Raw genomic sequence first — 57,671 nt, forward strand, 5'->3', positions numbered from 1 at the left:
CAAATTTCTTTTTAGAATCTTTAAAAGTAAAGTTTTACTTAACTCTCTGATTAACTCTTGCCTCGCTATGCGTTGGCGCCTGCCGTCTCAGTGGGGTCGCATTATAGGGATATTCGAGTGGGGGTCAACGTTTAATTCATACTTTTTTGAATAAAAATACTTTTAGTACGAAAGGTATACAAATAAAGGGGTAGAGGGCGCTTTTAGCTTAAAAAACATGCATTTTTAATCTCTACTTAAATGCTAATACTCTATCAATATAAAAAGCGGAAAATAAAGCATGATATTTTCCGCTTTTTACAGAGTGGTTAATTAGCTGAAATTTCCCATACTGCGATAGAACCAGATATCTCATTACCTATGATAAGTAGCGGTTCGCCAGTTGCACTTTGTTCGCGTGGTATGAATGTCATTCCTTCTGGTGCTAGATCACCGGTAATTTCTGCACCAGCTATTAAACCTCGGTTATAAAAGTAGTCTTCAAACTGCACATCATATGGGTTAGTAATATCGTAAATCATGATCCCGCCCATACGCTCGAGTCCAATAAATGCGAAGGTACGTTCGCCAATTGTACCTACAGTTAGCGCTTCGGGTTCTGCGCCTTTATCGTCTGAGCGTGTATCCCCTTTATTTTCATCTTCATTATTGTTAAACGCTTCGCCATGAACTGATGCGGTAATACGGCCTATATCGTCTCCAGAATCAAACACCACCAGCCCATTGCTGTCCCAAATGGTAAACGAACGTGCGCCATAGGCATAAAGCGATTCGTATTGACCATCGTTATTATTATCACCTTTAACCGTTGTCACTTTTAAACGGCCGATGTCGTTATCGTCGTTATTTAAGTAATCAAAATTAGCAGCAAGCGTTAGGTCTTCGACGCGGCTTTCATCTATGTAAGCAAGACATCCATCGTCTTCATCGAAATCTACGCCGCCTTTGGCTATGCAATCTGCTTCATCGGTTGTATCAAAAAAGTATTCGCGTGCATCACCTTCATTAGCCGACACTATAAAGTTTGCACCTTTCCAGCTAAAGCTTGAAATTGTGTCTGGTTGGTACATGCCATATAAGCCAGAGTATGATTTAAAATTAACACCGCCGTCTTTATCTGATGCGTCTATTTGCAAGCTAGACCAGTCTTTAAACCCTAACCCTTTTAACTCAAGAGAGTTATCTTCTAAATTAACGATGGCTAGTCCGTTATTTTCTTGAATCGATACGTAGGCATATTTGTTATCTTTAGAAATACTGACGTACTCTGGCTCTAAGTCCATAGCTACGGTGGTATTGATTAAATTACCATTTATGGTGCGCCCTGCTGGATTAGCAAATACCAGTCCGAGTGCTTCAAGTTCAGATTGCTTATCGTTGTATGCTGTAAAATCAATATTGGTAGCATTGTCGGCAATTACACCATCATTAACATTGATAATGCTGATAGAACCCTGTGGATCAATACTATAGTCGCCGTTAGGTTCCCCTTCGTTGGCAACAACTACTTTTGCTCCATCATGGCTAAATGTAACCATATCGGGTAAAAAACCAGCAGTTACATTTTTTATAAATATTGGTGTATCGCCGCTTATGTCGTAAAAGGCAACTTGACCTGCCTCTCCAACACTTTTAGCAGCCATTGCTACAGCAAGTAACTGGTTATTTTCATCTATTGCTATGCTGTTTGCGTCACCGGAGGTGTTGTCGTTTAAGGTAAGTGTAATTGCCGTACCTAAGTTGGTTGTATTTACAATGCCTTCGTTGTCTTGCACTAGAGCAGCTGTATCGAATGTGTCTGCAGGAATAATATTTACAACCGCAGCATCCCCCGAGCTATTAATAGCGTAAATCCATTTTTTTGATGCTTGATATGCGACTATTTCGGCAGCACCTTCAGGGCTTTGCGCATTGAGTACTGCTCGTCCTATTAGGTTAATAGTTAAAGCCGAATTTGCATTAGTGCCGTTAATTCCATTTTCACCTGTTGTACCTTGCTCGCCTTGAGCTCCTTGTGCGCCATTTTGACCATCATCGCCATCTAATGAGCAACCAGTCAGCATAGATAAAAGTGAAAGCGCTATTATTGATTTTTTTAACATTGTTCTTTTCCTTAGTGTGGTATTAGGTAAATATCAACACAGAGGTATTACAAAGTTATGGCATTTTTAATACGGCTTTTTTACTTTAAAAAGCCAACTGATAGGCTAACGGTAAGGTAAGCAACATACCCAATACATAACCCGTTTTTTTAAGCGCTGGCGAATAGTTGTTTTTTATTTTAAGACCTAGCAGGGGCCTAATGATATCAATGCGCATTACCACTAATGTAATAGCTGCGCACGCCCCCCAAGTGCACACAATAATTAAAAATAACTCAACCATAAGACCAAGGTTAAAAGGTTGTAGCACAAAGCATAATATAATTAATACACTTTGATGCAATACATAAAAGGGAAACACCCAGCTATTTAGTGTGTTTAAGTAAGCTGCTTTAAAATTTAAAAAACGCTGCGCTAAGGTAAGCATGGTAAGTACACCAACTACTCTTTGAGTATTGTATATTGCAGTCCACACATAGTTTGGTAAATCCAGTTCATTTTGATACGCCAAAGCAATACACACATACAATAGAGTAAAGCTTGCACACAATAGCCAAAGGTATCGATTTAAACTTTTCCAAAAATAAGTGTTTTTAGCTAACAAGTAGCCTGTAAATAAAAATATGAAGCCGCTTACTTCGCGTATTGCATCACCTTTTAAACAATTATTAGCAAGCAACATGGCTATTACCAATAGGCCTGTAAGCATAGAAAATGATAGGTTTACTTTAATCGTATTTAATAAAGAAGAAAAAATAGAAAGCTTTGCTACTAATGAGTATATAAAAACAATAAGCATAAACTGCCACAAAGAGCGTAAATACCATAAATGATTTACATCAACATGCGGCCATACGCCAGATTGGTAATTAACAAATATGCTATTACTGGTATCTAAAAACGCTAAATAGAACTGCCAATACGTCATATCTATAACGCCTTGTTGATGCATTTCGGCATAAAGCTGAAAAGGCACAATTAACCATAGCCCCACCAGCAGGGGGAGTAATATGAAAATAGAACGCTTTAAAACAAATAAGGCACATAATTTATAGCCACTTACCTTATCAAGCATAAAACAAAGTGCTACCCCTGATATAAACCAAATTAGCAGCATTCTCCAAGGGGAAAACAGCAACATAAAATACTCTACGAGTTCAGACGTATAATTACTTTTAAAATGAAACCCCCAATTTTGGCTATACAACATACCTATGTGATAAAAAATGAGAGTCGCAAATGCAATTACTCTCAACCAATCAATAAAGTAATGGCGAGAGTGTGTAGATTGTATTGCGTTTAATTGAGTACTCATACGTTAACCAATGTGTTTGTGATACCGGTAGTTAACTTAAAATAACTCGCAAAAACTATACATAAGTGCTTATATTACAAGCAATAGTGATAAAAGGTGGTATACAGGGATAACTGTCGCCTATAAATATAAAAGCACACATAATGAACCTTCAACACTTTCAACGTTTTCAAATTTTTTATGCCACGTTACTTTTGTTTAGCTACGTTGTAATAAACAATACGGTTAATGCGACAACTCAAATAATGGAGGCGCAAAGAGACGGCGAACTTCCTTTTTTAATATGGGAGCCGTTTGTATGGGAATATTCAAGTGCGTTTAGCACGTTACTTATATTTCCGGCTGTAGTGTGGCTATTAAAAAAAGTACCTTTTAATTGGCATAATATTGGGCTTTCGCTGTGTACTTACTTTGTAGCGTCTATTATTTTCAACGTATTCCATATTAGTGTAATGGTTGGAGGACGGAAGCTCATTTATTGGTTGAACGAACTTCACTACAACTTTGGCCTCAGCTGGTTTGAATTTTTATATGAATACCAAAAAGATGCGATAAGCTTTTTATTCTTTATCACCCTTATTAAAGTTTATCAGTATATTGTTAAACAGTTGTTGGGAGAAGCTTCGTCTATTGATGAAGGTGCGCAACACAATACTGATACTATTAATCGCTTATTAGTTAAAAAGCGGGGTAAAGAATTTATTATAAAAATTGACGACGTGGATTGGCTTGAATCTTCAGGCAATTATGTAAATTTACATATTGGTACGTCCATTTACCCTTTAAGAGTGACGCTCACTGAATTAAGTAAACAACTAGAAGTGCAGGGCTTTTGTAGGATTCACCGAAGTCATGGCGTAAAACTCGATAAAGTAGAATGCATTACACCACTCCCCAGCGGCGACAGCGAAATAAAACTAACTACAGGTAAAGTGCTTAACCTTTCTAGGCGTTATAAAGATCAATTTAAACTTAAGCTGCAATAAAAAAGGCTACCTAAGTAGCCTTTAATTATTATTTTTTAACTGGTCGTTTCCAACCGGTTAAGTTGCGTTGCTTTGAACGTGCTATTGCCAGTTGCTCGTCTTCAACAGTGCTAGTGATCACAGAGCCTGCTCCCACAGTTGCAGTAGAACCAATGTTTACAGGAGCAACAAGTGATGAGTTAGAGCCTATAAAAGCGTTATCACCAATAATGGTTTTTGCTTTATTCACCCCATCGTAGTTACAGGTAATTGTACCTGCGCCAATATTTACTTTTTCGCCAATTTCAGCATCGCCTAAGTAACTTAAGTGGTTTGCTTTAGAGCCTTTACCTAAACGGGTTTTTTTCATCTCAACAAAGTTACCAATGTGAGAGTCTTCTTCCATTACCGCACCTGGGCGAAGGCGTGCATAAGGGCCAAGTGTACATTTAGCCGCTACGCTTGCATCTTCAATAAGGGTATTCGCTTTTATTACAACGTTATCGCCTATGGTACAGTTTTTAAGTACACAGTTAGGGCCTATTTGTACGTTATTACCAAGGGTTACATTACCTTCAAAAATAACGTTTATATCAATTAATACGTCTTCGCCTGTTTTAACATTGCCACGTACATCAATACGGGCTGGGTCGGCTAGGGTGGCACCATTTAACATTAATTCTTCTGCTTGCCATGCTTGGTAAGCACGCTCTAACCCTGCTAGTTGTACGCGGTTGTTTGCGCCTTCAACTTCCATTGCATGATCTGGCTGAGCCGATGTAATTTCTACATCTTCACTGTGCGCCATAGCAACTATATCTGTTAGGTAGTATTCACCTTGCGCATTATTGTTAGATAAGTTGCCTAACCAGGTTTTTAACAGTTTGCCGTTAACCGCCATAATACCGGTGTTTACTTCATTAATAAGTAACTGCTCTGCGCTTGCATCTTTTTGCTCAACAATACCAACAAGCTTGCCATTTTCACGCAGCATACGACCGTAGCCATTTGGATTAACCAAGTTAACGGTTAATACCGCTAGCCCATTTTTAGGTGTTACAGCCAATAACCGCTCAAGTGTTGATTGTTTTGTTAAAGGAACGTCACCGTATAAAACCAATACGGTATCGTCATCGTTAATATGAGGATTTGCTTGTGCAACAGCATGGCCGGTACCTAATTGATCTGCTTGCAGTACCCACTTTACATCGTTATCGGCAAGTTGTTGTTGTAATAGTTCGCCGCCGTGCCCATAAACTAAGTTAGTTGTGGTTGCGCCCAATGCCTTTGCGTTATCAATAACATGCTGCACCATAGGTTTACCTGCCACTTTATGCAGCACTTTTGGTAGAGCAGAGCGCATACGAGTACCTTTACCCGCAGCAAGAATTACTGTTGTTAGAGCCATTAAAACAATTTCCTTTTTCCGTTGTTTTAGTTAACAAGTCTGTTTATGCAGAAGATTACGTAAGTCACACCCTGTGCAAATACTCAGTAAACTAATTTGCTAGTACTGAATCTTGACTGAAAAATAGACTTAATTGAATAGCGTTATTGTAGCGGGGATTGGTGAAGGATATAAGTGAAAATTATCATTACAGTAAAGTAACTTGTGGGGTACTTCTTTTCACTTAACTAATTAATCGGGGTTAAGGATATTGTTTGCCATATGCTTACCAACTAATGGAAAGTTACCAGTGGGTATATCACTTTACATGTATTCGAATTAATCGCTTTTCTCCGGCGATAGTATTACAAGCCCGTTGTTTACCAATTCAACTATTTCTAACGTTAGAGTGCTACCTGAACTCGAAAAATTTACATCTAGAATAACATCTTCTGCTTTGCTAATTTCAAACACTTTTTTTGGCGACACACTAAAGCTTTCGGAAAAATCATATTCGTACACAGTTTTACCCGTTGAATGATACAGTTTATTTTGGCTTGCCGATAAAGAGTGTTTATAGGCTGATTTATTTACTTTAAAGCCTTTTGTTTGCTCCCCAGTTGATAAGTCGAAAAATATCAACATATCTAAATTATTCAGAAAAATGAGTTTGTTATTTGGTAACTGACCAAACCACACTGCATTTTTTACTGGTAACAATATGCTATTAGAATTACTTCTATTAAAAATATAAGAGCTGCTGTTTGCACTAGGTTTATCCTGCACAATATAGCCAATATTTTTATCTAGTAAATAATTAACCGAGATCAAATCACCTTTGGGGGTAATAATATCCTTAACGGATAAATCTTCATAGTTGAGTATTTCTATTTCACTTTCACTTTCACTAACGCCGAAGGCTTCTTGAGAATCGGAAGATATTTTAAAGTCTCGATAACTAAAGCTGACTTTTTTTGACTTGACCTTCCCGTCTTTAAATACGGTATTTAATTTAATTGATTCCCCATCATTACTTAAAAATACAAGGTTTTCTCCAATAGAACTTGCAAACCGGCTATCAAATTTAGATGCTAGTTCGATGTTTTGAGAAGTCAAATCAAGTTTGTATATATTATGAGAAAAAGGGTATATCAGCCCTAAAATATTTTTATTATCAATAGGGTAAGTAAGTGAGTATCGGCTGTCACTATCTACTTTTATTTTACTTTCTATACGGTTATTTTTTAACGAATATTGGTAAAATATCTCTTCTTTATTGTCATACCATAACAATGAATCAGTTTCTTTTTGATAGTTAATTGACCATATTCTACTTTTTGTCTCATATAACTTAACCTGTGCACCACCTTCTAAATCAGTCATGTACAGTTCACTAGAATTAAATTGATGCCTCTCAAATATAATTTTATTTTTGTTTTTAATATAGTATAGAAACTTATCACCATACGAATTCAGGTTTGGTGAACTTATTTGAAACTCGTCACCAGTGCTTAAATTCAGATTAACAAGCGCCGATAATTCAGAGCGATTTCTGTAACCATATTTTGAATAGACAATAGAATTGTTATCAATACTAATCGCATTTATTGGGTATGAAGGCTCACAATCAAATAAAAACTTACTACCTGCACTACTTGTTAAATCTACTTCCCACAACCCACATTTGCCTTTACTTTCTACTTTATAAATTGCACGTTCGCTATCCATAGACCAACCTGCAGGAAAAATATTAGCGTTAGTTTCTGAGATTTTTCTTTCTTGCCCTGTATGTAGGTTTTTTAACAAAAGCACTGAATATGATTGATCTTCTTCAATAAATGAAAGTGCAACAGTTGAGTTGTCAGGAGAAAGTACCATTTGGCTAAATACACCTTGTCGCCAAGAGAGCGTTTCTTCGTTAAATTTTTTCTCTACGATATTTGGGCTTTTTGTCTCAACCTTTAGTAACGTATCATTTCCAACCTCGTTATCTAGACTAGATAAACTTTGAAACATGTAAATACTAATAAAAGCACCTAAAACTAATATTGTTATTAGTGCGATTAACTTTTTTTGTTTTTTATTAGGTGTTTCTTTTAATGCGTTAACTTGGCTAAATGACGAAGTACCTTTTTCATGATGTATGATCTCTGGTTCTAAAAAAAAGCTATACCCTTTTCTGTAATGTGTTTTTACCACTAAGCCGCGTTGTTTATCTGATTTAAGGGCTTTTCTCAGTTCTGAAATAGCTCTGTTAATGGCGTTATCGTCAACATAATGTTGACACCATACGTCGTCAATTAGGTCTTGACGGGTAATTATCGACTCTTTATTAAGAATGAGGTAACTAAGAATTTTAAAAAGTAGCGGCTCCAATTCCCTTTCAATTACACCATCATTAATAGTTTGCTGTTTGGGGTTTAAACGCCATGCTCCAAACTTAATTTCTACTATTGATTCTGAAAAAGTTGACGGTTTCATTGGGAGGTCACTACGTCCTTATAGCTAATAATTTGATAGGATTTAATTATTAAAACTAACTACTTAATGTTGTTTAGATTATCAGCAAAGCTAGATAGAGTCATCAATCAAGCACAAAAAAGCCCACTTTAAAGTGGGCTTTTTATAAACCAGATAGGCTTACTTTTTACGTAATTGCTGAATAACACGTAGTTGTGCTACCGCTTCAGCTAGCTGCATTGCCGCTTGATTATAATCAAGCTCTGACGATGCACCTTTTGCCATTTGCGCTTCAGCGTCACGTTTAGCTTGCTCTGCAGCTTGTTCGTCCAGGTCTTCACCACGAACGGCTGTGTCTGCAAGTACGGTCACTATGTTCGGCTGAACTTCTAGTGTACCGCCAGCAATGTAGATGAGTTCTTCTTCACCAAATTGCTTAACTAAACGCACCATACCAGGTTTAAGGGCAGTTAGTAGTGGCGCGTGACCGGCATTAACACCAAGCTCACCTTCACTACCAGATACTTGAATCGATTCAACCAAACCAGAAAACAAGTTCTGCTCTGCGCTTACTACGTCAAGATGTACAGTCATAGCTGCCATACTACCCTCCTAATTACATGCTTTTGGCTTTTTCTTGAGCTTCTTCGATAGAGCCAACCATGTAGAACGCTTGCTCTGGAAGGTCATCAAACTCACCGTTTAAAATGCCTTTGAAGCCAGCAATTGTGTCTTTAAGTGAAACGTATTTACCTGACGCACCTGTAAATACCTCTGCCACGAAGAACGGCTGAGATAGGAAACGTTGGATTTTACGTGCACGAGATACAAGTTGCTTATCTTCGTCAGAAAGCTCGTCCATACCTAGGATTGCGATGATGTCTTTAAGTTCTTTGTAACGCTGAAGAACTGTTTGAACGCCACGCGCTGTATCGTAGTGCTCTTGACCAATTACTAATGGGTCAAGTTGACGTGAAGATGAATCAAGTGGATCTACCGCTGGGTAAATACCAAGTGATGCGATATCACGTGAAAGTACTACTGTTGCATCTAAGTGAGCAAACGTTGTTGCTGGAGATGGATCCGTTAAATCATCCGCAGGTACGTATACCGCTTGGATTGATGTGATTGAACCCGTCTTAGTAGATGCAATACGCTCTTGAAGTACACCCATTTCTTCAGCTAGTGTAGGCTGGTAACCTACCGCTGATGGCATACGACCAAGTAGTGCTGATACTTCTGTACCCGCAAGTGTATAACGGTAGATGTTATCTACGAAGAAAAGTACGTCGCGACCTTCGTCACGGAACTTTTCAGCCATAGTAAGACCTGTTAACGCTACGCGTAAACGGTTACCTGGAGGCTCGTTCATCTGACCGTATACAAGCGATACTTTATCAAGTACGTTTGAATCGTTCATCTCATGGTAGAAATCGTTACCCTCACGAGTACGCTCACCAACACCTGCGAATACTGAGTAGCCGCTGTGCTCGATTGCGATGTTACGGATAAGTTCCATCATGTTTACGGTTTTACCAACACCGGCACCACCGAATAAACCAACTTTACCACCTTTAGCAAACGGACATACAAGGTCGATTACCTTGATACCTGTTTCTAAAAGTTCTACTGAACTTGATTGCTCTTCGTATGAAGGCGCTGCACGGTGAATAGACATACGGTCTTCTTCGCCGATTGGGCCAGCTTCATCGATTGGCTCACCAAGTACGTTCATGATACGACCAAGTGTTGCTTTACCAACTGGAACTTGAATCGCTTCACCTGTGTTTGATACTGCTGCACCACGACGTAAACCGTCTGTAGTACCTAGTGCGATAGTACGTACCACACCGCCACCTAGCTGCTGTTGAACTTCTAGAGTCAAACCAGCTAAATCGCCATCTGTTACTTTTAGCGCGTCATATACGGCTGGCACGTTGTCTTGTGAAAATTCAATATCCACAACGGCACCGATAATTTGGACGACCTTACCTAAACTCATGTCTATTCCTCTCGTTAATCTTTGCCTGAAGCATTAAACTGCGGCTGAACCAGAAACAATCTCACTAATTTCTTGTGTGATTGCCGCTTGGCGGGCCTTGTTGTAAACAAGCTGTAACTCATCCATAAGGTCGCCAGCGTTATCAGTTGCGGCTTTCATCGCAACCATACGGGCAGCCTGTTCAGAGGCAGCGTTCTCAACCACACCTTGGTATACCTGAGATTCTACAAAGCGAACTAACAAAGACTCTAAAATAGCGTCTGGGTTAGGTTCGTATAAGTAGTCCCATGTGTGGGCAGATACTTCTTCTTCAGCTTTTGGCAAAGGGAGTAACTGATCTATTGTTGGCTCTTGCTTCATGGTATTAACGAAGTTGTTATATACCAGGAATAAACGGTCAATTTTACCTTCAGAGAATGCATCAAGCATTACTTTTACAGGACCAATAACGTCTTGTACTGAAGGTTTATCTCCTAGGCCTGCTTTTTTAGCAAGCACTTGACCACCAAAGCGTTGAAAGAAACCAGCAGCTTTGCTGCCTAAAGTTGCAAACTCTGCGTCTACACCTTTTTCTTTCCATGCTTTTATGTCTAATGCAACTTTCTTAAACTCGTTTGAGTTTAAGCCGCCACATAGACCACGGTCAGTAGAGATAACAATATAACCAACTCGTTTTACTTCACGTTCTTCTAAGAACGGGTGAGTAAAATCAAGATTTGCTTGAGCAACACGACCAATCACTTTGCGTAATTTGTCAGCGTATGGACGGCTTGAAGCCACTCGTTCTTGCGCCTTTTTCATTTTAGACGCAGCAACCATTTCCATTGCGCTAGTGATCTTTTGAGTATTTTTAATACTCCCGATCTTGCTTTTAATCTCTTTTCCGCTGGCCATGACTCTCTCTCCGAATCAAGGTGTGCTTTAGTAAACTAAAGCGCACCATTAATAACTAAATTACCAAGTTTGCGTAGACTTGAACTTCTCTAGAAGTTCTTTAAGTTGCGCTTCGATCTCGGCGTTGTAGTTACCAGTTTCATTGATTTGAGCCACAAGCTCTGCGTATGTGCTACTTGCGTAAGAAAGTAAAGCTGCTTCGAAATCCATGATTTTAGCGATTTCGATATCTTTAAGATAACCTTTCTCAGCTGCAAATAACGACAAAGACATTTCAGCAACAGACATTGGCGCGTACTGTTTCTGCTTCATTAGCTCTGTTACACGCTCACCATGCTCAAGTTGAGCACGTGTAGCATCGTCAAGGTCAGACGCGAACTGCGAGAACGCAGCTAATTCACGGTACTGAGCTAGGGCTAGACGGATACCGCCACCTAGTTTCTTAACGATTTTAGTTTGTGCAGCACCACCAACACGCGATACCGAGATACCAGCATTTACTGCCGGACGGATACCTGAGTTGAATAAGTCAGTTTCTAAGAAGATCTGACCATCGGTGATAGAGATAACGTTAGTCGGTACGAACGCAGAAACGTCGCCGCCTTGAGTTTCAATGATAGGCAATGCCGTCAATGAACCAGTTTGTCCTTTCACTTCACCGTTAGTGAACTTTTCAACGTAATCAGCGTTTACACGCGATGCACGCTCTAAAAGACGCGAGTGAAGGTAGAATACGTCACCTGGGTATGCTTCACGACCTGGTGGACGCTTAAGTAGCAATGAGATTTGACGGTAAGCAACTGCTTGCTTAGATAAATCATCATATACGATTAATGCGTTTTCACCACGGTCACGGAAGTATTCACCCATAGTACAGCCCGAGAACGGTGCTAAGTACTGAAGTGCCGCAGACTCAGAAGCAGATGCTACAACTACGATAGTATTTGCAAGTGCACCGTGCTCTTCTAATTTACGTACTACGTTAGCAATAGTAGATGCTTTTTGACCAACCGCTACGTACACACACTTAACGCCTGTGTCTTTTTGGTTGATGATCGCATCGATTGCTAGTGCAGTTTTACCTGTTTGGCGGTCACCGATTACAAGCTCACGCTGACCACGACCAACTGGAATCATCGCATCAATAGATTTGTAACCAGTTTGTACTGGCTCATCTACAGATTGACGCTCGATTACACCTGGTGCAATTTTTTCTACAGGTTCAAACCCGTCGTTGTCTAAAGCGCCTTTACCATCGATAGGAGCACCTAGTGTGTTTACAACACGACCAAGTAAGCCAGCACCAACAGGAACTTCTAAGATACGACCAGTTGTGTATACTTTTACGCCTTCAGTAAGGTCAGCGTATGGACCCATTACTACTGCACCAATTGAGTCGCGCTCAAGGTTTAGTGCGATAGCATAACGGTTGCCAGGAAGCTCAATCATCTCACCTTGCATACAGTCAGCTAGACCGTGGATGCGGATGATACCGTCAGTAACAGATACAATTGTACCTTCGTTACGAGCTTCACTTACAACTTCGAACTTCTCAATACGTTGTTTGATTAGTTCTGAAATTTCAGTGGAATTAAGTTGCATGCTCTTTTTCCCAATTACGATTGTAGTGTTGTGGCTAAGCGGTTTAATTTTCCGCGTACAGAGCCGTCGATTACAGTGTCGCCTGCCTTAATAATAAGGCCGCCAACTACTGACGCGTCTTCACTACAATTCAGCTTAACTTTGCGTGCGAAACGTTTTTCAAGTGTCGCTACCAATGACTCTTGCTGCGCTGCAGTAAGAGGGGTTGCCGAAATCACGTCTACATCGATTTCTTTGTCATACTCTGCTTTAAACGCAGCGAATAACTGTGCAACCTCAGGCAGTGCAATCAAACGTCCATTTTCAGCCATCACCTTCACTAGGTTCTGACCTTGTTCGTTGAGCTGCTCTGCGCATAAGTTAATAAATAACTCAGCTTGTGCAGAAGCAGTAGGCAATCCAGCTAAAATGGCTGATGCTTGCTCGTCGCTGGCAACGTGGCCAGCGAAAAACAACATATCATTCCAGCTTTCAATAGCGCCTTTTTCAACGGCAAGTTCAAAAGCCGCTTTAGCGTATGGGCGAGCGATAGTAGTCAATTCAGACATGCTCATACCCTCCTAATTACAGCTCAGCGACAAGTTTTTCAACGATGTCACTATGTGCGGCTTGATTGATTTCACGCTCTAAAATTCTCTCTGCGCCAACCACAGCCAGTGTTGCTACTTGCTTACGTAGCTCTTCTGTCACACGGTTACGCTCTGATTCAATTTCAGAGTGCCCTTGAGCAATAATTTTTTCACGCTCTTCTTGTCCACGAACTGTTTCTTCGTCAACAATTAGCACGGCACGCTTTTTAGCTTGATCAATGATATCAGCCGCTTGAGCTTTTGCATCTTTAAGCTGTTCTGCAGCTTTTTGTTGCGCAAGTTCTAAGTCTTTTTCGGCTCTATCAGAGGCAGCTAAACCATCTTCGATTTTCTTCTGGCGAGCTTCAATTGCACCGTTTAGTGGTGGCCATACGAACTTCATACAAAAAAGTACGAACACCGTAAACGCAATTAATTCACCGATAAGAGTGGCGTTTAAGTTCACAACCGCTCCTCCTTAAATAGTAAGCTGTTCAAAAAATAAAATTAAAGTACGAACAACAATACCATCGCGATACCAACACCAATCATTGCTACAGCATCGATTAGACCAGCAAGGATAAACATTTTAACTTGTAGCGATGGTGCAAGCTCAGGTTGACGCGCACATGCTTCAAGGAATTTACCGCCCATGTTACCAAAACCGATTGCTGTACCGATTGCACCGAAGCCGATAAGTAAAGCTACTGCGATGTACTTAAGACCTAATACTAGTTCCATTTTTTTCTCCAAAGTTTCAATTGTAATTAAAAGTAAAAATTAAAAGTGTATAAATTAGTGATTATCTGAACTTGCCATGCTTAGGTATACGATTGTTAGCATCATGAATACGAATGCTTGCAATACGATTACTAAGATATGGAATACAGCCCAAACAAAGTGCAACGGTAGTTGCATTAAGCCAATCGCACCTATAAGGATGAAGATTAGTTCACCTGCATATAAGTTACCGAACAAACGCAGCGCCAGTGAAAACGGCTTAGAAACCAATGCGATAAGCTCTAGTAATAGATTGAATGGGATTAAAAGAATCTGCATAGCTGTATTGTTTGAACTAAACGGGTGAAGTGTTAGCTCTTTAATAAAACCGCCGATACCTTTAATTTTAATTGAGTAACCAATCATTAATATAAACACACCTAGCGCCAGCGCTGCAGTTAAGTTTATATCTGTTGTTGGTACAATTTTCATGTATACGTCGTGTGAGTCCATGCCAAAGGCTTGCTCACCTACTAAACCAGCAAATGCAGGTAAGAAGTCAACTGGGATTAAATCCATTAAGTTCATTAAGAATATCCAAACGAATATCGTTAATGCTAATGGTGCAATCAGCTTGCTTTTACCATGGAAAGTATCACGTACGTTGTCGCCAACGAACTCAACTATCATTTCAATGAAACACTGAAATTTACCTGGTACGCCCAATGTTGATTTTTTAGCGGCACTACGGAAGATCCATAAAAAGATAAGACCTAGTCCGATTGACCATGCGAGGGTATCTACATGCCATGTCCAAAAACCACTGTCCGTACATGCTTTATTGAAGGCTAGACCGGCGTCGGTCGAGCACATCTTAGCATTGGTTAAGTGGTGCTGGATATGGCTAGATAGAGTAACTTCTTCTGCAGCCATGTTATATCCCAAAAGTTAATGTTTAAAAAAAACGGGTGCAAACAATCCAGTGAATAAAGCCAGTACATAGATACTAAAAAAGGGCAGTAGAACTACCGGAAAATGCTTTAGTACTAGCGCAAACAATATGATTGTCAGCATAAACTTTAGTGCGTTACCGCGTTTTAACGCGTTATACGCTTGTTCTGCACGACTCGCCCCCATAAATCGGAATGCGTAAAGTGCAAAAACACAGTGAGGAAGTATCGCAACTGCACCACCAGCTAACGCTGACAGACTGGCTTCAACTCCCAAACCAATAAAAATAATTACGGCAGCAAATAATGCTACAACACCCTGAAGACAAATTAGTTTAAATGCGGCAAGCCTATACGGACTTGCTAACTTATTATTCACTTTTTGTTAACCTTAATGGCGTTCAAATCGTTAGGGTGTGAAAACTGGCGAAATTATACTGTATCCTGCCAGTTTTGCAACTTGAGTAGAGTGTTTGTAACACAAATTTGCTACAAATGTCTCTTTTTAGACATGTAATAGATCAATGGTGGGTATTGTCGTGATTAATACGATTCAAAATGCCGTCAAGCTCGTCTAAATTAGTATATGAAATAACCAATTTACCTTTGCCTTTTTTGTTGTAGTTTATCTCTACTTTAGCACCTAGGTTTTCAGCTAATTGTTGTTCTAACTGTTTAACATCTGGGTCTTTTTGGTGTTCTTGCTTGGCGGGTGCTGGCTCTAAAATTGCACGCACTAGCTTTTCAGTTTCTCTTACTGTTAGTGCCTTTGCAACGGCAGTTCGTGCTGCGTCAGACTGCGCTTCGCCTTCAAGTGCGAGTAAACAACGCGCATGGCCCATTTCTATGTCACCATGTTCTAACAGAATTTTTACATCACTATTTAAATTATTTAAACGTAATAAGTTTGTTACGGTGGTTCTTGATTTACCAACTGCATCAGCCACTTGCTGATGTGTTAATTCAAACTCATTTAATAAACGATTAAGCGCAACCGCTTCTTCCATTGCATTTAAATCTTCACGCTGAATATTTTCAATCAGTGCTATAGCAACGGCGGCTTCATCGGGTACATCTTTAATAATACATGGAACTGCGTCTAGTTTTGCAATTTGCGCTGCGCGCCAACGACGTTCACCGGCAATAATTTCATAGCTATTGTGGGCAATAGGGCGCACAACAATAGGTTGAATAATTCCTTGTGAGCGAATAGAGCTGGCGAGTTCTTCGAGTGCCTCTTCAGACATGTCTTTACGAGGTTGGTACTTGCCTGAATGCAAAAACTCAATAGGCAATGTTTGTAACGGGTTATCTGTAGCACTAACTGTGCTTTTGACAACCTCTGTTACGTTTTGTGTGTCTTGTTCCTTGCTGGCGCTCGGTGCAGGCTTAGACGAACTTAAAAGTGCATCGAGTCCTCGGCCTAAACCTCGTTTTTTAGCAGACATGTTATTTTTTTACCTCAAAGTTAGGCGACAACGGACGCTGTTTTTTCTTTTCTGCGCAGCATTTCACCGGCAAGTGCCAAATACGCTTTTGCGCCACTTGATGCTCTGTCGTAGTACATAGCAGGTGCACCAAAACTTGGCGCCTCAGCTAGACGAACATTTCGTGGGATCACAGTGCGATACACTTTATCACCAAAATGTTGTTTTAATTGTTCTGAAACGTCGTTTGCTAGGCGGTTACGCGGATCGTACATAGTGCGTAATATGCCTTCAATTTTTAATTCAGGGTTTACTAATTTAGCCAATTGCGTAATGGTATCCATTAATGCTGTTAGGCCTTCCAGTGCATAATATTCACATTGCATTGGTACTAAAATAGAATCTGCAGCGGCCATAGCATTAACAGTTAGCATGTTTAATGAAGGCGGGCAGTCTATAAATATAAACTCGTATTGGTCCTGAATTTTTTCAAGTGCATTACGAAGACGCACTTCACGGGCAAATAATTCCATTAGTTTAACTTCGGCAGCGGTTACGTCTCCGTTTGCTGCAATCATATGGTATTCGCCAGATGTTTCTTTAATGATCACGTCTTCAATGGGCTTATCTTCAATAAGTAGGTCGTAAATAGTGGGCACGTCGCCATATTTATCTACACCACTGCCCATAGTGGCATTACCTTGCGGGTCGAGATCAATTAACAGCACTTTACGCTTCGTTGCGGCCATAGACGCAGCGAGATTAACAGCGGTCGTAGTTTTACCTACACCCCCTTTTTGATTTGCTAATGCGATGACTTTTGCCACAGTGTCTCTGATCCCTAGTCTTTAGAAAGAATAATTAAATGTCGTTGTGCATCTAACTCAGGTACTTCTAATGCAATTTTTTTCTCAAACTTTACGCCAGCGGGTAATGACTCTAATTCTTCGCTAGGGTAAACGCCTTTAAGCGCAATAAAATGGCCAGATTGATCAATTAGGTGTGAACACCAATCAACCATATCTTGTAATGATGCAAATGCACGACTGAGTACGCCATCTAATTTAACACTTGGCTGATATTCTTCAACTCTTGACTGTACCGGGGTAACATTATCAAGCCCAAGTTCATGCTTTACGTGCATTAAAAAGCGTACACGCTTACCTAAGCTGTCGAGTAATACAAATTGAGTATTAGGAAGTGCAATAGCTAATACAATACCAGGAAGCCCAGGGCCTGTACCAACATCAATATAATGATGACCGGGTAAATGAGGTGCAACAACAAGGCTATCCATAATATGCTTTACCATCATTTCTTGAGGTAAACGTACTGAGGTTAAGTTATACGCTTTGTTCCACTTATCCAATAGTTCAACGTAACGAACAAGCTGTTGCTGTTGTTTTTCTGTTAGCGCAATATCAGTTTGCGCTAACAATGTAGTTAATTGTTGTTGTAACACTAGGTGCCCTTACAGTTACGCAGATTTGCGTAATAAGCCTTGCTTCTTCAGATACACTAATAATAACGAAATAGCTGCTGGTGTGATACCAGAAATACGCGAAGCCTGACCAATAGTATCCGGACGAGACTCTTCTAGTTTTGCCACTACCTCGTTTGATAAACCTGATACGGTTTTATAATCAAACTCTTTTGGTAAGATTGTTTCTTCATGGCGAAGCTGTTTATTGATCTCATCTTGCTGACGGGCAATGTAACCTGCGTATTTTGTATGGATCTCAACCTGCTCTAAAGCCGCTTTATTTGTAAATTCAGATCCTAAGCCTTCAATAGCCATTAGATCATCATAACGGATCTCTGGGCGGCGTAGTAATTCTTCTAAACTTGCTTCACGCGTTAATGGAGCTTTTAATAAAGCGTTTACTTGATCAACAACAGTATGATCTTTGTGAATCCAGGTGTCTTTTATACGTTGTTTTTCTTTTTCGATAATTTCCATTTTTTCGTTAAATGCCTGCCAGCGCTCATCGTTAACTAAACCTAGCTCACGGCCTTTTTCAGTTAGACGAATATCGGCATTATCTTCACGCAACAATAAACGGTATTCAGCACGGCTAGTAAACATACGGTAAGGTTCTTTTGTACCAAGCGTTGCTAAGTCGTCAATTAATACACCAACGTATGCTTCGTCACGACGTGGCGTCCACGAATCTTTACCTTGCACTTTAAGTGCCGCATTCATACCAGCAATTAAGCCCTGCGCTCCTGCTTCTTCGTAGCCAGTAGTTCCGTTTATTTGGCCTGCAAAGAATAAGCCTTCAATAAATTTAGTTTCTAGTGATTGTTTTAAATCACGTGGATCAAAGTAATCGTATTCAATAGCATAACCTGGTCGGCAAATATGTGCATTTTCAAAACCGGTGATCGATTGCACTATTTCTAATTGCACATCAAACGGTAGACTTGTCGAAATACCATTAGGGTAAAGCTCGTAAGATGTTAAACCTTCTGGCTCTACAAATATTTGGTGTTTGTCTTTATCTGCAAAGCGAACAATTTTATCTTCAATAGATGGGCAGTAACGTGGACCAATGCCTTCAATAACACCTGAGTACATAGGTGAACGATGCAAGTTTTTGCGTATAACATCATGTGTTTTTTCATTTGTGTAAGTGATGTAACACGGTATTTGTTGCGGGTGGTCACTTTGTTTACCTAAAAATGAAAATACAGGTGTAGGGGTATCGCCTGGTTGCTCTTGCATTTTGCTAAAATCAACCGTACGCGCATCAATACGTGGTGGAGTACCTGTTTTTAAACGATCTACTCTAAAAGGTTGTTCACGTAATCGTTGTGCTAAAGCAATTGATGGTGGATCGCCTGCACGTCCGCCTTTGTAATTTTCTAAACCAATATGTATTTGGCCACCTAAAAATGTACCTACGGTAAGTACTACACTAGGTGCACTAAAACGTAACCCCATTTGAGTTACTACGCCGGTTACTCGATCGTTTTCAACAATAAGATCATCACACGACTGCTGAAATATTTTTAAGTTTTCTTGGTTTTGTAATGTGGTTTGAATAGCCGCTTTATACAAAGCGCGATCAGCTTGTGCACGGGTTGCACGAACCGCAGGTCCCTTTGAAGAATTTAAAGTACGAAATTGGATCCCGCCTTTATCAATAGCTTGTGCCATTGCACCGCCAAGCGCGTCGATTTCTTTTACCAAATGACCTTTGCCTATCCCACCAATTGCTGGGTTACAAGACATTTGACCAAGGGTATCCATATTGTGAGTTAGTAGCAGGGTATTCATCCCCATACGGGCAGCTGCCAATGCGGCTTCAGTGCCTGCATGTCCACCACCTACTACGATAACGTCAAAATTTTCATGAAAAATCATTAATGGGATCCTACTTAAATCAAACCGGTAAACTTCAAAAGGGAGCGTATTCTACCTAGAAATGAGCAGAAGATAAATGATTAAACTGTGCTCAGATCTAAGTAAGTGATCTCTAATAATATAAAGGATCTTTTAAAGAGATCTTTTAATACTATTACTACTACTGATCGGGTTTTCTGTTGATAAGCTTTAGATCTTGTTTAAAAACATTAAATTAGATCAGATCTAAAGGTGTTAATATGATCGGATCATCCCACAAATAAGCACTGATCAAAAAGCCACTTTATGCACAGGGGGCGATTAGTTAGATCTTATCCCATGGATAAGCATGCTTTAAAATGCAGTTTATTCAAACTTTATCCACATTATTAATTAAATTATTAGTAAATTGTGAGTAACTTTTATATGAGATTTTACTTGATCTCTTTATTTTAAACCTGTTTGGGTAACCCAAGTGCCTAACCAAGCGAGGGCTGTGTCTTCAGGGAGTGACTCGTCTAATATATTTAATTCTAAGCGTTCAGCCACTTTTATAGCGCCTTTTTTGCTTAGTAGTGCTTCTATATTGCGCCCTGCTAAGTTATATGTGTCGTAGCTGGTATCACCTAATGCAATAACCGAAAACTTTAAATGCTTTAAATCAGTTGATTGCGCTACTTGTTCTACAAAGCTTAAAAGATTATCGGGATAATCACCTGCGCCATAAGTAGATGTACATATTAACCAGAGCGTATTGTGTTGATCTATTTCATTAAATTTTGGCTGATCATGGAGTTGGGTTGTAATACCTTGGTTATTTAGCTCATCGTTTAATTGCTCCGCAACATACTCGGCCGATCCCATTTGGCTGCCCACAATAATATTTACTGAACTCATGATTAGTTATGATCGCATTAGTTTTAATTGCTGCCTATGATAGCCGAGTACAAACTGCAGTAAAGGGAAGAGTGTGGGTTTGGATAACTATTTTTAGGCTAATTTTTAGATCATTGTTTAAAGTTTTTTTAAGTTGTTGATTTATATAGATGTAAAATAATACCTTCAAATGTAACCTTCTGATCAAACTGTTAATAAGATTGGGGGAAGTTCTGTTTAACTTTATACTCTATTTAGCTAAAAATTTGTAAGTTATTGATTTTAAGCTTTTGTAAGTCCAATTATGATGAATGTTTAATATAGAAGTAATGTTGATCATTGTGTGGATATAAAGGGTGTTGATAACCGATTATTTAGATCGAAAATAATTTTAAATAACGATCAATTAAATATGATCTTATTAAATAAATATCAAAATAGTTTTTATAACGGCCGCTTTTTACTAAAAATAGAGCTAATAACGTGTATTTCAGCTAAAAAATTTTGGATTTTTGTCCAAAAAATGGAAATTGTGGATAACTGATCTGACTAAATTTAAAGTTTTTGTGATATTCGATCATGCATTTACATGTTTGAGCTGGTGGATAGCGCGATCAATACACACATGTGATCGCCTTATTTTTTGATATATAGCCAATTAAGGCTGCAATTTTAGCTAATAAAATATTAAAAACAGTGATTTCAGCTTGTTTTAAGGTTAATTATAGTGGCTTAACTTATTCGTATGTGGGAGATATATCACCTTAAATAGGCGGTTATATCTTGTAAAGTAGGCCATTAATAAGCATTTAAAGATACTAATTTAGAGAAAATAAGAGCCTAAAATAGCACTCAGCTTATCTAAAAAATATCCATATGTTGATATAGAAAGGCTTAATTTAGGCAGTAAAAAAGGGCGTTTTTACGCCCTTAATTTTTAATTATTTAATTGTTAGGTCTTTTATTTACCAATACAGAACGAGCTAAATATTTTTCCAAGTAGATCGTCTGAAGTAAACTCACCGGTTATTTCGTTTAAAAATTGCTGCGTTAGGCGCAGCTCTTCGGCCAAAATTTCACCTGCAACATGCATTTCAAGCTGCGTTTTACCCGTATCTAAATGATAAGCTGCGCTTTCTAAAGCGTCTAAATGACGGCGACGAGCCATAAAGCCACCTTCTGTTGCGCCGTCAAAACCTATACAGGCCTTTAAATGTTCACGAACGAGCTCTATACCTTCAGCGTTTTTAGCACTTAAACTTATGACCGGGTATTGTCGGTTTTCATCTAAACCTACAATATCACCCGATAAATCGGCTTTGTTTCTGATCACTGTAACCCCCATACCTTTTGGTAATTTTGCCATAAATTCTGGCCAAATTTTATGTGGGTCGGTGTCTACAGTATCGGTGCCATCAAGCATAAATAAAACGCGGTCGGCTTGGTTTATTTCATCCCATGCGCGCTCAATACCTATTTGCTCTACGCGGTCAGGGCTTTCACGAAGACCTGCGGTATCGATAATATGCAGTGGCATGCCATCAATATGAATGTGTTCGCGCAGTACGTCGCGGGTGGTACCTGCTATTTCGGTTACTATTGCTGCCTCTCGGCCTGCTAGAGCATTAAGCAAGCTTGATTTACCCGCGTTAGGACGACCTGCAATCACAACACGCATACCTTCGCGCATTATACTTCCCTGTTTAGCTTGGTCAGTTACGGTGTTTAATTGGTTTATAATTGCGTCTAGATCGCCCGATACTTTGCCATCTGACAAAAAGTCTATTTCTTCATCTGGAAAGTCGATTGCTGCTTCTACGTACATACGAAGATGAATTACTTTTTCAACCAGTGTTTCAATGTGTTTAGAAAACTCACCTTGAAGTGATTGTAAGGCGCTTTTAGCTGCTTGTTCACTAGTGGCATTAATTAGGTCACTAATTGCTTCTGCTTGGGTTAAATCAAGCTTGTCGTTCATAAATGCACGCTCTGAAAACTCACCTGGTTTTGCTAAGCGTACACCTTCTATTTTGCTAATTTCTTTAAGTAGCATATCAAGCACAACTGGGCCGCCATGGCCTTGCAACTCAAGTACATCTTCACCAGTAAATGAGTTAGGTCCGGCAAAATAAATGGCAATACCTTGGTCAAGTTGATCGCCATTTAAGTTTTTAAATGGTACATAATCGGCGTATCTCACTTTTGGTATTTTACCAATAACTTGTTCAGCAACGCTTTTGGCAAGGCTGCCAGAAACCCGAATTATACCAACACCACCACGCCCAGGTGCGGTTGCTTGTGCTGCAATTGTGTCTTGATTGATCATGCTATTTAATTTACCAACAATGTGTACGTTATGGCGCTATTGTAACCTATGAAATTACCACTCGCGAATGCTCTGATAAAAAATGGGCAATAAAAAAGGCGACCTAAGTCGCCTTTGTAATAAGTAGGGCTAAGTTAGCCTCTTACTTTTATTCCTTTCTTTTCCATACCGCGATAAATATAAAGCATTTGCGCGATTGAAATAAGGTTAGATACTAACCAGTAAAGTACTAAGCCTGATGGGAACCATAAGAAGAATACAGAGAAGATAACCGGCATAAAGGTCATCATTTTTTGCTGCATTGGATCGGTAACCGTCATAGGTTGAAGCTTTTGAGTTATAAACATACTAGCACCAAATAAAATTGGTAATACGTAGTATGGGTCTTGTGCTGATAAATCAGTTAACCAAAGCATAAACTCAGCATGGCGAAGTTCTGTTGATTCTAAAAATACATAAAACAACGCTAAGAAAATAGGCATTTGTAGCAAAATAGGGAAACAACCACCCATTGGGTTTACTTTCTCTTTTTTGTACATCTCCATAGTAGCTTGACCGAACTTTTGACGGTCATCACCATATTTTTCTTTAAGAGCTGCCATTTTTGGTTGAAGGGCACGCATTTTAGCCATTGACGTGTATTGTGCTTTAGTTAGCGGGTACATCAATGATTTAACAATAATAGTGATAGCAATAATTGCTAAACCCCAGTTACCAAGAATACTGTAAAGCCATTTTAGTAATACAAATAGTGGCTGTGAAATAAACCATAACCAGCCGTAGTCTACAGTTAGGTCTAAGTCAGGGTGAAGCGCTTCTAATACATCAGACTCTTTAGGGCCCATGTAGTAAATAGAAGTAATGGTTTGCTCTGAACCGGCTTGAACATTAACAGGTTCTGCTTTTGTACCAATGATAGCGGCGTTACTGCTTGTAATTAAGCTATAAAGAGTGTTGGTTTGGTCTTGCTTTGGTACCCACGCACTCACAAAGTAATGTTGAATAAACGCAATGTAACCACCTTGCGTGCTTTCATTTAGGTTTTTGTCGGCCATGTCAGAAAAGCTATACTTTTCGTACGGTTCTTCGTCTGTACCGTAAGCTGCACCTAAATAGTTTTGATCAACTAAGCTGCCTTTTTCCTGTACTGTGCGTTTAACCTGTGTGTAAAGCTGCACTTGAATAGGGGCACTGGTTGTATTGTTTACTGTGTATTCTAAGCCAACATCATATTGACCTTTTTTAAATACATACGTTTTGGTAAAGCTAACACCGTTGCTATCAGTAAACTGTAACGGTACGCGTAACTCATCACCTGTTAAGGTATAAGACGTTTGTTCGCTGTGGTAAGTAGGGCGACCGTTTGCAGATGCGTCTGGGCCATTTAAACCAATCAAACCACTTTGTGAAAAGTATTGATTACCCTCAAATTCACCCAGCAGCATGAAAGGTGTTTCTTCGCCTTTCACTTCTTCGTATTGAAGTAAGTCCGATTCAACAATATCACCACCTTTGGTGTCGATTTTAACTTTAAACACGTCTGTTGTTATTTCTATAACAGAACGTTTAGCTAATGTTGTTGAAGCCGGTAAGCCAGAGTCTGACGATGAAGGTATAAAATCATCCGATTCAGTTGAATTTGCTTGTTGCGTTTGTGTTGTGGCACTTGGATCGACTTTTGGCTGGTTATAATCATTATTCCATTCTTGGAACAATAAAAACGACACTAGCATTAGGCCAATGAATAAAAACGTGCGTTGCGATTCCATAACAGCTCTTATTTCTCGTGTTGGTGGTTAATATGGGTTATTTTTTCAGGTACTGGGTCATCACCACCTGAATGTAAAGGATGGCATTTTAATATGCGTTTTAATGCTAACCAACTTCCTTTTATCAATCCATGCAATTTTATTGCTTGAATTGCGTAATGTGAGCAGCTTGGATTAAAACGACAATGCGGACCTAATAGCGGGCTAATCCACTTTTGATAACCGCGGATCAATAACACTAAACATAATGTCGGTAAAGCAACAAGTGGTTTGAGTAACCTCATGATGTTTATGCCCCTAGTTAAATTTAGTGAGATAGATATCATGTATTTAAAGGCTCTATTGGAAATTTTAAATGCATGATTAAAAGGTGAGCTAAAGATACATTAATTAACCCTGTAATTCTATTGCTATTGGGTTTGTTTATTAGATTTAGCTGATTTGTTTGGGCGTTTCTTAAAGGGTGGAGGCTTAGGCGCACCTGGTTTACAGCGTTCGTTGATTTTCCGCCATAACTTGGTCAGTTGCTTGGTTAATTCTTCATTAGACTGCTCGTCAATGCCATTTTTAACCATAAGCACAATATCAATGTTATCGATATTGTGTTGATTTAAACGAAAACTTTCGCGAGCAAGACGTTTAATACGGTTTCGTTGGCATGCCTTTTTTACACGTTTTTTAGCAACAGTAAGTCCTAACCTAGGTTTATCTTGGTCATTGGGTTTAGCTAATAGAGTAAAGTAAGGAGTTGCAGCCCGAGCGGGTTCGTTAAATATACGAGAGTAATGCGAGGGAGTTAACAGACGTAACTCCCTGCCAAAGCTAAAGTCTTCCACTTATAAATTAAGCAGAAAGAACTTTGCGGCCTTTAGCGCGGCGACGTGCTAATACTTTACGGCCATTTACAGTTGCCATGCGAGCACGGAAACCGTGTGCACGTTTGCGTTTTAAAACGCTAGGTTGAAAAGTTCTTTTCATAACAATCTCATCCGATCGGTTAAAGTTAAAACATCCTATGCAGGTCGCGATCCTGGCACAGGTGCCATTGCGAGCGCGAGATATTATAGATGAAACAACCTAAAGTCAATCATAATTACGCGTTAAGCACCGTGTTTATTAAGCAGGCAGTTAGTGATCGTAAAGCGCGATCTAGTAGGATCATCATAAATAAGAAGTTTTCCACAGCCCTTGTATAAAAAGTGAATAAAAGCGGGGGAAAAGTAAATTGGATCGTAAAATTGGTTCGCGATCTTGGTGTTATTTTGTTATGATCTGTTATCAGGCTAACAATTAAAAATTTAATTAAATCAGGTTGTTAGCTTTTTTTCATGTCGTTATACATAATTTTATAAAAATCAGCCTTTTACTTGTGGATAAAGTGCCTTCATAATACTTGGTCTTGGGCCGCTTATTTGGCTATTTAAACGCAATAAATGCATGGTTTTTAACCATTTTTGATGTGCGGGAATAAAAATTATATCTCTGGGAGTTTAACTGTGTATCTGTCGGTTTGGCAAAGTTGTTTATATGTATTGCAAGATGAATTGCCTTCGCAGCAGTTCAGTATGTGGGTAAGACCACTTCAAGCAGAAAGTACCGAAGATACTCTGACTATTTATGCACCTAATCGCTTTGTGCTTGATTGGGTGAGAGAAAAATACCTTAACCGCATTAACGAACTACTCGTGGAGATTTGTGGTGACGAAGCACCGGAACTTCGTTTTGATGTAGGTAGCAAACCACTTTTAAATACACAGGTTGCACCTGCTACAGAAGCACAGCCTGCACCTAGTATTCAAGCATCAGCAAAGCAACAGCCGCGTGAGCAAAAACCGGTTGTTGAACCCGCACCTAAGTCGGGCTATAAATCAAACATTAAAGAAAACTACACCTTTGATAGTTTTGTTGAGGGTAAATCTAACCAATTAGCAAAAGCGGCTGCAACTCAAGTGGCCGATAACCCTGGCTCTGCATTTAACCCTGTATTTATATACGGTGGTACGGGCTTAGGTAAAACGCACTTACTCCATGCTGTAGGTAATGGCATTATGGCAAATAAGCCTGATGCTAAAATTGTGTATATGCATTCAGAGCGTTTTGTACAAGATATGGTTAAAGCACTACAAAATAATGCAATAGAAGAATTTAAACGTTATTACCGTAGTGTTGATGCATTAATGATTGATGACATTCAATTTTTTGCCAATAAAGAACGTTCTCAAGAAGAGTTTTTTCATACTTTTAATGCGTTGCTTGAAGGTAATCAACAAATTATTTTAACTTCTGACCGTTACCCTAAAGAAATTGAAGGGGTAGAAGACAGGCTTAAGTCACGTTTTGGTTGGGGATTAACAATTGCTATTGAGCCACCAGAGCTTGAAACACGTGTCGCTATTTTGATGAAAAAGGCGCAGCAGAGTAAAATAAACTTACCTCATGAAGTGGCTTTTTTCATTGCAAAAAAATTACGTTCAAATGTACGTGAACTTGAAGGCGCACTTAACCGTGTAATTGCAAATGCAAACTTCACTGGACGTCCTATTTCTATCGACTTTGTAAAAGAAGCACTGCGTGACTTATTGGCGCTGCAAGATAAGCTAGTCACAATTGATAATATACAGCGTACAGTGGCTGAATATTATCGAATTCGTGTCTCGGATTTACTTTCTAAACGCCGAAGCCGCTCAATAGCAAGGCCACGTCAGGTTGCTATGGCGCTGTCTAAAGAATTAACCAATCACAGTTTACCTGAGATTGGAGACGCGTTTGGTGGCCGTGACCATACAACGGTTTTACATGCGTGTCGTAAAATAAAATCGTTACGTGATGAAAGTCACGAAATTAAAGAAGATTATCAAAATTTAATAAGAACATTGTCATCTTAGGGCTGACTTTTTTATGCAAATAACAATATCAAGACAACAATTTTTAAAGCCATTGGTTCAAGTATCGGGCGCAATTGAGCGTAAGCATACGTTACCAATTTTATCTAACGTTTTGTTAGTAGTAGAAAACGGACAGCTTTCGATGACAGGGACCGACCTTGAAATTGAATTAGTGTCTGGTGTTTTTGTTGGTGATGATATTGCCGATACAAAATTAACTTTACCTGCTAAAAAGTTACTCGATATTTGTAAAAGCCTACCTGAAGGTTCAGACATTACGTTAAGCTTACAAGACCACCAGTTGTTATTAACGAGTGGTAAAAGTCGTTTTTCACTTACAACGTTATCAGCGGCTGACTTCCCCAATTTAGAAGAGTGGGATGGTGAAGTTGAATTTCAACTAACGCGTTTAGAGCTTCGTAAATTACTTGAAAGCACGCACTTTTCAATGGCAAACCAAGATGTACGTTATTACTTAAACGGTATGTCGTTTGAAGTTGATAATAGCGAAATTAAAACGGTGGCTACCGATGGACACCGCTTGGCGATTGCACAGAAAAAGCTTACTCAATCACTTAATACTCAACGCCAATTAATTATTCCACGTAAAGGTGTGCAAGAAATAATGCGCCTTATGGTTGCCGACGATGAGCTAGTTACTATTCAATTCGGTGCTAACCACATTCGTATTATTGACATTGAGTTTACGTTTACCAGTAAACTAGTTGATGGTCGTTTTCCTGATTACCGTCGTGTACTTCCACGAGGCGGTGATAAAACAATTATTGCCAACCGTGAATGGTTACGAAATGCTTTTCAGCGTGTATCTATTTTATCAAATGAGAAGTTTCGTGGTGTACGCTTAAACTTATCAAATGGTTTATTAAAAATTACTGCCAATAACCCAGAGCAAGAACAAGCTGAAGAGGTTGTTGAAGTAAATTATCAAGGTGATGAGTTAGAAATTGGTTTTAATGTTTCATATGTTTTGGATGTATTAAACACATTAAAAACTGAAGATGTACAGTTTACGTTAGCAGACTCAAACAGCAGTGCACTAATAGAAGGCGCTGGTGATGATGAAGCAATGTATGTTGTTATGCCTATGCGTTTATAAGATCACAAACATATAATGAGCTTAAGTCATTTGAGCCTCAAATATTTTCGTAATATTGAGGCGCTGACGCTAGAACCTGTTAATGGCGTAAACATTATATATGGTGAAAATGGCAGCGGAAAAACCAGCCTTTTAGAAGCTATTTATTACCTTTCTCACGGCAAGTCTTTTAGAACACCAAAGCACAAAAGCATTATTGCACACCAGCAAGAGCAATTTGTAATTCATGGCCGAAAGACGGTACATGATTTATCAATTCCTATTGGTATTAGCAAAACGCGTTTAGGTGAAACAAATTTAAAGATTCAGGGTAAAGCGAGCCGTAAAATATCTGAGCTTGCACAGCTTATGCCTGTTCAAATTATTACGCCTGAGAGCTATTCCTTATTTTTTGGTGGGCCAAAAGAGCGTAGAAAGTTTTTAGACTTAGGTTTGTTCCACGTGGAACATGAGTTTTTTTACTTGTGGCAATCGTTTAATAAAGTATTAAAACAGCGTAATGCTTTACTAAAATCTAAGCCTAAGAATTATTTTGACCAAATTAAGTTTTGGGACAAAGAATTTGTTAGACTGGCTGAAGAAATAAATAAATTAAGATTGGCGTATATAAGTAGGTTTAAACAGCAATTTTTTGATAAAATGTGTTCAGAATTAACGCTTATACGCGATTTAGAAATGACGTTTAATGCAGGCTGGAAAGAGCATGAATCTATTGCAGATGCGTTAGAGCAAAACTTTGAGCGAGATGCTCGCCAAGGATTTACAAGTAAGGGCCCACATAAGGCCGACTTTAGTTTCAGTGTCGCTGGCAACAGTGTAGAGAATACGTTCTCTCGCGGGCAGTTAAAGTTATTATTGTATGCGTTAAAAGTAACGCAAAATAGCTTAATTGAGTCAGAGACCGATAAGCAATCTATATTGCTAATAGATGATTTACCCTCAGAGTTAGGCGAAGATACAAAAGAGAAAGTTGGACAACTATTGTCTCACTGCAGTTCTCAAATATTTATCTCTTCAATTTTATCTGAGAGTATTTCTGCTGTGGTGGAACCCATGCAACGAGAACTAAAAATGTTCCACGTGAAACATGGCAACCTAATAACAAGATAAGTGGGATTAACCATGTCTGAGAATTATGACTCGTCGAGTATTAAAGTACTTAAAGGATTAGACGCAGTAAGAAAGCGTCCTGGGATGTATATAGGGGACACCGATGATGGCACAGGCTTACACCACATGGTGTTTGAGGTCGTTGATAACTCAATAGACGAAGCCCTTGCTGGTCATTGTGATGATATTTTTGTAACGATTCACTTAGATGGCTCTGTATCGGTTAGAGATAATGGCCGTGGTATCCCAGTGTCTATCCATGAAGAAGAAGGCGTTTCGGCTGCCGAAGTAATCATGACGGTACTTCACGCTGGTGGTAAGTTTGATGATAACTCTTATAAAGTATCAGGCGGCTTGCATGGTGTGGGTGTTTCGGTTGTAAACGCACTTTCAGAAAAATTAAAACTAACCGTGCGTCGAGAAGGTAAACTTCATGAGCAGTTTTACACTATGGGTGTGCCAGATGCGCCACTTGCTGTTATTGGAGATTCTGAAACAACGGGTACGGAACTACGTTTTTGGCCAAGTGCAGAAACATTCACTAATTTAGATTTTCATTACGATATTTTAGCAAAACGCCTACGTGAACTGTCGTTCCTTAACTCGGGCGTTAGTATCATTTTAAATGATGAGCGTGAAGAAAATAAAAGCGACCACTTTAAATACGAAGGTGGAATTCAGGCATTTGTTGAATACATTAACCGTAACAAAACACCTATTCATAAAGGCGTTTTCCACTTTACACATGAGCGTGTAGAAGACGGAATTAGCGTTGAAGTATCAATGCAATGGAATGACGCATACCAAGAAAACATTTACTGTTTTACAAATAACATTCCACAACGTGATGGTGGTACTCACTTAGCCGGTTTTAGATCTGCGCTAACACGTACACTTAATAACTTTATGGAAAAAGAGGGCTTTAACAAGAAAGCAAAAACAACCAGTAACGCAACCGGTGACGATGCGCGTGAAGGTTTGACAGCTGTAATTAGTGTTAAAGTTCCTGATCCTAAGTTCTCTTCGCAAACAAAAGACAAGCTAGTATCTAGCGAAGTTAAGTCTGCGGTAGAACAAGCAATGGCTGAGAAGTTCACTGAGTTTTTATTAGAAAACCCAGTAGATGCAAAAATTGTTGTTGGGAAAATTATAGATGCATCACGTGCGCGTGAAGCGGCACGTAAAGCGCGTGAAATGACACGTCGTAAAGGCGCAATGGATCTTGCAGGTTTACCGGGTAAATTAGCCGATTGTCAGGAAAAAGATCCTGCACAATCAGAACTTTATATAGTGGAAGGGGACTCTGCTGGCGGTTCAGCCAAGCAGGGTCGTAACCGTAAGAATCAGGCGATTCTTCCGCTTAAAGGTAAAATTCTAAACGTAGAAAAAGCACGTTTTGATAAAATGCTGTCTTCACAAGAAGTTGCAACACTAATTACTGCATTAGGTTGTGGTATTGGCCGTGACGAATATAACCCTGAAAAACTACGTTATCACCGTATTATCATCATGACCGATGCGGACGTGGATGGTTCTCATATTCGTACTTTATTGCTTACATTCTTCTATCGTCAAATGCCGGAAATTGTAGAGCGCGGATATATATATATTGCTCAACCACCACTTTATAAAGTGAAAAAAGGTAAGCAAGAGCGCTATATTAAAGATGACCCAGCACTTGTTGAGTACTTAACATCGCTTGCACTTAATAATGCAGCTTTATACACAAGTGCAGACGCATCTGCGCTTGAAGGTGAAGCATTAGAAAAAATAGTTCACGATTACCAAAATACAGTTAAAGTAATCGAGCGCTTAAAACGTAAATACCCTAACACGGTAATGGAACGTTTAATCTACCAAAGCGAGTTGACCAAAGAAGACCTTGCAGACGAAGCTAAAGTAATTGCGTGGACAAAAGAGCTTGTTGACGATTTAGTTGACCGTGACGAAGATGCAACTATTTTCAACGCTGCAACTCAGTATGATGCAGAGCGTAACTTGTACTATCCTGTTGTGAATATTCGTCAACATGGTGTAGATAAGTCACACGTACTAAGCTACGACTTCATCACATCGCGTGACTACCAACGTATTGCTGTGACTGGTGTTAACATTGCAAACATCATTACAGAAGGTGCTTATATTCAACGCGGTGAGAAAACAAAACCTGTTGATAACTTTGTGGATGCTTTGGAATGGTTGATCACTGAATCTAAGCGCGGGATCTATATCCAACGCTATAAAGGATTGGGTGAGATGAACCCAGATCAACTTTGGGAAACTACCATGGATCCAGACGCACGCCGTATGTTACAAGTAACCATTGAAGATGCTGTAGGCGCGGATCAGTTATTTGCTACGCTTATGGGCGATCAGGTAGAGCCACGTCGTGACTTTATTGAAACTAACGCACTACGCGTAGTTAACTTAGACGTGTAAAAACATATTTAGATAATAAAAAGGAGCCTAAGGGCTCCTTTTTTATTTTCTACAAATACACAAACTGCTTAAAACCTGAGTGTACACACGGTATACTAAGGATAATTTTCACGCTACTTCTTAGATAGTAAAAAGCCAAATATGCAAAAATACGACGTAAAAACCTTCCAAGGTTTGATCCTGGCTTTACAGGATTATTGGGCACAGCAAGGCTGTGTCATTATTCAACCACTTGATATGGAAGTGGGCGCTGGGACATTTCACCCGCAAACATTTTTGAAATCGATTGGCCCTGAGCCAATGTCTAGCGCATACGTACAACCGTGTCGCCGTCCTACGGATGGCCGCTATGGTGAAAACCCAAACCGCTTACAACATTACTACCAATTTCAGGTAGTCTTAAAGCCATCACCAGATAACATTCAAGAGCTTTACTTAGGCTCACTAGAAGCAATGGGTATTGATACCCTAACTCACGAAGTACGCTTTGTAGAAGATAACTGGGAATCACCAACGCTTGGCGCATGGGGCTTAGGGTGGGAAATTTGGTTAAACGGTATGGAGGTAACGCAATTTACCTACTTCCAACAAGTAGGCGGATTAGAGTGCTCACCAGTAACAGGTGAAATTACTTACGGCCTAGAGCGTTTAGCGATGTATATTCAAGGCGTAGATAGCATTTACGACCTAGTATGGGCAGACGGTCCACTAGGGCGTGTAACTTACGGCGATGTGTTCCACCAAAATGAAGTAGAGCAATCTACTTACAACTTTGAACATGCAAACGTAGAAGACTTGTTTGCGCAGTTTGATAAGTGTGAAGCTGAGAGCCAAAAGTTAATAGAAGCAAATTTACCACTTCCTGCCTACGAGCAAGTGATGAAAGCATCGCATGCATTTAACCTATTAGACGCGCGCCATGCTATATCGGTTACAGAACGTCAGCGTTATATTTTACGTGTTCGTGCGTTATCAAAAGCGTGTGCACAAAGTTATTACGATGCACGCGAAGCGCTTGGTTTCCCGCTGTGTAAGGATAAGTAAGCATGACAGCACAAAATTTATTAGTAGAAATTGGCACTGAAGAGTTACCACCAAAGTCGTTGCGTAAACTTGCCGAGGCATTTGCTGCAAATTTAACTCAAGAGTTAGAATCGCTAGAATTAGCACATCAAGGCGTAAGCTGGTATGCATCGCCTCGTCGTTTAGGTTTACAAGTTAAAGCACTTGAAGCTAAACAACAGGACAAAGAAGTTGAAAAGCGCGGGCCAGCAACTAAAGCAGCATTTGATAGTGAGGGTAACCCTACAAAAGCAGCAATGGGTTGGGCACGCGGTTGTGGTATTGATGTAAGTGAAGCACAAACACTTGAAACGGATAAAGGCGCATGGTTATTGCACATTGCTAAAGTAGCAGGGCAAGAAACTAAAACGCTAATGGCAGATGCTATCGCAAAAGCGTTAAGTAAATTACCAATACCAAAGCCAATGCGCTGGGGTGCGAATAAAACACAATTTATTCGCCCAGTTCATACCGTCACTATTTTATTTGGTAGCGAATTGCTAGAAGGTGAGATCCTTGGTAAGCAAGTGAGTAACCAACTTCAAGGTCACCGTTTTCATCACCCAGAAAAAATTAGCATTAACCATGCTGATGAGGTTTTTGATGTACTTAAATCTGCTTACGTTATTGCTGATTACGAACAACGTAAAGCGCAAATACGTGTACAAATAGAAGAAGCTGCAAGCGCAGTTAACGCTGTTGTCGCAATGGATGAAGATTTACTAGAAGAAGTAACATCACTGGTAGAGTGGCCAGTTACTTTAACGGCAACATTTGAAGAAGCATTTTTAGATGTACCAGCCGAAGCGCTAATTTACACCATGAAGGACGATCAAAAATACTTCCCGTTATTAGATCAAAACGGCAAGCTTTTAAATAAGTTTTTGTTTGTATCTAACATCGAGAGTAAAGACCCAAGCGTGGTAATTTCAGGTAACGAAAAAGTTGTACGCCCACGTTTGGCTGATGCACAGTTCTTCTTTGAGACCGACAAAAAGAAAACATTAGAAAGCCGTTTAGAATCGCTTGATACCGTTTTATTCCAAAAGCAGTTAGGTACGCTTAAAGATAAGTCTGAGCGTATTAGCGAACTTGCAGGGTATATTGCTGAGCAATTAGGCGCAGATAAAGACTTAGCGAAACGTGCAGGCCTATTAAGTAAAACAGACTTAATGACCGAAATGGTAATGGAATTTACCGATGTACAAGGTGTAATGGGAATGCATTACGCTCGCTTTGACGGTGAAGCAGAAGATGTAGCGCTTGCACAAAACGAGCAATACATGCCACGCTTTGCAGGCGACAACTTACCTACAAACCTAATTAGTTGTGCAGTAGCTATTGCTGATAAGTTTGATACGCTGGTGGGTATTTTTGGTATAGGCCAAGCACCAAAAGGTGATAAAGACCCATTTGCACTTCGTCGTGCTGCTATTGGTGCACTGCGTATTATGGTAGAAAAAGAGTTACCTCTTGATATTTTAGACCTAGTAGCAAAAGCACAAACATTGTTTGGCGATAAGCTAACTAATCTAAATGTATCAACCGACGTATTTGAATTTATGCTTGGGCGTTTCCGTGCATGGTATCAAGACGAAGGTATTGAAGTAGACGTTATTCAAGCTGTGCTAGCACGTCGTCCAACTAAACCAGTTGATTTTGACCGTCGTGTTAAAGCCGTAAGCCACTTCCGTACTTTAGACGCAGCAGAAGCCCTTGCAGCCGCAAATAAACGCGTAAGTAATATTCTTGCTAAAAACGACATCACAAGCCAAGGTAATGTTGTTGAGAGCTTATTAAGCGACGACGCTGAAAAAGTATTGGCATCACAAGTGGCAAAATTTGCAACTGAGCTTGCACCACTTTATGCCGATGGAAATTACCAAGAAGCGCTTAGCCAATTGGCAGGCATTCGTGAAAGTGTTGATAACTTTTTTGACAACGTAATGGTTATGGCCGACGATGAAGCTGTTAAGCAAAATCGCCTTGCGCTATTAAGCCAGTTAAGTGGTTTATTTTTGGATATTGCAGATATTTCTGTTTTACAAAAATAACTGCCATTAGCAATTTAAAAAGCCAGCATAACGCTGGCTTTTTAGTTTTAATACCTACCTAGATTAATTAAGTTAATAGGTATAACGAATAGGATAAAAATTGATGATTTCAATAAAAAAAATAATACCACTCGCTATTGCTGGGTTACTCAGTGCATGTTCAAGCCAAATATCAATTAACGATGTATTGCCACAAAAAGAACTCGACCGCACCATGTACCTGCGAGGCGATTTTACTTTATGGGACGCAGAGCCACAGTATCAATTTAACATAGTGGGCCCAGCACTGTATCAAGCTCAGGTAAAATTTAGCACGCCAGGTAAAGTGTACGAATTCAAAATTGCTGATGCCGATTTTAGTGAAGGCTTTAACTGTGGTTACAGCGACTCATTCCCACAAGGTCAAAGTTTAACACTTGGGCAAGCAGCAACGGCAGACTGTAATACTATTTATAATTACTTTAGTTACACGCCTGCGATAAAAGGCACATACATAGTAAGCATTGATTTTAGTGACTATGATGAGCCAAAAGTGACAATAACAAAGAAGTAAGAGCTGCAAGCTATAAGCCGTCAGCTTTTAGTTGCTCGAGTAAACTTATAGATTTGCGACAAGGACGTTAATATGAAATTGAACCGTTGGAATAAGGGGTAGCGCATTGAATAATTATATAGAGTATTGCTACCTAGAAAATGATAAGCCTAGGTTTGAACGAAGTAAGTTAACTGAATTAGACTCAAATGAGTGCTTAAAAAAATATAGAGTATTCTCAAGAAAACTTGAGATAGAAAATTTATTTGATGTTTTGATAGAGGAAGTTAAAACATTCAAATCATTGCTTACTATGGCTCAGCTCTCACAAGAGTTTTCACGTTTCTCTGAGGTACATGCTTATATAGAAAATCAAAAAAGCCGTACTAAATTAAATATATCCTATTTGAGTATTTTGAATACTGGAAAATTAGTTTTAGATCGACTGTATATTAAACGTGATAAGTTTTCGATAATTAATGATATTGATCAATCTTTGTTACCTGAACTATTAATAGAAAGAGAGAAGGTCTTTAAAGATAATCAATATTATGTTCTATGCTGCAACTTGAGAAATTTATGCCAACATAAAATGTTACCCGTAAATAGGTTAACTTTAAAATATCCATCTAAAAGTAAACATGGAAACGGTGTAACAACAAAATTTCAGATTCCACTCGTATTATCGGCAATGGAAGAGAAAGAAAAGATAAAGTTGTTAAAGGGGTTAAACTCTGCATTTAAAGATGAGCTGTTAAGGTTTGATCTAGTTGACCTCAACAAAGCGATAGATGGTTATTTTGAGGGGATTTTTGATTTAATGATTAAACTACGTACTTTGGTGAATAAATCAGTAAATGAGGCTGAAGATTATTTTAGTAAGTTACTTGATCAAAATATAGACTTAAACATGAATCGACTCTTGGGGCCACCAGCATTAGTAGTTAACAATAAAAAGAAATTTCACTTGGATTTTGAGTGGTTCCGAGTGGCTCATTATTTAGAAGAAAAAAATAATTCTCACTTCAAAAGCAATAATTTAATAAGAACACAGTATTTGAGCGATGAGCCTTAAAGCCCTTTCTTCACCACATACCTATACGGTGCTTCATCGGCATCTTTAGCCACCAGCGTGTGATCCATAAATACACAAAAACTTGGAATATCACGGGTGGTTGAGGGGTCATCAGCAGTTATAAGCAGGGTTTCACCGTCGTTCATTTTACGAATAGCAGCACGTACCATCATTACTGGCTCGGGGCAGCGAAGGCCAATGGCATCTAATTGGTGATCGGGATTATCAAAATTCATAGTACGTATGCCTGTAAATAGTTTTCAAATCTGTGACTTTACGAGTAGTCAGATTTTTTGTTGCGTCAAAGTTTAGCGTAATTTTAAGTATATATTAACTATTTTACTTAGATCTGGATCAGTTTAAACTTCAGTTTATTTATATCAACGCCAAATTATAAACCCGATCACAACAACACAAATCTAAATTGCGTTAGTATAGCGCCTTAAAATTTGGCAAATAAAAAAGGCGAACTAACTTTCGTCAGTGCGCCTTTTTACTCACCAAGATGGTTTACGTGTTAAGAGTATTAGTCTTGAACACGCTCAAATACAGTTGCGATACCTTGGCCTAAACCAATACACATTGTCGCTAAACCGTACTTAGCATTTTTGTCTTCCATTAAGTGAATTAGCGAGGTGCTAATACGCGAACCAGAACAACCCAGAGGGTGACCCAGTGCGATAGCGCCGCCATTCAAGTTAACTTTTTCGTCAACCACATCAGCTAAACCTAAGTCTTTAAGTACTGGTAGTGATTGCGCAGCAAAGGCTTCATTAAGCTCAGCTACGTCGATGTCATCAATAGTGATACCAGCTTGGGCAAGTGCTTTTTTACTTGCTGGTACTGGGCCGTAACCCATGATTGATGGATCGCAACCGGCAACCGCCATTGCTTTAATGCGCGCACGAATTGGTAAACCTAGCTCTTTTGCTTTTTCTTCGCTCATTACTAACATGGCTGATGCGCCGTCAGAAAGTGCTGAAGACGTACCCGCTGTAACAGAACCCGAAGCTGGGTTAAATACTGGGCGAAGCTGAGATAAACCTTCAACTGTTGTTTCAGGACGAATTACTTCGTCATCTTCAACTAAAATTAAAGAACCATCTGCTGCGTGACCTTCCATTGCTAAAATTTCGCGGCGGAAACGGCCTTCAACTGTTGCAGCATGTGCACGTTGATGTGAACGATAAGCAAATTCATCTTGCTGCTGACGGCTGATACCGTGAATAGTAGCAAGGTATTCTGCTGTTAAACCCATAGAGCCAGATGCTTGTGCAATTGAAGTTGCTAAGCCTGGGTGAAAGTCGTTACCGTGAGTCATAGGAACGTGGCCCATGTGCTCAACACCACCAATTAGGTAAGTGTCGCCAGCGCCCGTCATAATGGCGCGTGCTGCGTCGTGCAATGCTTGCATTGACGAACCACATAAGCGGTTAACTGTGGTTGCTGGTACTGAGTGTGGAATACCCGCAAGTAGTGATGCGTTACGTGCAACGTTAAAGCCTTGCTCTAATGTTTGCTGTACACAACCCCAATAAATGTCGTCGATTGATGCTGGATCAACCGCTGGGTTGCGTTCTAGTAAGCCTTTCATTAAATGAGCGCTTAAGTCTTCCGCACGCTTGTTTTTAAATACGCCGCCTTTTGAGCGACCCATTGGTGTGCGGATACAATCTACAATTACTGGATTATTCATGATATTAACCTTCCACCTTATAGAAAACACGGCCTTCTTCAGCCCATTTGCGAGTTTGCTCTGATACTTGGTAAATCGCACCTAGGTGAGCGTATTTGTCTGCTGCTGCAACAAAGTTAGCTAAACCAGTTTGATCTAAGTAACGGAACGCGCCGCCTCTAAATGGAGGGAAACCAACGCCGTAAACAAGTGCCATATCAGCTTCTTGTGGAGAAGCAACAATGCCTTCTTGTAAACAAAGAAGTACTTCGTTGATCATTGGAATCATACAACGGTCAATGATTTCTTGCTTATCGAATTCTTTCGGTGCATCAGTAATTGGCGCTAGTAGCTCAACGGCTGTTGCATCGCTTGATTTTTTAAGACGACCACGACGGTCTGTTTCGTACTTGTAAAAACCTGCTTTGTTCTTTTGACCAAAACGTTTTTCGTTAGCAAAAACAGTTACCGGATCTTTTTCTGCACGTGCCATACGCTCAGGGAAACCGTCAGCCATTACGCCAGTACAATGATAAGCCGTATCAATACCTACAACATCAAGTAGGTAAGCCGGACCCATAGGCCAGCCAAATACGTTTTCCATTACTTTATCTACTTTTGCAAAGTTAGCGCCTTCAACAACTAATTTGCTAAAGCCTGCAAAGTAAGGGAATAAAACACGGTTTACAAAAAAGCCTGGGCAATCGTTTACAACAATAGGAGACTTGCCAAGTTTAAGGGCGTAATCAACGACTGCGTTAATTGTTTTGTCTGACGTTTTTGCACCACGGATAATTTCTACTAATGGCATTTTTGGCACTGGGTTGAAAAAGTGCATACCACAGAAGTTTTCTGGTTTATCAAGTGCTTCAGCAAGTAGGTCAATACAGATAGTCGACGTATTTGATGTAAGTACAGTGCCTTCTGGCATGTTCTTTTCAAGGTCTGCTAATACTGCTTGCTTAATTTTAGGGTTTTCTACAACGGCTTCAACAATAATGTTAGCGTCTTGTAGGTCTGCATCGTTAAGCGTTGGCTTAATTTTGCTTAGTGTTGCCAACATTTTTTCCATTGGCATGTGGCCACGCTTAACTTTTGCACCTAATAATTTAGACGCTTCACCCATACCTAAATCAAGCGCATCTTGTTGGATGTCTTTCATTATGATTGGTGTGCCTTTATAAGCAGACTGATATGCAATACCGCCGCCCATAATACCCGCGCCTAATACTGCAGCTTGTTTAATTTCTACATCGCTGTGCTTAGCAAGTTTGCGTGCTTTACCTTTGATGAACTGGTCATTTAAGAAAATGCCCGTTTGCGCTGCAGCTTCGTTGGTACGCGCAAGTTTTGCAAAGTTAGCATTTTCGATTGCCATTGCTTCATCGCGAGTACAGTTTGCCGCTGCTTTAATAGTACGCACTGCCATAACCGGAGCAGGATAGTGGCCTTTGGTTTTACCCATTACCATACCTTCTGCCATAGCAAAGCTCATACCTTGCTCAACACGGTTTAATTTAAGTGGCTGTAGTTTTGCGTTGCGTTTTGCTTGCCAATCTAGCTTGCCTGCAATCGCTAACTCAAGTGTTGCTACACTTGACTCTAAAAGTTTGTCAGCACTAACTACTGCGTCAAACGCACCTACTTTAAGGGCGTCAGCTGCGCGGTTTTCAGCGCCAGAAGTGATCCACATCATGGCGTTATCTGCGCCAATGATACGTGGTAAGCGCACTGTGCCACCAAAACCAGGCATTATGCCAAGTTTAACTTCTGGTAGGCCCATTTTAGCGCTTTCGCTTGCAACACGATAATCGGTAGCAAGTGCCCACTCACATCCGCCGCCAAGTGCTAAGCCGTTTACAACGCTTAGAGTTGGGAATGGAAGATCTTCAATTGCATCAAAAACGTCAGTTGCGTTTTTGATCCACACGACTAAATCTTCTTCAGGTTTAGTAAATGTAGGTAAAAATTCGAAGATGTCGGCGCCAATAATAAAGTGGTCTTTATCACTGGTAAAAACCATGCCTTTGATATCAGAATTAGCAGCTAATTCTTTTAATGCTGCTGCACAATCTGAAAGAGTTTTTTGAGATAATGTGTTTACAGAACCTGCAACACAAAACTTAAACTCGGCGATGTTTTCCTTTAGGAAGCTAACTTCAAAGGAATCGCTTTTATATAACATTTTATTCTCCCTAGTTGACGAACTAAGACTGGTACGATGAGTTTGCATTTCAATCAGTGTGCTTGCTTTGAGTAGAAAATGCAACGAAAAATTTAACTCGGTTACAAACGACTGGTTAAAATATAGCTGGTTTGGTGCTAAGGTGGTGAAAAAGCTTTTATTCACTACTTTAATTTTTTATTAAAGGACATTATGAAAAAACAATTATTTAGTTTTGCGGCAGCTGCTTTTATTTTTCCTCTTTATTCTGCCGAGGCTAGCATCGATAACGACGCATTTTTAGATGCTGAAAAAAAAGTACGCAACGCAAGTTACCGCGAGTTTAAAAACGTAGTTAATAACCTAAACCACCCACTAAAACCGTATGTAGAAAAAACATACTGGCAACGAAACCCGAGCATAAAATATCAAGCAGAAATAGAAGATTACTTAAATATATATCAGCATACGCCACTTGAATGGCCCGTTCGTAAAGTATGGCTGGAGTATCTTGAAAAAAATAATAGAAAAGCGGCGTATATTCGTAATTACCGCGACACGAGCAACGCTGAATACACCTGTACATATTTGGGGTATCAATTAGATTTAGGCGCCCCAGAAAAAGCCATTTTAAATCAGGTGACTGATTTATGGACGGTGGGAAAGTCACAACCTAAGGAGTGCGATTCGTTATTCTCGTACTGGCGCAAAAAAGGCTATATGAATGCCGATACTGTATGGCAACGAATTACACTTGCCGCGCAAGGCGGAACGCAAAGCCTACTACCTTATTTAAAAACACTTTTACCAAAAAATGAGCGTTACCTTGCTGACTTATATTTAAAAGTTCGCCGCGACCCAAGCGCTGCGGCGGGGTTATATCGCTATAAAAATAAATCGCCTAAAGAGGGTGAAATTGCACTTTATGGTGTTAAGCGTCTAATTTGGCGCGACAAAGAACTAGCGCTGCGCGCATGGGAAAAAATAGAGCGTATGTTTAACTACAGCGATAAAGAAAAGGCAGATTTATACTACACCTTTGCTTTATCACTTGCTTCTAGTGGGCATAAGCAAGCCAGTTTTTGGTTAAACAAAGTGCCAAAAGAGCGCCAAGACAACAAATTAATGCAATGGCAGCTTGGTAACATGCTAAAAACCCAAGATTGGGCAGGTATTGCTGCGTTTTTTACAGGCAAAGAAAATCTTAGTTTAGGTCAGCAATATTGGCTTGCGTATAGTTATGCAGAACGCGGTGACGATCAAACAGCTAAAAAAATGTGGCAAAGTATTGCGACTAACCGAGACTACTACGGTTTTTTAGCCGCTGCGCGTTTAGGCTTGCCGGTTGATCTAAATAATCAACCAAAAGTGGTGAGTGAGCAATTAATCGCAAAGGTGAGTAATGCCCCTGGTTTTAAACGTTCAAAAGCATTATATGAGTTAGAGCGTGTTACTTCAGCGAGACGTGAATGGAATTACTTAACAAACACCTCAAATGAAGAAGAAAAGCTTGCAGCCTCTGTTTTATCTACCAATTTGGGGTGGCACGACAGCACGATATTCACACTCGCAAAAATAAAAGCCTGGGATAATGTTGAACAACGTTTTCCATTTGCTTTTCAAGACATATTTGAGCGCTACAGCAAGCGTAATAAAATAGATGTAGCTTGGAGTATTGCTATTGCAAGGCGTGAAAGCTCATTTGCTCCTGACGCGCGATCAAGTGCTAATGCACGAGGTTTAATGCAATTGCTGCCAAGTACCGCTAAGTATGTAAATAAAGGCAGTGTGTCTAATAGTCGGTTATATCAACCTAAAACAAATATTAGGTTAGGTACCAGTTATTTACGTTACTTGAAAAAGAAAAACCATGGTAACGAGATACTTGCTACAGCATCTTATAACGCAGGCTACCATCGTATAAAACGTTGGGTGCCTGATGATGCAATGCCAGCAGAGTTATGGATAGAACTTATTCCGTATAGAGAAACACGCGATTATGTCAAAAATGTATTTGCTTACAGGCAGGTATATCATACTCGTATGGGCCGAGAGGGTAATTTACTGGCTCCCATACTGGAAATGAAAATAGGCGGTTAGTAAACATAAGTTTAAATAAGGGGGATTGTGCTCACAGTGGGCCATCCCCCTTTTTTGAGCGTAATAGCTATAAGTGGTAGACTCAAAGCAAGTTAAATTTAACAGATGGATTAACAATGGATAAATTAGCCGTTTTATACGCCGAACATATTGCAACACTGCAGCAGCGTACTCGTACAATTTGCGAAAGCGAAGGGTTAGAAGGATTAGTTATTCACTCTGGCCAAGCAAAGCGCCAATTTTTAGACGACATGTATTACCCGTTTAAAGTTAATCCTCACTTTAAAGCTTGGTTACCTGTTATTGATAATCCACATTGCTGGATTGTTGTTAATGGTAGCGACAAACCTAAGCTTATTTTTTATCGTCCTGTTGATTTTTGGCATAAAGTACCTGACGAACCACGTGATTTTTGGGCTGAGTATTTTGATATAGAACTATTGTTACAACCCGATCAGGTTGAAAAGCTACTTCCTTATGACAAAGCAAAGTACGCTTACATGGGCGAATACATAGAAGTAGCTCAAGCACTTGGCTTTAGCATAATGAACCCAGAGCCGGTGCTTAACTATTTACATTTTAATAGAGCATACAAAACGCAGTATGAACTTGAGTGTTTACGTAATGCTAACCGTATAGCGGTTGATGGCCATAAAGCTGCACGCGACACTTTTTTTAATGGTGGTAGTGAGTTTGATATTCAACAAGCGTACCTTATGGCTACACGCCAAAGCGAAAACGAAATGCCGTATGGCAATATAGTGGCGCTTAACGAAAACTGCGCTATTTTGCATTACACTCATTTTGAGCCAAACGCACCGCAAACGCATAACTCATTTTTAATTGATGCTGGCGCAAACTTTAACGGCTACGCCGCAGATATAACGCGTACTTATGACTTCAAAAAGCAGGGTGAATTTGCTGAGCTAGTTAATACAATGACGACGACGCAAATCGAATTAGGCAAAGGATTAAAGCCAGGTATGCTTTACGGCGACTTACATGTTGAGTGTCATAACCGCATAGCGCAAATTCTTAGCGACTTTAATATAGTTAACTTACCGGCTGCAGATATTGTAGAGCGTAAAATCACCTCTACTTTCTTTCCGCATGGTTTAGGGCATCACCTTGGTTTACAAGTACACGACGTGGGCGGCTTTATGAGTGACGACAAAGGTACTCATCAAGCATCTCCAGAAGGGCACCCATTTTTACGTTGTACACGTATGATAGAGAAAAATCAGGTGTTTACTATTGAACCTGGTTTGTACTTTATTGATTCGTTGTTAGGTGATTTAGCGCAAACCGACAACAAGCAATACATCAACTGGGATAAGGTTGAAGCGTTTAAACCTTATGGCGGTATTCGTATTGAAGATAACATTATTGTGCACGATGATAGTTTAGAAAATATGACGCGCGACTTACACTTAGATTAAGTGATAAGTTAGCAAGAGAAGGGGCCTAATGGCCCCCTTTTTTTGGTTAAGTAAAATATGTCAGAATATAAATACCCAGCCGACGCTGTGTTTCACCAAGAAGAAATTAAAAAAAGCACGTTTATTGTGCATATTGCACATACTCCCGATTTAGCCGCAGCTAAAGCTTTTATTAAAAGTATTGAAGATAAATACAGCGATGCTCGGCATAATTGTTGGGCCCATGTGGCAGGTAACCCCGGTGGCAGCCACGTGTATGGTTTTTCAGATGATGGTGAGCCAAATGGTACGGCCGGTAAACCAATGTTAAATGTGCTGGTTGGATCGGGACTTGGTGAAGTTACTGCCGTGGTAACCCGGTATTTTGGAGGAATTAAACTTGGAACTGGCGGGTTAGTGCGAGCTTATGGCGGGTCGTTAAATAATGCATTAGCCAAATTAGACACCGTACTTAAAGTTCCAAGTGTTGAGCTAATTGGCAGTAGTGAATACAGTATGCAAGGCGCAATTGAGCAGCTACTTAAAACGCACTACCAAGTGCTCAACATTGAAAAGCAATTTACTGCTAATATTGATTGGGTGATCACCATTGATAGCCGCCAAGCACAGCAAGCAATTAAAGATATTTTTGATTTAAGTCACGGCGCAGTTGAGTTAACTATTAAAGAGTAATAACCTACACAAGTTGCATATAATGCATATAATGCATATTCATTCTATTTAACCAGGCTAACGCAATTGAGCCTGAATTTACTAATAATAAAAGCGATTAGCTAAATGCAATTTCGTACCATCATAAAAATTCTTGGGCAACTTGTTGCGCTGTTTAGTATTACCATGGTGCCACCTGCTGTGGTGTCTTTAATTTATAAAGATGGTGGTGGTGTTCCTTTTGTTTTAGCGTTTATTTTCAGTATTATTATTGGCTTAATAGCGTATTACCCAAACCGACATGAAAACGGGGATTTGAAAGCCCGCGAAGGCTTTTTAATTGTGGTTTTGTTTTGGTTGGTACTGGGGGCGTTCGCATCCTTGCCTCTTATCTTTTTACAAGAACCTAATTTATCCCTTGCTGATGCGGTGTTTGAAGCCTTTTCGGGTTTAACAACCACAGGTGCTACGGTGCTGACGGGGATTGAATATTTACCTAAGTCAGTGCTGTTTTATCGCCAGCAATTACAGTGGTTTGGCGGTATGGGGATCATTGTATTAGCTGTTGCAATACTGCCCATGCTAGGTGTTGGTGGAATGCAGCTGTACCGTGCTGAAATCCCCGGCCCAGTAAAAGACTCAAAAATGACCCCTCGCATAGCCGATACCGCAAAGCATCTTTGGTATATTTATGTGTCGTTAACCATTGCCTGTATGTTGGCGTATTGGGCGGCAGGAATGGACTGGTTTGATGCCATTTGTCATGCGTTTTCTACCGTCGCCATTGGTGGGTTTTCGACTTATGATGCTTCTATGGGCCATTTCGACAGCCCGGTTATTAACTTTATTTGTGTATTCTTTTTAATCATTGCCGCTATTAACTTCTCCTTGCACTACGCTGCGGTGGCAAGCCGGAACGTGCAGGTCTACATTCGCGATCCCGAGTTTAAAGTATTTTTATGCATTCAATTGGCGCTGGTGGTTATTTGTTTTACTGTGTTGTCGTCGAACGAGATATACGCCAATGGTGATGAAACCCTTGACCAAGCACTATTTCAAGCGGTATCAATGAGTACAACGGCGGGTTTTGCTACCGATAACTTTTCAACATGGCCGCTGTTTTTACCTATTTTATTAATATTTTCGAGCTTTATTGGTGGTTGTGCAGGGTCTACCGGGGGCGGTATGAAAGTGGTGCGCGTGTTTTTACTTTACCTGCAAGGCGTACGTGAGCTAAACCGCCTAGTGCACCCTCGTGCTATTTATTCAATCAAACTTGGCCGTAAAGCATTGCCCGATAAGGTTGTAGAAGCTGTGTGGGGGTTCTTCTCTGCCTATGCTTTAGTATTTATTATTATTATGCTGGCGCTTATGGGTACGGGAATGGATAATATTACGGCGTTTTCGGCCACGGCAGCGTGTTTAAATAACTTAGGTCCAGGGTTGGGTGATGTTGCCTCGCATTATGGTGCAATAACCGACGGCGCTAAATGGTTGCTGACTATTGCAATGGTATTTGGCCGACTAGAAATTTTTACTTTGCTTGTGTTATTTACGCCTACGTTTTGGCGCGGATAAAACACAACGTTTTACTACTATGTTTATGGAATGGATATGCCAGCAACACATGCAGATAAATTAAATAATATACCGGTTGGCAGTTTAGTTGACTTAGAAATATTAACACCCACTAGCAGTAAGCGCGTGAAAACAGAAATGGTAGGCTTGCTTGATGAAAAGTTTATTATTTTAAACTTTCCTACAGCCAAACGTTTACCGGGTGGAAATGATTACTTACGAGATGGCGTCACCGTAGTTGTAAGAGCATTAATAGAGGGTGACGATGGACAAATAATTGCGTTTAGACAGCAAATTAAATCTATTGCATCACACCCCGTTAGGCTGATTTTTATAAACTACCCCAAGCAAGTTCAGCTATTTAGTTTACGTTCGCAAACCCGTATTCCAACTCTATTACCTGCAAAACTTAAACTCAGCGATGACAAGGTACTCGATGGTGTTATAAAAGATATTTCGCTAACGGGGGCTATGTTTGATGTAAAAACTGACGCAGATCTAGAAAGCATCAAAGACTCACAATGCACTGTGGTATTAGGTAGTAATAGCAAAGGCTTTGAAGGCGAAGTGTGCAGCGTGAAAGATCATAATGCAGGCGTGCGTTGCGGTATTAAGTTATTAGCCAGTAAAGAAGAGATGAAAGCTTTTATGAAAGAGCACTTTATTGACCCCGCTATGATAGAACTCGATGCCGATTAGGTTTTAATGTCGCTATTTTGCAACAAAATAGCGACTTTTTACTTTATGAACGAAAATAAATTACCAACCTCTAAATTATTATTTTTTATTAAATAAAAACAGAGGTATAGCATTCAAATTTTTTATATTTTATTTTATTTTTACACCTTGTTCAGTTTAAAACTTCCTGCTCAATACCTAATTACACCTTGATCATTTAAATAACTTCGCTTTGTGGTTTTTTACATTAAACCTAAATATCTGATTTTTAATAACTTATAGTTTTTAATTAAACCAGCGTTGCTAAATAGCTACAAAAATAATGCTTAGATTTGCACTTTTTTCAGTATTTAACACGTAAGGCACTGAAAAATATAAACTAATAAATATTGGCATTTAAGTTGTAATAGTCTGGTTGTACTAATCGAAAAACGTGATTAACAGTAAGTACCAATCACTCACATACAACTTGAAGGATACATACTATGAAACGCATTAATAAAACATTAGCACTTATCGCACTCGCTTCTTCGTCAGCCGCTTTTGCAGGCTCTGACTTTAATACACTCGATGTAGACGGTAATGGTGCAATTAGCCAAGCCGAAGCATCAGTTGATGCAAAATTAATGAGCATGTTCTCAGAGCTCGATACAGACCAAAATGGTGAGTTATCAAAAGAAGAGTTTTCAAAAGCCTAAATTCAGTAAATGGAGTCCTGAGTTGCCAAAGACAACCTAAGTAGGCAAGGGAGCTTACGAAAAAGGATAACAAGGAAGTGAAACCATTTTAAAAGGTAATAAGCCCATTTTTTTGATAGAACATTAAGCATGAAGGATTAAGTTATGAAACATTTAAATAAAGCACTAGCACTTATTGCATTAGCGTCTTCTTCAGCTGCGTTTGCAGCATCAGATTTTGACAGTTTAGATACCGACAGCAGCGGAGCAATTAGCCCAAGTGAGGCGGCAATAGACACCGATTTAATGGCTGAGTTTACAGAGCTAGATACAGATGGTAACGGTGAGCTTTCTAAAGATGAGTTTGCAAAATTTTAAAGTTAACCGGTATTGGTTTAGCTATTTTTCACAGACAGGGATCTTAGAAAAGGATTTCTCATTTTACTAGGAACATCACTATGAAAACATTAAATACAACACTTGCGGTTTTAGTTTTAGCATCTTCTTCAGCAGCTTATGCAGCGGTAGACTTTGCATCGTTTGATAGCAACAGTGACGGTGTTATCAGCATGGAAGAAGCTCAAGTAAACTCACAACTAGTGAAAATTTTTAAAGATTTAGACACAGATGGAAATGGTGAGCTTTCTAAAGAAGAATTTGCCAAAGTACAGTAGCATTGATAAGCCCCAATCATACTCCACTAAAGCCGCCATGTTCAGCGGCTTTTTTGTGTTTGATGCGTTATAAAAATATAGCACTTACTTGGAAGAGCTTTTCTACTACGTTGATATGCTTTTTATCAATTAAAAACATAATCACGTGATCGCCCGACATAATAATGGTGTCGTCGTGGGCAATGAGTACATCGTCGTTACGCACAATGGCCCCAATAGTTGTTCCGGCTGGTAGCTTTATATCGGCAATTGCGCGGCCAACTACTTTGGAGGTATTTTCATCGCCATGAGCAACTGCTTCAATAGCCTCTGCAGCCCCTTTACGCAATGAATACACGTTAACAATATCACCTCGACGTACATGGGTTAACAATGCAGAAATTGTTGCCTGTTGCGGCGATATGGCAATGTCTATTTCGCCACCTTGTACTAGGTCTACATACGCACCACGTTGAATAAGCACCATGGTTTTTTGCGCGCCCATGCGTTTGGCAAGCATGGCCGACATAATATTGGCTTCATCGTCGTTGGTAACGGCAATAAACACATCCACTTGTTCGATATGTTCTTCAGAAAGAAGTTCTTGATCGGAGGCGTCGCCACAAAATACTACCGTGTTGTCGAGCATTTCTGAAAGCTGTTCAGCACGTTCTTTACTGCGCTCTATTAGCTTAACGGTGTGATTTTTTTCAAGAGAGCGAGCAAGGCCTGCACCAATGTTACCGCCACCAGCAATCATTATTTTTTTGTATGAACGCTCAAGCTTCTGCAGTTCGTTCATTACGGCGCGTATATGTTTGGTTGCCGCAATGAAGAATACTTCATCGTCGGCTTCAATAACGGTTGTACCGAGCGGTTTAATGGCTTTGCCTTGACGGTAAATAGCTGCAACGCGAGTTTCTACATTGGGTATATGCTCTTTTAATGCAGATAAGGCATAGCCCACTAATAAACCACCGTAATAGGCTTTTACTGCAACTAGCGAGAGCATACCATCGGCAAACTGCAATACTTGCAATGCGCCAGGGTAGTCAATTAAGCGGCGTATATACTTAGTAACTAACGCTTCTGGGGCAATGTAATGGTCGATTGGTAAATCATCGTTTTGGAAAAGTTTTTCACGGTATTTTAAATACTGCTCAGAGCGAATTCGGGCAATTTTAGTGGGTGTATTAAAAATACTATACGCCACTTGGCACGCCACCATGTTTACTTCATCTGAGCTGGTTACCGCAATAATCATATCGGCATCGTCTGCGCCGGCGCGGCGCAAAACATCAGGGTGAGCACTGTGGCCCATTACACCTTGAAGGTCGTATTTATCTTGCAGTTCGCGTATACGATTACCGTCAATGTCTACTACGGTAATTTCGTTTTGTTCGCCTACTAAGTTTTCAGCTAGCGTGGCGCCAACCTGTCCAGCACCGAGTATGATTATTTTCATTATTTACCAGTGTATTAAGTAGTAATAAAAAGCCATTTTTAAATTTAAAAATGGCTTGTTGTACGCGTTATTAAGCCCTGTTTAACTAGGCTTTTTTAACCATTTTAGCGTAATAAAAACCATCACTTTCACCCGGAAGTAGCTGCAAACCCGGTGTGGTGAGGGTGTCTTTATCATGAAGTGGAATATGCTCTACGTCATCGTTATTAGCTAAAAATTTAGCAACTTGTTGTTGGTTTTCTTTTGGAAGAACCGAACATGTTGCATATACCAATGTACCACCAGGCTTGAGTAGAGGCCAAATGCTATTGAGTATATCGCCTTGTAGTGCGGCTAAGTCTTCAATGTCGGATGCACGGCGTAGCCATTTTATATCAGGGTGGCGACGAATAACGCCGGTTGCTGAACAAGGCACGTCTAATAAAATACGGTCGAACTGTTCATCGTCCCACCATGTGTGCGGTTGCGATGCATCACCACATTGTAGGTCGGCACCTAAACCTATACGGGTTAAGTTTTGCTTTACGCGTTCAAGGCGAGTGGCATCGCTATCAAGTGCAAGTACGTCGGCGTCGGCAAGCTCTAATATATGGCATGTTTTACCGCCGGGTGCTGCACAGGCATCTAAAATAACGTCATCATCTTTTGGCTCTAAAAAGCGAGCAGCTAATTGCGCTGCTGCATCTTGCACTGAACAAGCACCCGTATCAAACTCAGGAAGTGAAAAAACATCACGCGGCTTGGCTAGTTTAATCCCGTCTATAAAGTTTGGGTTTAATGTATGTTCTATATCGTTAGCCGTTAGCATATCGCTGTATTCTTGCGTGCTAAATTGTGATTGATTTACACGTAACCACATTGGCGCTTGTTGCTGGTTTTCTTCAAGTATGGCTTCCCAGTTTTCTGGGTAGGCTTCTTTTACCTGTTTAATAAACCAATTGGGGTGGTTGTATAAACACACTGGAATAAGCTTTGCTTTTTCTTCAAGCTCTGCTTGCTGGCGTTGAAAGCTACGTAAAATAGCATTTATTAACCCTTTTAATCCTAGTGCACGCATTTGACCCAGTGCATTTACGGTCTCGCTTATTGCTGCATGCGGTGGAACGCGCATGTGCTGCAATTGATAAATACCTACGTAGAGTAAAAACTGAAAAATTCTGCGTTTACCTTTTAATGGGCTTTCTACTAAATGTTGGCAGTAGTTTTCAAGGCTAGGTAAGTAGCGTAATACGCCATAACAAATTTGCTGTAACAGTGCTTTGTCTTTTGGTGGTAAACCTTGGCTTGCAAATGGTAGTTCTTGATTAAGCGAAGCGCCTTTATCAACCACGTTATATAAAGTCTCAGCGGCTAGCGCTCGTACGTTTTGTACTTTATTCATTATTTTCGCCTAATAGTGTGCCAGGGCTAACCCAGTCACTGCGACCATTTAAAAAGTCGCTAATTGCCATTGGTTTTTTACCTTGCGGTTGTAACTGAGTAATACTTAAAGCGTGTTCACCACAGGCAACCACAACACCGTTTTTATCACTTGTTAAAATTTCGCCTGGCTTACCAGATTGATCAACTACTTTCGCTTGGTATATTTTTACGGTTTGTTCGCCCATTTGGGTAAAACACACTGGCCAAGGATTAAAAGAGCGAATATTACGTTCTATTTGCACAGCGCTCATAGACCAATCTATATTTGCTTCTTCTTTAGAGAGTTTTTTAGCGTAGTTAGCTAGCTCATCATTTTGAGGCTCAGGGGTAATGTCGCCATTAGCTAGCTTATTAACGGTGTCGATTAATGCACTAGGACCTAACTCTGCTAGTTTGTTATATAAACTGGCACTGGTTTCTGTGTCACTAATAGGGCAGCGGCTAATATGCAGCATGTCGCCGGTATCTAAGCCCTCATCCATTTGCATTATGGTTACGCCCGTTTCCTCGTCACCCGCCCAAATTGCACGTTGAATAGGCGCAGCACCACGCCAGCGAGGTAGTATAGAACCATGCACGTTTAAGCAGCCTAAGCGTGGCGCATTTAAAATAGCTTTGGGTAAAATTAAGCCATAGGCCACCACAATCATTATGTCGGCGTTTAAAGCGGTGAGCTCTGCAAGTGCCTCATCATTTTTTAATGACTGAGGCTGAAAAACAGGCAAGTCATTTTCAAGTGCTAGCGCTTTAACTTCGCTCGCTTTTAATTTTTTACCACGACCTGCTGGGCGATCTGGTTGACTATATACGCCCACAATTTCATGTTCGCTATTTATTAGCGCTTGTAAATGGCGTGCGGCAAAATCCGGCGTACCGGCAAATATTATGCGTAATGGTTGGATCACTGAGTTTTCCTAAGGTACTGATTACTGTGCTGCAAACTTAGCTTCTTTTTCAAGCTTTTTACGAATACGTTGGCGCTTTAATGGAGATAAGTAATCAATAAATAGCTTGCCTTGTAGGTGGTCTAGTTCGTGTTGAATACAAATAGCTAATAGCTCATCCGCGTCTAACACAAATTCTTCACCGTTTTCGTTTAGTGCAGCCACAGTCACTGTTTCTGCTCGGTCTACTTTTGCGTACGAGTTAGGCACTGACAAACAGCCTTCTTCGCTAATCGTTGAGCCATCTTTTTTAATGATTTGCGGGTTAATTAATACCAGTGGTTCGTCACGCTCTTCAGAGACATCAATAACCACAATACGCTGGTGGATATTTACTTGTGTTGCTGCTAAACCAATGCCATTTTCGTCGTACATGGTTTCGAGCATGTCTTTTACAATTTGGCGAACTTGGTCGTCAACGTCTGCAACATCTTTTGCTATTGTACGTAAACGCTCATCTGGAAATCTTAAAACTTCTAACCTAGCCATTAGTTACCTTTTTCACTTGTGCTTAATTTAGGGTATTGTATGCTCTTATTTTAGCCATTCACGTTCACCTTTAACAGGTTTTGGGCAATAATAATGAAAAAACAATACAAGGAAGCTCAATGAAATTTCCGTTAGTTGCAATCATACTGGCACTAAGCACCTCTTTTGGGGCGATTGCTGATGTGCTAAAAATAAAAAAAGATGCACCAAAACAGTATGTTGTAAAAAAAGGTGATACGCTGTGGGATATATCTGGCATTTATTTAGATGAGCCATGGTTGTGGCCAGAACTATGGCAAATGAACCCGCAAATCGATAACCCTCACCTAATTTATCCGGGTGATGCATTGGCACTTATATACGATGCTGACGGAAATCCACGTTTAGTTATTAATAAAGCGTACCGAAAGCTGTCACCTCAAGGACGTATTACCCCTAAAGGGTTGAATGCAATTACCACTTTACCTTTGCAAATGATTAAACCTTATTTAAGTTACGAGCAAGCGATTAACAGCGACGATATAAAAAATATGCCGTATGTGTTAGGTGCTAACGAAAACACAAAAACACAAACGTTAGGCCATATTTTATACGTTAAAGGTGACTTAAAAGTACATGGTGCTTATGCGATTTACAACGAGGGTGAACCCTACAGAGATTTAAACACAGGCGAAGTATTAGCAACGCGTGCATCGTACGTTGGCATGGCGCGAGCGTTTAGAAGTGGCGATGAAAGTAATGGTGTGCCGTCGTCACTACGTGTTGAGTCAGTAAAACGAGAAATTAAACAAGGTGATTTTTTAATGCCAGCAATGGAGGGGCAGTTGCTGCCAGCCTATTTTGATATTCACCGCCCACTAGAGCCAGTAGAAGGGCAAGTTATAGCGTCTCCTCGCCAAGTAAGAGAATTCAGCACAATGGATGTTGTAGTGCTAAACTTAGGCAGCGAGCAAAATATTGAACCAGGTCATGTTTTAGATTTAGAGCGTGAATCACCTACGGTTATTGATGGCCCTCGTGGTCCTCGCTACCCAGAAGATTCAAGTAAATTTGAAAAACTGTTATCTGATGCAAGTCAGTTGTTTAGTAATAAAGCTGACGAAGATAATACAACATGGAAAATGCCTAAAGAAAAAGTAGGCGAGTTAATCGTATTCAAAGTGTATGACAAAGTAAGTTATGCATTAATAACAAAAAACCAGCACCCAATTCGCGTTGGAGATATTGCAGTTATTCATTAAGAAGTAGCGAGTCGGTGCTCTAGGAGAGAGCATGGATCAGTCATCAGGCAAGTTAGCTCACTGGCTTGCCTTTTATATGTGTAAGGGATTAGGCACAAAAACCTTATTAGCCCTATCTAAACACCACCCACTTGAGTCATTGTTTGACTTACCCCACGCTAAATTACACGAGTTAGGGTTGACTGCTAATCAGGCCAGTAATTTACTCAATACAGATTGGCAAAAAGTACAGCATTATGAGCGGCTTGTTGCAGAGCATAATATTGAAGTTATTTGTTTTTTTGATACACGTTACCCAGATTCACTAAAACACATAGCTAGCGCACCTTTATTACTATTTTGTAAGGGCGATGTGTCTTTACTTTCTAGCTCGCAAATAGCCATTGTTGGTAGCCGTAACGCCACCCCAACAGGGCTTGAAATAGCCTCCGAGTTTGCCTACGAATTAACAAAGGCTGGTATTACTGTGACATCGGGCATGGCCAGAGGAATAGATGGCGCAGCACATAAAGGTGCTTTAGCAGGGAATGGTAAAACTATCGCGGTTTTAGGCACGGGTGTTGATATTTACTACCCTAAACGCCATAAACTATTAACAGAACAAGTACTCAATAGTGGTTTATTAATTAGTGAGTTTTTACCCGGAACCGCCGCTAACGCACATAATTTCCCTCGTCGAAATAGGATTATTTCGGGCTTATCTTTAGGTGTATTAATTGTTGAAGCTGAAATTAAAAGCGGCTCATTAATTACTGTGCGTTATGCGCTTGAACAAAATAAAGAGGTGTTTGCAGTACCAGGCTCTATTAAAAACCCGCTTGCACAAGCCAGCCACTTTTTAATTAAGCAAGGTGCTAAACTTGTTGAAAATGTGACAGATATTTTAGATGAAGTGAGCTTTTCTTATCAAAGCGGTCTATATAGTAAAGAAGAAACGCTTCAGCAAAGTAGTGATTGTGAAGTTTTAAACAGTATTGGGTTTGAGGTAACAACTGTTGACGATATTGTACGCCGTGTTCAATGGCCAATAGATAAAGTACTGGCAAGGTTGCTTGATTTAGAGTTAGACGATCAAATTGAACGCATTTTAGATGGTTATATTAGGCTTAGCGTAGGAAGGTAGCATGTTCGATATTCTTATGTATCTATTTGAAAATTACATTCATAGCGAAGCTGACATTTTTGCTGAGCAAAATGAATTAACCGACGAGTTAGTTCGTGCAGGCTTTAATAAACCAGAAATATTTAAAGCCTTAAATTGGCTAGAACAGTTAGCCGATTTACAACACAGCGATGAATCTCCTTATTTAATCGCTAACCCAGGGCGCGCTATTCGTATATTTACAGAAAGCGAATGCGATATGTTAAACGTTGAGTGTCGTGGCTTTTTAATGTTTGTTGAGCAAATTGGAGTTATTAATAGCATTACCCGTGAAATGGTTATGGATAAGCTTGCAGCACTTGATAAGCCAGCGATTAGCTTAGATGATTTAAAGTGGATAGTGCTTATGGTGTTATTTAATGTCCCCGGCTCTGAAGAGGCATACGAGCAAATGGAAGACTTAATTTTTGATGAGCCCACCGAGTTATTGCATTAATACCTTATGAATTTATTTATATAACCCAAATTACTCGTGATGAAGCGCATAGCATAGCTTGTATCTTTAAGTGGTTTGGGTATATTAGGCGAAAATTCACTTACCTCTTAGGAACACCATGAGTAAAATCGACCATTCGCTTTTCTCGGCGAATAAGCACGCCTTAGAAAAAGAATACGAAGTATGCCCACAGTGTGGTTCAGAGTTAGTGATCCGCAACAGTAAGTCAGGCCCTTTTTTGGGGTGTGCAAGTTACCCTCAATGTGACTTTATTAGGCCATTAGTACACCACGAAAGTAACGAAATAAAAGTACTTGAAGGTTCCTCTTGCCCTCAATGCAGCAAACCGCTGGTGGTTAAAAATGGCCGTTACGGTATGTTTATTGGTTGTACGGGGTACCCTGATTGCCATTATATTGCAAACGACAACGAGCAAAAGGAACAAGAGGCTACGTTACCCGCATGCCCAAAATGTAAAAAAGGCCACTTAGTTGCTCGTAGTAATAAGTTTGGGAAAGTATTTTACTCATGCGACAGCTACCCAAGCTGTAAATACACGCTTAATAATAAACCTGTAGAGCAGCCATGCCCTAAATGTGATTGGCCCATCGTCATAGAAAGACACATGGCAAATGGTACACTACTGCAATGCCCGCAAAAAAGTTGCATGCATAAGCTTACTCAATAACGTTTAACATTTTTGGAGACCACCTTGTCAGAACTTTCAAATACGCCTTCAGCACTTACATGTTTAAATGAAGGCGAAGTTATTGTTTATCCAACAGAGGCTGTGTTCGGCTTAGGATGTGACCCCGATAATCAGCATGCTGTTGAAAAATTATTGGCAATTAAGCAACGACCAGTTGAAAAGGGCCTTATTTTAATTGCTGATAATTATGGGCAATTATTAAAGTATGTTGATGATGCTAAAGTACCTATGGACAAACGTGCAGACATATTTTCTAGTTGGCCTGCTGCTATTACGTGGGTTATGCCAGCGGCAAAAAGCACACCAAAATGGTTAACAGGGCAGTTTGATACTATTGCGGTTAGGGTAACAAATCACCCAACAGTTAAGCGCTTATGCCAAGAGTTTGGAAAGCCACTGGTATCAACCAGTGCAAATTTAACAGGCCAAGAAACAGTAATAAGCATTGAGCAAGCAAAGGAGCAATTTGCTGATCAAGTTGGCTTTTATGTTGACGAGCCATTAGGTGGAAACACACAACCCAGCACAATAAAAGATGCCATGACCGGTAAAGTATTTAGAGGGTAATATGCAAAGCGAATTATTAGAACAAGTAAAAGCCTACTTTATGGCTTTGCAAGATACCATTTGCCAAGGGCTAGAAGCTGCAGATGGCAGTGCTAAATTTGTCGAAGATAGCTGGCAAAGAGCTGAAGGCGGTGGTGGCCGTACTCGAGTAACTACTGATGGTAACGTAATTGAGCAGGGGGGCGTAAATTACTCTCATGTATTTGGCGCATCCATGCCAGGTTCTGCAACCGCCCATAGGCCAGAGCTTGCAGGGCGTAGTTTTCATGCTTGTGGGGTTTCACTTGTTATTCATCCCAAAAACCCGCACGTACCAACAAGTCATGCCAACGTACGCTTTTTTATAGCCGAAAAAGAGGGCGAAGAGCCAATATGGTGGTTTGGTGGAGGTTTTGATTTAACCCCTTTTTACCCGGTATTTGAAGACGTACAGCATTGGCATCAAGTTGCACACGATATATGTGTGCCGTTTGGTAGTGATGTTTATTCAAAATACAAAACATGGTGCGATGAGTACTTTTACCTTAAACATCGTGATGAAACACGTGGGGTGGGTGGTTTATTTTTCGATGATTTAAATGAACTAGGCTTTGAGCAAAGCTTTGCATTTATGCAGTCAGTCGGCAATGGCTTTTTA

General features: G+C 40.0%; 53 protein-coding genes (1 of these 53 running past the window's edge). 23 read left to right on the forward strand and 30 right to left on the reverse strand.

The features are described from left to right. Positions 1–308: 308 nt before the first annotated feature. Positions 309–2,102 carry a choice-of-anchor I family protein gene (locus AC27JL_RS18305; RefSeq protein ID WP_487196272.1) on the reverse strand — a complete coding sequence of 598 codons (1,794 nt, stop codon included), beginning with the start codon at positions 2,100–2,102 and terminating at the stop codon, positions 309–311. A gap of 85 nt (positions 2,103–2,187) precedes the next feature. Next, complete coding sequence (locus AC27JL_RS18310; RefSeq protein ID WP_487196273.1) at positions 2,188–3,417, reverse strand: acyltransferase family protein; 1,230 nt, start codon at positions 3,415–3,417, stop codon at positions 2,188–2,190. A gap of 143 nt (positions 3,418–3,560) precedes the next feature. Here AC27JL_RS18310 and AC27JL_RS18315 point away from each other — a divergent pair, with 143 nt between their 5' ends. Further along, positions 3,561–4,403, forward strand: a complete 843-nt coding sequence (locus AC27JL_RS18315; protein WP_487196274.1) for a LytR/AlgR family response regulator transcription factor — start codon at positions 3,561–3,563, stop codon at positions 4,401–4,403. Between the two features lie 28 nt (positions 4,404–4,431). On the opposite strand, the gene glmU is transcribed toward AC27JL_RS18315, so the two are convergent. The 21 genes from glmU to rpmH form a co-directional block, all read right to left on the reverse strand. Beyond that, positions 4,432–5,790, reverse strand: a complete 1,359-nt coding sequence (gene glmU, locus AC27JL_RS18320; RefSeq protein WP_487196275.1) for a bifunctional UDP-N-acetylglucosamine diphosphorylase/glucosamine-1-phosphate N-acetyltransferase GlmU — start codon at positions 5,788–5,790, stop codon at positions 4,432–4,434. 318 nt (positions 5,791–6,108) lie between these two features. Further along, a complete protein-coding gene (locus AC27JL_RS18325; protein WP_487196276.1) occupies positions 6,109–8,250 on the reverse strand; it encodes a winged helix-turn-helix domain-containing protein in 2,142 nt (713 codons plus the stop codon). Between the two features lie 159 nt (positions 8,251–8,409). After that, the gene (locus AC27JL_RS18330; protein ID WP_006793948.1) at positions 8,410–8,832 is read right to left on the reverse strand and encodes a F0F1 ATP synthase subunit epsilon; all 423 of its coding nucleotides are present in this window, start codon (positions 8,830–8,832) and stop codon (positions 8,410–8,412) included. A gap of 13 nt (positions 8,833–8,845) precedes the next feature. Continuing rightward, positions 8,846–10,231 carry a F0F1 ATP synthase subunit beta gene (atpD, locus tag AC27JL_RS18335; RefSeq protein ID WP_006793949.1) on the reverse strand — a complete coding sequence of 462 codons (1,386 nt, stop codon included), beginning with the start codon at positions 10,229–10,231 and terminating at the stop codon, positions 8,846–8,848. Positions 10,232–10,264: 33 nt separating this feature from the next. Then, complete coding sequence (gene atpG / locus AC27JL_RS18340; RefSeq protein ID WP_010558110.1) at positions 10,265–11,125, reverse strand: F0F1 ATP synthase subunit gamma; 861 nt, start codon at positions 11,123–11,125, stop codon at positions 10,265–10,267. Positions 11,126–11,185: 60 nt separating this feature from the next. Then, on the reverse strand, positions 11,186–12,727 hold the full coding sequence (atpA, locus tag AC27JL_RS18345; RefSeq protein WP_006793951.1) for a F0F1 ATP synthase subunit alpha: 1,542 nt from the start codon (positions 12,725–12,727) through the stop codon (positions 11,186–11,188). 14 nt (positions 12,728–12,741) lie between these two features. Further along, positions 12,742–13,275 (reverse strand): F0F1 ATP synthase subunit delta, encoded by a 534-nt coding sequence (atpH, locus tag AC27JL_RS18350; protein WP_006793952.1) that lies wholly within the window; start codon positions 13,273–13,275, stop codon positions 12,742–12,744. Positions 13,276–13,291: 16 nt separating this feature from the next. Further along, positions 13,292–13,762, reverse strand: coding sequence for a F0F1 ATP synthase subunit B (atpF, locus tag AC27JL_RS18355; RefSeq protein WP_006793953.1), 471 nt, complete (start codon positions 13,760–13,762; stop codon positions 13,292–13,294). Between the two features lie 41 nt (positions 13,763–13,803). Beyond that, on the reverse strand, positions 13,804–14,037 hold the full coding sequence (gene atpE / locus AC27JL_RS18360; protein WP_004335261.1) for a F0F1 ATP synthase subunit C: 234 nt from the start codon (positions 14,035–14,037) through the stop codon (positions 13,804–13,806). A gap of 54 nt (positions 14,038–14,091) precedes the next feature. Next, on the reverse strand, positions 14,092–14,949 hold the full coding sequence (gene atpB, locus AC27JL_RS18365) for a F0F1 ATP synthase subunit A (RefSeq protein ID WP_006793955.1): 858 nt from the start codon (positions 14,947–14,949) through the stop codon (positions 14,092–14,094). 15 nt (positions 14,950–14,964) lie between these two features. After that, on the reverse strand, positions 14,965–15,345 hold the full coding sequence (locus AC27JL_RS18370; protein WP_006793956.1) for an ATP synthase subunit I: 381 nt from the start codon (positions 15,343–15,345) through the stop codon (positions 14,965–14,967). 142 nt (positions 15,346–15,487) lie between these two features. After that, complete coding sequence (locus tag AC27JL_RS18375) at positions 15,488–16,414, reverse strand: ParB/RepB/Spo0J family partition protein (protein WP_039038497.1); 927 nt, start codon at positions 16,412–16,414, stop codon at positions 15,488–15,490. Positions 16,415–16,434: 20 nt separating this feature from the next. Beyond that, on the reverse strand, positions 16,435–17,220 hold the full coding sequence (locus AC27JL_RS18380; RefSeq protein ID WP_006793958.1) for a ParA family protein: 786 nt from the start codon (positions 17,218–17,220) through the stop codon (positions 16,435–16,437). 14 nt (positions 17,221–17,234) lie between these two features. Continuing rightward, complete coding sequence (rsmG, locus tag AC27JL_RS18385; RefSeq protein WP_010558112.1) at positions 17,235–17,855, reverse strand: 16S rRNA (guanine(527)-N(7))-methyltransferase RsmG; 621 nt, start codon at positions 17,853–17,855, stop codon at positions 17,235–17,237. 15 nt (positions 17,856–17,870) lie between these two features. Next, the gene (mnmG, locus tag AC27JL_RS18390; RefSeq protein WP_277053835.1) at positions 17,871–19,760 is read right to left on the reverse strand and encodes a tRNA uridine-5-carboxymethylaminomethyl(34) synthesis enzyme MnmG; all 1,890 of its coding nucleotides are present in this window, start codon (positions 19,758–19,760) and stop codon (positions 17,871–17,873) included. Positions 19,761–20,186: 426 nt separating this feature from the next. Next, positions 20,187–20,636, reverse strand: coding sequence for an FMN-binding protein MioC (mioC, locus tag AC27JL_RS18395; RefSeq protein ID WP_487196277.1), 450 nt, complete (start codon positions 20,634–20,636; stop codon positions 20,187–20,189). Between the two features lie 940 nt (positions 20,637–21,576). Continuing rightward, positions 21,577–22,941: a tRNA uridine-5-carboxymethylaminomethyl(34) synthesis GTPase MnmE gene (mnmE, locus tag AC27JL_RS18400; protein ID WP_487196278.1), complete on the reverse strand. Its 1,365-nt coding sequence runs from the start codon at positions 22,939–22,941 to the stop codon at positions 21,577–21,579. Positions 22,942–23,075: 134 nt separating this feature from the next. Then, positions 23,076–24,710: a membrane protein insertase YidC gene (gene yidC / locus AC27JL_RS18405; RefSeq protein WP_039038502.1), complete on the reverse strand. Its 1,635-nt coding sequence runs from the start codon at positions 24,708–24,710 to the stop codon at positions 23,076–23,078. A gap of 8 nt (positions 24,711–24,718) precedes the next feature. Continuing rightward, complete coding sequence (yidD, locus tag AC27JL_RS18410; RefSeq protein ID WP_006793977.1) at positions 24,719–24,994, reverse strand: membrane protein insertion efficiency factor YidD; 276 nt, start codon at positions 24,992–24,994, stop codon at positions 24,719–24,721. Positions 24,995–25,120: 126 nt separating this feature from the next. Then, a complete protein-coding gene (gene rnpA, locus AC27JL_RS18415) occupies positions 25,121–25,546 on the reverse strand; it encodes a ribonuclease P protein component (protein WP_487196279.1) in 426 nt (141 codons plus the stop codon). Between the two features lie 7 nt (positions 25,547–25,553). Continuing rightward, positions 25,554–25,688 carry a 50S ribosomal protein L34 gene (gene rpmH / locus AC27JL_RS18420; protein WP_004335215.1) on the reverse strand — a complete coding sequence of 45 codons (135 nt, stop codon included), beginning with the start codon at positions 25,686–25,688 and terminating at the stop codon, positions 25,554–25,556. Between the two features lie 518 nt (positions 25,689–26,206). Here rpmH and dnaA point away from each other — a divergent pair. From dnaA to AC27JL_RS18460, 8 genes are all read left to right on the forward strand, one after another. Continuing rightward, a complete protein-coding gene (dnaA, locus tag AC27JL_RS18425; RefSeq protein ID WP_006793979.1) occupies positions 26,207–27,595 on the forward strand; it encodes a chromosomal replication initiator protein DnaA in 1,389 nt (462 codons plus the stop codon). A 13-nt stretch (positions 27,596–27,608) separates the two neighbouring features. Next, a complete protein-coding gene (gene dnaN, locus AC27JL_RS18430) occupies positions 27,609–28,712 on the forward strand; it encodes a DNA polymerase III subunit beta (RefSeq protein WP_277053837.1) in 1,104 nt (367 codons plus the stop codon). A gap of 15 nt (positions 28,713–28,727) precedes the next feature. Further along, positions 28,728–29,822, forward strand: coding sequence for a DNA replication/repair protein RecF (gene recF / locus AC27JL_RS18435; RefSeq protein ID WP_277053838.1), 1,095 nt, complete (start codon positions 28,728–28,730; stop codon positions 29,820–29,822). 12 nt (positions 29,823–29,834) lie between these two features. Further along, positions 29,835–32,261 (forward strand): DNA topoisomerase (ATP-hydrolyzing) subunit B, encoded by a 2,427-nt coding sequence (gyrB, locus tag AC27JL_RS18440; RefSeq protein WP_008130779.1) that lies wholly within the window; start codon positions 29,835–29,837, stop codon positions 32,259–32,261. Positions 32,262–32,402: 141 nt separating this feature from the next. Further along, positions 32,403–33,305: a glycine--tRNA ligase subunit alpha gene (gene glyQ / locus AC27JL_RS18445; RefSeq protein WP_008130780.1), complete on the forward strand. Its 903-nt coding sequence runs from the start codon at positions 32,403–32,405 to the stop codon at positions 33,303–33,305. Positions 33,306–33,307: 2 nt separating this feature from the next. After that, the gene (gene glyS, locus AC27JL_RS18450; RefSeq protein ID WP_487196280.1) at positions 33,308–35,377 is read left to right on the forward strand and encodes a glycine--tRNA ligase subunit beta; all 2,070 of its coding nucleotides are present in this window, start codon (positions 33,308–33,310) and stop codon (positions 35,375–35,377) included. 103 nt (positions 35,378–35,480) lie between these two features. After that, positions 35,481–35,930, forward strand: a complete 450-nt coding sequence (locus AC27JL_RS18455; protein ID WP_487196281.1) for an early set domain-containing protein — start codon at positions 35,481–35,483, stop codon at positions 35,928–35,930. A 106-nt stretch (positions 35,931–36,036) separates the two neighbouring features. Next, the gene (locus AC27JL_RS18460) at positions 36,037–36,984 is read left to right on the forward strand and encodes a hypothetical protein (protein WP_203985634.1); all 948 of its coding nucleotides are present in this window, start codon (positions 36,037–36,039) and stop codon (positions 36,982–36,984) included. Here AC27JL_RS18460 and tusA read toward each other — a convergent pair. The 3 genes from tusA to fadB form a co-directional block, all read right to left on the reverse strand. Further along, positions 36,981–37,220: a sulfurtransferase TusA gene (gene tusA / locus AC27JL_RS18465; RefSeq protein WP_006793987.1), complete on the reverse strand. Its 240-nt coding sequence runs from the start codon at positions 37,218–37,220 to the stop codon at positions 36,981–36,983. The genes AC27JL_RS18460 and tusA overlap by 4 nt on opposite strands. A gap of 290 nt (positions 37,221–37,510) precedes the next feature. Next, on the reverse strand, positions 37,511–38,680 hold the full coding sequence (gene fadA / locus AC27JL_RS18470) for an acetyl-CoA C-acyltransferase FadA (RefSeq protein ID WP_008130791.1): 1,170 nt from the start codon (positions 38,678–38,680) through the stop codon (positions 37,511–37,513). Positions 38,681–38,684: 4 nt separating this feature from the next. Further along, on the reverse strand, positions 38,685–40,844 hold the full coding sequence (gene fadB / locus AC27JL_RS18475) for a fatty acid oxidation complex subunit alpha FadB (protein WP_487196282.1): 2,160 nt from the start codon (positions 40,842–40,844) through the stop codon (positions 38,685–38,687). A 192-nt stretch (positions 40,845–41,036) separates the two neighbouring features. Here fadB and AC27JL_RS18480 point away from each other — a divergent pair, with 192 nt between their 5' ends. The 8 genes from AC27JL_RS18480 to AC27JL_RS18515 all read left to right on the forward strand — a co-directional run bounded on the left by AC27JL_RS18480 (position 41,037) and on the right by AC27JL_RS18515 (position 48,620). Beyond that, on the forward strand, positions 41,037–42,923 hold the full coding sequence (locus AC27JL_RS18480) for a transglycosylase SLT domain-containing protein (RefSeq protein WP_010558117.1): 1,887 nt from the start codon (positions 41,037–41,039) through the stop codon (positions 42,921–42,923). Positions 42,924–43,039: 116 nt separating this feature from the next. Further along, positions 43,040–44,362 carry a Xaa-Pro dipeptidase gene (pepQ, locus tag AC27JL_RS18485; protein WP_039038509.1) on the forward strand — a complete coding sequence of 441 codons (1,323 nt, stop codon included), beginning with the start codon at positions 43,040–43,042 and terminating at the stop codon, positions 44,360–44,362. A gap of 57 nt (positions 44,363–44,419) precedes the next feature. Next, on the forward strand, positions 44,420–45,034 hold the full coding sequence (locus AC27JL_RS18490; protein ID WP_243532170.1) for a YigZ family protein: 615 nt from the start codon (positions 44,420–44,422) through the stop codon (positions 45,032–45,034). Between the two features lie 105 nt (positions 45,035–45,139). Next, complete coding sequence (locus tag AC27JL_RS18495) at positions 45,140–46,591, forward strand: TrkH family potassium uptake protein (protein ID WP_008130797.1); 1,452 nt, start codon at positions 45,140–45,142, stop codon at positions 46,589–46,591. A gap of 36 nt (positions 46,592–46,627) precedes the next feature. Further along, on the forward strand, positions 46,628–47,290 hold the full coding sequence (locus AC27JL_RS18500; RefSeq protein WP_138741114.1) for a flagellar brake domain-containing protein: 663 nt from the start codon (positions 46,628–46,630) through the stop codon (positions 47,288–47,290). A 464-nt stretch (positions 47,291–47,754) separates the two neighbouring features. Continuing rightward, on the forward strand, positions 47,755–47,967 hold the full coding sequence (locus AC27JL_RS18505; protein WP_006793996.1) for an EF-hand domain-containing protein: 213 nt from the start codon (positions 47,755–47,757) through the stop codon (positions 47,965–47,967). Positions 47,968–48,111: 144 nt separating this feature from the next. Continuing rightward, positions 48,112–48,324 (forward strand): calmodulin, encoded by a 213-nt coding sequence (locus tag AC27JL_RS18510; protein WP_006793997.1) that lies wholly within the window; start codon positions 48,112–48,114, stop codon positions 48,322–48,324. Between the two features lie 80 nt (positions 48,325–48,404). Next, a complete protein-coding gene (locus AC27JL_RS18515) occupies positions 48,405–48,620 on the forward strand; it encodes an EF-hand domain-containing protein (protein ID WP_006793998.1) in 216 nt (71 codons plus the stop codon). 67 nt (positions 48,621–48,687) lie between these two features. Here the strand turns inward: AC27JL_RS18515 and trkA are convergent, their stop codons facing one another. The 4 genes from trkA to def all read right to left on the reverse strand — a co-directional run bounded on the left by trkA (position 48,688) and on the right by def (position 52,919). After that, positions 48,688–50,064: a Trk system potassium transporter TrkA gene (trkA, locus tag AC27JL_RS18520; protein ID WP_006793999.1), complete on the reverse strand. Its 1,377-nt coding sequence runs from the start codon at positions 50,062–50,064 to the stop codon at positions 48,688–48,690. Positions 50,065–50,149: 85 nt separating this feature from the next. Next, positions 50,150–51,445: a 16S rRNA (cytosine(967)-C(5))-methyltransferase RsmB gene (gene rsmB / locus AC27JL_RS18525; protein ID WP_010558121.1), complete on the reverse strand. Its 1,296-nt coding sequence runs from the start codon at positions 51,443–51,445 to the stop codon at positions 50,150–50,152. Beyond that, positions 51,438–52,391, reverse strand: a complete 954-nt coding sequence (gene fmt, locus AC27JL_RS18530) for a methionyl-tRNA formyltransferase (protein ID WP_375277904.1) — start codon at positions 52,389–52,391, stop codon at positions 51,438–51,440. The genes rsmB and fmt overlap by 8 nt, the downstream gene beginning before the upstream one ends. A 21-nt stretch (positions 52,392–52,412) precedes the next feature. After that, on the reverse strand, positions 52,413–52,919 hold the full coding sequence (gene def / locus AC27JL_RS18535) for a peptide deformylase (RefSeq protein WP_006794002.1): 507 nt from the start codon (positions 52,917–52,919) through the stop codon (positions 52,413–52,415). A 119-nt stretch (positions 52,920–53,038) separates the two neighbouring features. On the opposite strand from def, the gene AC27JL_RS18540 reads away from it, so the two are divergent. The 6 genes from AC27JL_RS18540 to hemF all read left to right on the forward strand — a co-directional run. Further along, on the forward strand, positions 53,039–54,160 hold the full coding sequence (locus AC27JL_RS18540) for a LysM peptidoglycan-binding domain-containing protein (RefSeq protein ID WP_006794003.1): 1,122 nt from the start codon (positions 53,039–53,041) through the stop codon (positions 54,158–54,160). A 31-nt stretch (positions 54,161–54,191) separates the two neighbouring features. Next, the gene (gene dprA, locus AC27JL_RS18545) at positions 54,192–55,283 is read left to right on the forward strand and encodes a DNA-processing protein DprA (RefSeq protein WP_058551604.1); all 1,092 of its coding nucleotides are present in this window, start codon (positions 54,192–54,194) and stop codon (positions 55,281–55,283) included. A 1-nt stretch (position 55,284) separates the two neighbouring features. Beyond that, complete coding sequence (locus AC27JL_RS18550) at positions 55,285–55,758, forward strand: DUF494 family protein (RefSeq protein ID WP_008130811.1); 474 nt, start codon at positions 55,285–55,287, stop codon at positions 55,756–55,758. A 118-nt stretch (positions 55,759–55,876) separates the two neighbouring features. Next, positions 55,877–56,446, forward strand: coding sequence for a DNA topoisomerase family protein (locus AC27JL_RS18555; RefSeq protein WP_487196283.1), 570 nt, complete (start codon positions 55,877–55,879; stop codon positions 56,444–56,446). Between the two features lie 24 nt (positions 56,447–56,470). Beyond that, positions 56,471–57,034, forward strand: a complete 564-nt coding sequence (gene tsaC / locus AC27JL_RS18560) for an L-threonylcarbamoyladenylate synthase type 1 TsaC (protein WP_006794007.1) — start codon at positions 56,471–56,473, stop codon at positions 57,032–57,034. A gap of 1 nt (position 57,035) precedes the next feature. After that, a protein-coding gene (gene hemF, locus AC27JL_RS18565; protein WP_006794008.1) for an oxygen-dependent coproporphyrinogen oxidase crosses the window boundary here: on the forward strand, positions 57,036–57,671 show its 5' portion. 315 nt of this gene lie beyond the right edge of the window; the window shows 636 of its 951 coding nt (coding positions 1–636); its start codon is at positions 57,036–57,038; its stop codon lies beyond the right edge, outside the window.

It is taken from the genome of Pseudoalteromonas sp. 4NS20-0020, from assembly GCF_057554385.1.

What these genes read in the sequence shown, in the direction of transcription:
- AC27JL_RS18305 (WP_487196272.1), bottom strand. Translation starts at nt 2,102, where the DNA reads ATGTTAAAAAAATCAATAATAGCGCTTTCACTTTTATCTATGCTGACT.
- AC27JL_RS18310 (WP_487196273.1), bottom strand. Translation starts at nt 3,417, where the DNA reads ATGAGTACTCAATTAAACGCAATACAATCTACACACTCTCGCCATTAC.
- AC27JL_RS18315 (WP_487196274.1), top strand. Translation starts at nt 3,561, where the DNA reads ATGAACCTTCAACACTTTCAACGTTTTCAAATTTTTTATGCCACGTTA.
- glmU (WP_487196275.1), bottom strand. Translation starts at nt 5,790, where the DNA reads ATGGCTCTAACAACAGTAATTCTTGCTGCGGGTAAAGGTACTCGTATG.
- AC27JL_RS18325 (WP_487196276.1), bottom strand. Translation starts at nt 8,250, where the DNA reads ATGAAACCGTCAACTTTTTCAGAATCAATAGTAGAAATTAAGTTTGGA.
- AC27JL_RS18330 (WP_006793948.1), bottom strand. Translation starts at nt 8,832, where the DNA reads ATGGCAGCTATGACTGTACATCTTGACGTAGTAAGCGCAGAGCAGAAC.
- atpD (WP_006793949.1), bottom strand. Translation starts at nt 10,231, where the DNA reads ATGAGTTTAGGTAAGGTCGTCCAAATTATCGGTGCCGTTGTGGATATT.
- atpG (WP_010558110.1), bottom strand. Translation starts at nt 11,125, where the DNA reads ATGGCCAGCGGAAAAGAGATTAAAAGCAAGATCGGGAGTATTAAAAAT.
- atpA (WP_006793951.1), bottom strand. Translation starts at nt 12,727, where the DNA reads ATGCAACTTAATTCCACTGAAATTTCAGAACTAATCAAACAACGTATT.
- atpH (WP_006793952.1), bottom strand. Translation starts at nt 13,275, where the DNA reads ATGTCTGAATTGACTACTATCGCTCGCCCATACGCTAAAGCGGCTTTT.
- atpE (WP_004335261.1), bottom strand. Translation starts at nt 14,037, where the DNA reads ATGGAACTAGTATTAGGTCTTAAGTACATCGCAGTAGCTTTACTTATC.
- atpB (WP_006793955.1), bottom strand. Translation starts at nt 14,949, where the DNA reads ATGGCTGCAGAAGAAGTTACTCTATCTAGCCATATCCAGCACCACTTA.
- AC27JL_RS18375 (WP_039038497.1), bottom strand. Translation starts at nt 16,414, where the DNA reads ATGTCTGCTAAAAAACGAGGTTTAGGCCGAGGACTCGATGCACTTTTA.
- mnmG (WP_277053835.1), bottom strand. Translation starts at nt 19,760, where the DNA reads ATGATTTTTCATGAAAATTTTGACGTTATCGTAGTAGGTGGTGGACAT.
- mioC (WP_487196277.1), bottom strand. Translation starts at nt 20,636, where the DNA reads ATGAGTTCAGTAAATATTATTGTGGGCAGCCAAATGGGATCGGCCGAG.
- mnmE (WP_487196278.1), bottom strand. Translation starts at nt 22,941, where the DNA reads ATGATCAATCAAGACACAATTGCAGCACAAGCAACCGCACCTGGGCGT.
- yidC (WP_039038502.1), bottom strand. Translation starts at nt 24,710, where the DNA reads ATGGAATCGCAACGCACGTTTTTATTCATTGGCCTAATGCTAGTGTCG.
- yidD (WP_006793977.1), bottom strand. Translation starts at nt 24,994, where the DNA reads ATGAGGTTACTCAAACCACTTGTTGCTTTACCGACATTATGTTTAGTG.
- rpmH (WP_004335215.1), bottom strand. Translation starts at nt 25,688, where the DNA reads ATGAAAAGAACTTTTCAACCTAGCGTTTTAAAACGCAAACGTGCACAC.
- dnaN (WP_277053837.1), top strand. Translation starts at nt 27,609, where the DNA reads ATGCAAATAACAATATCAAGACAACAATTTTTAAAGCCATTGGTTCAA.
- recF (WP_277053838.1), top strand. Translation starts at nt 28,728, where the DNA reads ATGAGCTTAAGTCATTTGAGCCTCAAATATTTTCGTAATATTGAGGCG.
- gyrB (WP_008130779.1), top strand. Translation starts at nt 29,835, where the DNA reads ATGTCTGAGAATTATGACTCGTCGAGTATTAAAGTACTTAAAGGATTA.
- glyQ (WP_008130780.1), top strand. Translation starts at nt 32,403, where the DNA reads ATGCAAAAATACGACGTAAAAACCTTCCAAGGTTTGATCCTGGCTTTA.
- glyS (WP_487196280.1), top strand. Translation starts at nt 33,308, where the DNA reads ATGACAGCACAAAATTTATTAGTAGAAATTGGCACTGAAGAGTTACCA.
- AC27JL_RS18455 (WP_487196281.1), top strand. Translation starts at nt 35,481, where the DNA reads ATGATTTCAATAAAAAAAATAATACCACTCGCTATTGCTGGGTTACTC.
- tusA (WP_006793987.1), bottom strand. Translation starts at nt 37,220, where the DNA reads ATGAATTTTGATAATCCCGATCACCAATTAGATGCCATTGGCCTTCGC.
- fadA (WP_008130791.1), bottom strand. Translation starts at nt 38,680, where the DNA reads ATGAATAATCCAGTAATTGTAGATTGTATCCGCACACCAATGGGTCGC.
- fadB (WP_487196282.1), bottom strand. Translation starts at nt 40,844, where the DNA reads ATGTTATATAAAAGCGATTCCTTTGAAGTTAGCTTCCTAAAGGAAAAC.
- AC27JL_RS18480 (WP_010558117.1), top strand. Translation starts at nt 41,037, where the DNA reads ATGAAAAAACAATTATTTAGTTTTGCGGCAGCTGCTTTTATTTTTCCT.
- pepQ (WP_039038509.1), top strand. Translation starts at nt 43,040, where the DNA reads ATGGATAAATTAGCCGTTTTATACGCCGAACATATTGCAACACTGCAG.
- AC27JL_RS18490 (WP_243532170.1), top strand. Translation starts at nt 44,420, where the DNA reads ATGTCAGAATATAAATACCCAGCCGACGCTGTGTTTCACCAAGAAGAA.
- AC27JL_RS18495 (WP_008130797.1), top strand. Translation starts at nt 45,140, where the DNA reads ATGCAATTTCGTACCATCATAAAAATTCTTGGGCAACTTGTTGCGCTG.
- AC27JL_RS18500 (WP_138741114.1), top strand. Translation starts at nt 46,628, where the DNA reads ATGCCAGCAACACATGCAGATAAATTAAATAATATACCGGTTGGCAGT.
- AC27JL_RS18505 (WP_006793996.1), top strand. Translation starts at nt 47,755, where the DNA reads ATGAAACGCATTAATAAAACATTAGCACTTATCGCACTCGCTTCTTCG.
- AC27JL_RS18510 (WP_006793997.1), top strand. Translation starts at nt 48,112, where the DNA reads ATGAAACATTTAAATAAAGCACTAGCACTTATTGCATTAGCGTCTTCT.
- AC27JL_RS18515 (WP_006793998.1), top strand. Translation starts at nt 48,405, where the DNA reads ATGAAAACATTAAATACAACACTTGCGGTTTTAGTTTTAGCATCTTCT.
- trkA (WP_006793999.1), bottom strand. Translation starts at nt 50,064, where the DNA reads ATGAAAATAATCATACTCGGTGCTGGACAGGTTGGCGCCACGCTAGCT.
- rsmB (WP_010558121.1), bottom strand. Translation starts at nt 51,445, where the DNA reads ATGAATAAAGTACAAAACGTACGAGCGCTAGCCGCTGAGACTTTATAT.
- def (WP_006794002.1), bottom strand. Translation starts at nt 52,919, where the DNA reads ATGGCTAGGTTAGAAGTTTTAAGATTTCCAGATGAGCGTTTACGTACA.
- AC27JL_RS18540 (WP_006794003.1), top strand. Translation starts at nt 53,039, where the DNA reads ATGAAATTTCCGTTAGTTGCAATCATACTGGCACTAAGCACCTCTTTT.
- dprA (WP_058551604.1), top strand. Translation starts at nt 54,192, where the DNA reads ATGGATCAGTCATCAGGCAAGTTAGCTCACTGGCTTGCCTTTTATATG.
- AC27JL_RS18550 (WP_008130811.1), top strand. Translation starts at nt 55,285, where the DNA reads ATGTTCGATATTCTTATGTATCTATTTGAAAATTACATTCATAGCGAA.
- AC27JL_RS18555 (WP_487196283.1), top strand. Translation starts at nt 55,877, where the DNA reads ATGAGTAAAATCGACCATTCGCTTTTCTCGGCGAATAAGCACGCCTTA.